Annotated in this window: 50 protein-coding genes and 1 pseudogene (2 of these 51 cut by a window edge); 21 read left to right on the top strand and 30 right to left on the bottom strand. The window is 74.0% G+C overall.

Annotation, left to right across the window (positions count from 1 at the left end):
- Nucleotides 1–366 carry the 3' portion of an OsmC family protein gene (locus tag BKA00_RS02640; RefSeq protein WP_185023405.1) on the top strand. The gene continues 27 nt to the left of window position 1, outside the view, so only the last 366 of its 393 coding nucleotides appear in the window; the start codon falls outside the window, past its left edge; it ends in the stop codon at nt 364–366.
- Nucleotides 367–490: 124 nt separating this feature from the next.
- Here the strand turns inward: BKA00_RS02640 and BKA00_RS02635 are convergent, their stop codons facing one another.
- On the bottom strand, nt 491–1,072 hold the full coding sequence (locus BKA00_RS02635; protein ID WP_185023404.1) for a hypothetical protein: 582 nt from the start codon (nt 1,070–1,072) through the stop codon (nt 491–493).
- 177 nt (nt 1,073–1,249) lie between these two features.
- Nucleotides 1,250–2,824, bottom strand: coding sequence for an alpha/beta fold hydrolase (locus BKA00_RS02630; RefSeq protein ID WP_221492987.1), 1,575 nt, complete (start codon nt 2,822–2,824; stop codon nt 1,250–1,252).
- Nucleotides 2,825–3,091: 267 nt separating this feature from the next.
- Here BKA00_RS02630 and BKA00_RS02625 point away from each other — a divergent pair, with 267 nt between their 5' ends.
- Entirely contained in the window at nt 3,092–3,952 is an 861-nt protein-coding gene (locus BKA00_RS02625) for a phosphatase PAP2 family protein (RefSeq protein ID WP_230298499.1), read from the top strand.
- Here the strand turns inward: BKA00_RS02625 and BKA00_RS02620 are convergent.
- From BKA00_RS02620 to BKA00_RS02600, 5 genes are all read right to left on the bottom strand, one after another.
- Entirely contained in the window at nt 3,937–6,963 is a 3,027-nt protein-coding gene (locus tag BKA00_RS02620; protein ID WP_185023402.1) for a bifunctional [glutamine synthetase] adenylyltransferase/[glutamine synthetase]-adenylyl-L-tyrosine phosphorylase, read from the bottom strand. The genes BKA00_RS02625 and BKA00_RS02620 overlap by 16 nt on opposite strands.
- 27 nt (nt 6,964–6,990) lie before the next feature.
- On the bottom strand, nt 6,991–8,352 hold the full coding sequence (locus tag BKA00_RS02615) for a glutamine synthetase family protein (RefSeq protein ID WP_185023401.1): 1,362 nt from the start codon (nt 8,350–8,352) through the stop codon (nt 6,991–6,993).
- A 125-nt stretch (nt 8,353–8,477) separates the two neighbouring features.
- Nucleotides 8,478–9,305, bottom strand: a complete 828-nt coding sequence (locus tag BKA00_RS02610) for an amino acid ABC transporter ATP-binding protein (protein ID WP_185023400.1) — start codon at nt 9,303–9,305, stop codon at nt 8,478–8,480.
- Nucleotides 9,302–10,171, bottom strand: a complete 870-nt coding sequence (locus BKA00_RS02605) for an ABC transporter permease subunit (protein WP_230298500.1) — start codon at nt 10,169–10,171, stop codon at nt 9,302–9,304. Before BKA00_RS02605 ends, BKA00_RS02610 begins: the two co-directional genes overlap by 4 nt.
- Nucleotides 10,129–10,953: a substrate-binding periplasmic protein gene (locus tag BKA00_RS02600; protein ID WP_185023399.1), complete on the bottom strand. Its 825-nt coding sequence runs from the start codon at nt 10,951–10,953 to the stop codon at nt 10,129–10,131. The genes BKA00_RS02605 and BKA00_RS02600 overlap by 43 nt, the downstream gene beginning before the upstream one ends.
- Before the next feature lie 160 nt (nt 10,954–11,113).
- Here BKA00_RS02600 and BKA00_RS02595 point away from each other — a divergent pair, with 160 nt between their 5' ends.
- The gene (locus BKA00_RS02595; RefSeq protein ID WP_230298501.1) at nt 11,114–12,145 is read left to right on the top strand and encodes a terpene synthase family protein; all 1,032 of its coding nucleotides are present in this window, start codon (nt 11,114–11,116) and stop codon (nt 12,143–12,145) included.
- Here the strand turns inward: BKA00_RS02595 and BKA00_RS02590 are convergent.
- Entirely contained in the window at nt 12,085–13,110 is a 1,026-nt protein-coding gene (locus BKA00_RS02590) for an ArsR/SmtB family transcription factor (RefSeq protein ID WP_185023398.1), read from the bottom strand. The two genes, BKA00_RS02595 and BKA00_RS02590, sit on opposite strands and share 61 nt — an antisense overlap.
- A gap of 55 nt (nt 13,111–13,165) precedes the next feature.
- Between BKA00_RS02590 and BKA00_RS02585 the strand changes: the two genes are divergently transcribed.
- Both BKA00_RS02585 and BKA00_RS02580 read left to right on the top strand, forming a co-directional pair.
- A complete protein-coding gene (locus BKA00_RS02585) occupies nt 13,166–14,425 on the top strand; it encodes an MDR family MFS transporter (RefSeq protein ID WP_338072087.1) in 1,260 nt (419 codons plus the stop codon).
- Between the two features lie 32 nt (nt 14,426–14,457).
- Entirely contained in the window at nt 14,458–16,251 is a 1,794-nt protein-coding gene (locus tag BKA00_RS02580; protein ID WP_185023397.1) for an NAD+ synthase, read from the top strand.
- A 22-nt stretch (nt 16,252–16,273) separates the two neighbouring features.
- On the opposite strand, the gene BKA00_RS02575 is transcribed toward BKA00_RS02580, so the two are convergent.
- The 3 genes from BKA00_RS02575 to BKA00_RS02565 form a co-directional block, all read right to left on the bottom strand.
- Nucleotides 16,274–18,313, bottom strand: a complete 2,040-nt coding sequence (locus tag BKA00_RS02575; RefSeq protein WP_230298502.1) for an ATP-binding SpoIIE family protein phosphatase — start codon at nt 18,311–18,313, stop codon at nt 16,274–16,276.
- A gap of 179 nt (nt 18,314–18,492) precedes the next feature.
- Nucleotides 18,493–19,122, bottom strand: a complete 630-nt coding sequence (locus BKA00_RS02570) for a TetR/AcrR family transcriptional regulator (RefSeq protein WP_185023395.1) — start codon at nt 19,120–19,122, stop codon at nt 18,493–18,495.
- Nucleotides 19,123–19,149: 27 nt separating this feature from the next.
- Nucleotides 19,150–20,712, bottom strand: coding sequence for an MFS transporter (locus BKA00_RS02565; protein WP_185023394.1), 1,563 nt, complete (start codon nt 20,710–20,712; stop codon nt 19,150–19,152).
- 152 nt (nt 20,713–20,864) lie between these two features.
- On the opposite strand from BKA00_RS02565, the gene panB reads away from it, so the two are divergent.
- Nucleotides 20,865–21,716 (top strand): 3-methyl-2-oxobutanoate hydroxymethyltransferase, encoded by an 852-nt coding sequence (panB, locus tag BKA00_RS02560; RefSeq protein ID WP_185023393.1) that lies wholly within the window; start codon nt 20,865–20,867, stop codon nt 21,714–21,716.
- A gap of 126 nt (nt 21,717–21,842) precedes the next feature.
- On the opposite strand, the gene BKA00_RS02555 is transcribed toward panB, so the two are convergent.
- From BKA00_RS02555 to npdG, 4 genes are all read right to left on the bottom strand, one after another.
- Nucleotides 21,843–22,592: a hypothetical protein gene (locus BKA00_RS02555; RefSeq protein WP_230298503.1), complete on the bottom strand. Its 750-nt coding sequence runs from the start codon at nt 22,590–22,592 to the stop codon at nt 21,843–21,845.
- A 10-nt stretch (nt 22,593–22,602) separates the two neighbouring features.
- Complete coding sequence (locus BKA00_RS02550; protein WP_185023392.1) at nt 22,603–22,926, bottom strand: hypothetical protein; 324 nt, start codon at nt 22,924–22,926, stop codon at nt 22,603–22,605.
- Nucleotides 22,927–23,003: 77 nt separating this feature from the next.
- On the bottom strand, nt 23,004–24,107 hold the full coding sequence (locus BKA00_RS02545) for a potassium channel family protein (protein WP_185023391.1): 1,104 nt from the start codon (nt 24,105–24,107) through the stop codon (nt 23,004–23,006).
- Nucleotides 24,108–24,144: 37 nt separating this feature from the next.
- The gene (gene npdG, locus BKA00_RS02540; protein WP_185023390.1) at nt 24,145–24,840 is read right to left on the bottom strand and encodes an NADPH-dependent F420 reductase; all 696 of its coding nucleotides are present in this window, start codon (nt 24,838–24,840) and stop codon (nt 24,145–24,147) included.
- 91 nt (nt 24,841–24,931) lie between these two features.
- Between npdG and BKA00_RS02535 the strand changes: the two genes are divergently transcribed.
- A complete protein-coding gene (locus BKA00_RS02535; RefSeq protein WP_185023389.1) occupies nt 24,932–25,528 on the top strand; it encodes a hypothetical protein in 597 nt (198 codons plus the stop codon).
- On the opposite strand, the gene BKA00_RS02530 is transcribed toward BKA00_RS02535, so the two are convergent.
- Nucleotides 25,529–25,705: a hypothetical protein gene (locus BKA00_RS02530; RefSeq protein WP_185023388.1), complete on the bottom strand. Its 177-nt coding sequence runs from the start codon at nt 25,703–25,705 to the stop codon at nt 25,529–25,531.
- Nucleotides 25,706–25,773: 68 nt separating this feature from the next.
- Between BKA00_RS02530 and map the strand changes: the two genes are divergently transcribed.
- The 4 genes from map (at nt 25,774) to BKA00_RS02510 (ending at nt 29,368) form a co-directional block, all read left to right on the top strand.
- On the top strand, nt 25,774–26,625 hold the full coding sequence (gene map / locus BKA00_RS02525) for a type I methionyl aminopeptidase (protein ID WP_185023387.1): 852 nt from the start codon (nt 25,774–25,776) through the stop codon (nt 26,623–26,625).
- 58 nt (nt 26,626–26,683) lie between these two features.
- A complete protein-coding gene (locus BKA00_RS02520; RefSeq protein ID WP_185023386.1) occupies nt 26,684–27,373 on the top strand; it encodes a ComEA family DNA-binding protein in 690 nt (229 codons plus the stop codon).
- Nucleotides 27,374–27,392: 19 nt separating this feature from the next.
- Nucleotides 27,393–28,445 carry a DNA polymerase ligase N-terminal domain-containing protein gene (locus tag BKA00_RS40230; protein WP_185023385.1) on the top strand — a complete coding sequence of 351 codons (1,053 nt, stop codon included), beginning with the start codon at nt 27,393–27,395 and terminating at the stop codon, nt 28,443–28,445.
- A 206-nt stretch (nt 28,446–28,651) separates the two neighbouring features.
- Nucleotides 28,652–29,368 (top strand): metal-dependent hydrolase, encoded by a 717-nt coding sequence (locus BKA00_RS02510; RefSeq protein WP_185023384.1) that lies wholly within the window; start codon nt 28,652–28,654, stop codon nt 29,366–29,368.
- A 90-nt stretch (nt 29,369–29,458) separates the two neighbouring features.
- On the opposite strand, the gene BKA00_RS02505 is transcribed toward BKA00_RS02510, so the two are convergent.
- The 3 genes from BKA00_RS02505 to BKA00_RS02495 are packed head-to-tail and all read right to left on the bottom strand — an operon-like array spanning nt 29,459 to nt 32,153.
- Nucleotides 29,459–29,998, bottom strand: coding sequence for a hypothetical protein (locus tag BKA00_RS02505; protein WP_185023383.1), 540 nt, complete (start codon nt 29,996–29,998; stop codon nt 29,459–29,461).
- A complete protein-coding gene (locus BKA00_RS38565; protein ID WP_185023382.1) occupies nt 29,995–31,482 on the bottom strand; it encodes a sensor histidine kinase in 1,488 nt (495 codons plus the stop codon). The genes BKA00_RS02505 and BKA00_RS38565 overlap by 4 nt, the downstream gene beginning before the upstream one ends.
- A complete protein-coding gene (locus tag BKA00_RS02495) occupies nt 31,479–32,153 on the bottom strand; it encodes a response regulator transcription factor (RefSeq protein WP_185023381.1) in 675 nt (224 codons plus the stop codon). The genes BKA00_RS38565 and BKA00_RS02495 overlap by 4 nt, the downstream gene beginning before the upstream one ends.
- A 101-nt stretch (nt 32,154–32,254) precedes the next feature.
- Here BKA00_RS02495 and BKA00_RS02490 point away from each other — a divergent pair, with 101 nt between their 5' ends.
- Nucleotides 32,255–33,982 carry a hypothetical protein gene (locus tag BKA00_RS02490; protein WP_185023380.1) on the top strand — a complete coding sequence of 576 codons (1,728 nt, stop codon included), beginning with the start codon at nt 32,255–32,257 and terminating at the stop codon, nt 33,980–33,982.
- Nucleotides 33,983–33,995: 13 nt separating this feature from the next.
- On the opposite strand, the gene BKA00_RS02485 is transcribed toward BKA00_RS02490, so the two are convergent.
- From BKA00_RS02485 to BKA00_RS02450, 8 genes and pseudogenes are all read right to left on the bottom strand, one after another.
- Complete coding sequence (locus BKA00_RS02485; protein WP_185023379.1) at nt 33,996–35,093, bottom strand: baeRF3 domain-containing protein; 1,098 nt, start codon at nt 35,091–35,093, stop codon at nt 33,996–33,998.
- A gap of 96 nt (nt 35,094–35,189) precedes the next feature.
- Complete coding sequence (locus tag BKA00_RS02480; protein ID WP_185023378.1) at nt 35,190–35,840, bottom strand: response regulator; 651 nt, start codon at nt 35,838–35,840, stop codon at nt 35,190–35,192.
- Complete coding sequence (locus BKA00_RS02475; protein WP_230298504.1) at nt 35,837–37,069, bottom strand: histidine kinase; 1,233 nt, start codon at nt 37,067–37,069, stop codon at nt 35,837–35,839. Before BKA00_RS02475 ends, BKA00_RS02480 begins: the two co-directional genes overlap by 4 nt.
- 58 nt (nt 37,070–37,127) lie before the next feature.
- The gene (locus BKA00_RS02470; RefSeq protein WP_185023377.1) at nt 37,128–39,176 is read right to left on the bottom strand and encodes a bifunctional copper resistance protein CopD/cytochrome c oxidase assembly protein; all 2,049 of its coding nucleotides are present in this window, start codon (nt 39,174–39,176) and stop codon (nt 37,128–37,130) included.
- Nucleotides 39,169–39,804 carry a copper resistance CopC family protein gene (locus tag BKA00_RS02465; protein ID WP_185023376.1) on the bottom strand — a complete coding sequence of 212 codons (636 nt, stop codon included), beginning with the start codon at nt 39,802–39,804 and terminating at the stop codon, nt 39,169–39,171. Before BKA00_RS02465 ends, BKA00_RS02470 begins: the two co-directional genes overlap by 8 nt.
- A 110-nt stretch (nt 39,805–39,914) precedes the next feature.
- Entirely contained in the window at nt 39,915–41,051 is a 1,137-nt protein-coding gene (locus BKA00_RS02460; protein WP_221492986.1) for a DUF5685 family protein, read from the bottom strand.
- 68 nt (nt 41,052–41,119) lie between these two features.
- Entirely contained in the window at nt 41,120–42,418 is a 1,299-nt protein-coding gene (locus BKA00_RS02455; RefSeq protein WP_185023374.1) for a helix-turn-helix domain-containing protein, read from the bottom strand.
- Nucleotides 42,419–42,432: 14 nt separating this feature from the next.
- Nucleotides 42,433–42,765 (bottom strand): annotated as a pseudogene (locus tag BKA00_RS02450) (PucR family transcriptional regulator); the annotation flags it as partial.
- A gap of 169 nt (nt 42,766–42,934) precedes the next feature.
- On the opposite strand from BKA00_RS02450, the gene BKA00_RS02445 reads away from it, so the two are divergent.
- The 6 genes from BKA00_RS02445 to BKA00_RS02420 all read left to right on the top strand — a co-directional run bounded on the left by BKA00_RS02445 (nt 42,935) and on the right by BKA00_RS02420 (nt 49,668).
- The gene (locus BKA00_RS02445) at nt 42,935–44,380 is read left to right on the top strand and encodes an NCS2 family permease (protein WP_185023373.1); all 1,446 of its coding nucleotides are present in this window, start codon (nt 42,935–42,937) and stop codon (nt 44,378–44,380) included.
- Nucleotides 44,381–44,556: 176 nt separating this feature from the next.
- Entirely contained in the window at nt 44,557–45,720 is a 1,164-nt protein-coding gene (locus tag BKA00_RS02440; protein WP_230298505.1) for a glycerate kinase, read from the top strand.
- Nucleotides 45,721–45,885: 165 nt separating this feature from the next.
- A complete protein-coding gene (gene ald / locus BKA00_RS02435) occupies nt 45,886–47,001 on the top strand; it encodes an alanine dehydrogenase (RefSeq protein WP_185023372.1) in 1,116 nt (371 codons plus the stop codon).
- A gap of 69 nt (nt 47,002–47,070) precedes the next feature.
- Nucleotides 47,071–47,661, top strand: coding sequence for a histidine phosphatase family protein (locus BKA00_RS02430; RefSeq protein WP_185023371.1), 591 nt, complete (start codon nt 47,071–47,073; stop codon nt 47,659–47,661).
- 85 nt (nt 47,662–47,746) lie between these two features.
- Entirely contained in the window at nt 47,747–48,046 is a 300-nt protein-coding gene (locus tag BKA00_RS02425; RefSeq protein WP_185023370.1) for a metal-sensitive transcriptional regulator, read from the top strand.
- An 80-nt stretch (nt 48,047–48,126) separates the two neighbouring features.
- A complete protein-coding gene (locus tag BKA00_RS02420) occupies nt 48,127–49,668 on the top strand; it encodes an MDR family MFS transporter (protein ID WP_185023369.1) in 1,542 nt (513 codons plus the stop codon).
- A 3-nt stretch (nt 49,669–49,671) separates the two neighbouring features.
- On the opposite strand, the gene BKA00_RS02415 is transcribed toward BKA00_RS02420, so the two are convergent.
- The 3 genes from BKA00_RS02415 to ggt form a co-directional block, all read right to left on the bottom strand.
- Nucleotides 49,672–50,538: an oxygenase MpaB family protein gene (locus tag BKA00_RS02415; protein ID WP_185023368.1), complete on the bottom strand. Its 867-nt coding sequence runs from the start codon at nt 50,536–50,538 to the stop codon at nt 49,672–49,674.
- An 85-nt stretch (nt 50,539–50,623) separates the two neighbouring features.
- Nucleotides 50,624–50,986 carry a divalent-cation tolerance protein CutA gene (gene cutA / locus BKA00_RS02410; RefSeq protein WP_185023367.1) on the bottom strand — a complete coding sequence of 121 codons (363 nt, stop codon included), beginning with the start codon at nt 50,984–50,986 and terminating at the stop codon, nt 50,624–50,626.
- A 52-nt stretch (nt 50,987–51,038) separates the two neighbouring features.
- A complete protein-coding gene (gene ggt / locus BKA00_RS02405) occupies nt 51,039–52,937 on the bottom strand; it encodes a gamma-glutamyltransferase (RefSeq protein WP_230298506.1) in 1,899 nt (632 codons plus the stop codon).
- Nucleotides 52,938–53,330: 393 nt separating this feature from the next.
- Between ggt and BKA00_RS02400 the strand changes: the two genes are divergently transcribed.
- The 3 genes from BKA00_RS02400 to BKA00_RS02390 all read left to right on the top strand — a co-directional run.
- Entirely contained in the window at nt 53,331–55,229 is a 1,899-nt protein-coding gene (locus tag BKA00_RS02400) for an APC family permease (protein WP_268248189.1), read from the top strand.
- Between the two features lie 213 nt (nt 55,230–55,442).
- Complete coding sequence (locus BKA00_RS02395; RefSeq protein WP_185023366.1) at nt 55,443–56,276, top strand: NUDIX hydrolase; 834 nt, start codon at nt 55,443–55,445, stop codon at nt 56,274–56,276.
- A gap of 50 nt (nt 56,277–56,326) precedes the next feature.
- On the top strand, nt 56,327–56,516 hold the beginning of the coding sequence (locus tag BKA00_RS02390; RefSeq protein WP_185023365.1) for a molecular chaperone DnaJ. Its footprint extends 839 nt past the window's final position; only the first 190 of its 1,029 coding nucleotides appear in the window; the start codon lies at nt 56,327–56,329; the stop codon falls past the right edge of the window.

The following is a 56,516-nucleotide window of genomic DNA, read 5'->3' as shown; positions in this document are numbered from 1 at the left end:
GAGGACGGCTTCCGGGCCGTCAACGGCCGGGGCGCGGCGGTCGCGATCGGCGACGGGGACACCGAGGGCGCCTTCACGCCGGTCGAGCTGCTGCTGGCGGCGCTCGGCGGCTGCGAGCTGGTCACCGTCGAGCCGCTGACGGCCAAGCGGGGGCACCGGATGGCGCGGCTCGCCGCGACCGTCCAGGCCGACAAGGTCGCGACGAGCACGCTCGGAACGATCACGGTCACCTATGACGTCGAGCTCCCCGAAGGGGACGACGAGGCCGAGGACGTCCTGAAGGCCGTGGCCGCGCGCGTCCACGAGAAGTACTGCACCGTCGGCAACGCGCTGCGGGAGCCGATGAAGGTCGACCAGGTCGTGTGACGACTTCCCGGCCTGACCACCGGGATCCGGTGGTCAGGCCGGCCTGGGCGTCGACGGCCTTCGCGCGTGCGGCCTCTCCGGGCCGGGTCCGGGGGCCGTCGACGCCCACCTGGAGTACGGCGGTTCAGGAGGTCGAGATCGGCTTGTAGGTGTGCGCGCCGTTGATCGCCCACATCCGGTACTGCACCTTGGGATGGTTGTAGGTCGCCCCCCACGGCGTGTTCCATGCCACGTCGGAGCTGACCATCACGGTGACGGCCGAATGCTTTTTGTTGTAGACGACCCTGTTGGGCTTCGGGTCGGCCGTGATCGTGGATGATTCGGGCTTGAGGTAACTGCTCGCCCGGACGATTCGCACCTTTTTGCCGGTCCAGCAGTATCGGACGCTGGAATGCCACTGGATCTTCTGCAGGTGGAGGGCGCTGTGGTACGGGATGTAGCGGTCAACGGTCCTGCACTGCTCGCGCTTCCGCTTCGAGGTCATCCCCTGGACGCCGCCGCCGGCCTGGTTCCCCTGGGCGACGGGCGCGGAGGCCGCGACGCCGGAGTGCGCGGCCACGCGCCCGGCCGACGCCTGGTGGGACGCTCCGCCGGACACCAGCAGCCCGGTGGCGGCCACGCCTCCCAGGGCGGTGGCGCCGACGGCCGCGACGAGCGCGGCACGGCGTCGAGTCGCGGGACGGTTCCTGTCGTTTCCCTCGGCCATTCTTCCGCCTTCCCGTCACCGTTTTTTGGGACGGTGAATTCATTGTCTCCGGTCGAATCAACACGAAGATAGGAAAACTGAAGACAGGGCCTCTAGGGCCGTAGGGCCCCGTATTACTCGTTCAGGGGCCCCGGTTCGGGCGGCAGTTCCACGGCCCGACGACGGGCCCGCCGGCGGCTAGCCGCAGGTCGCGCCGGGGGCGGGCACCGTGCCGCGCAGGAGGTAGGCGTGCACGGCCTCGCGGACGCAGGGGTCGCCGGTGTCGTAGGAGCCGTGCCCCTCTCCCCTGAGGGTGAGGAGGGTGGCCCGCCCCCCGAGCGCCTCCGTCAGCGCGGAGGCCCACGCGTAGGGGGTGGCGGGGTCGCCGGTGTTGCCGACGACGAGGATCGGCGCGGCGGACGGGGCCGACACCTCGCGCGCGGCGGGGTCGCCCTGCACCGGCCAGCCCGTGCACTGGAGCAGGCCCCACGCCAGCGACGTCCCGAAGACCGGCGAGGCCTCGCGGAAGCGCGGCAGCAGCCGCCGCACGTCGCCCGCGGTGGGCCGGTCGGTGCTGTCGGCGCAGGTGATGGCGGTGTTGGCGGCGGAGAGGTTGCTGTAGGTTCCGTCGCGCCGCCGCCCGTTCTGGGCGTCGGCGAGCATCAGCAGCAGCGACCCGTCGCGGCGCTTCACCGCGTCGACCAGGCCCTGCGCGAGGTACGGCCAGGCGTCACGGGAGTAGAGGGCGGCGGCGACGCCGGTCGTGCCGAGGCTCTGGGTGAGCGCGCGCCCGGACGACGTGCGGAGCGGGCGCCGGTCGAGCCCGGCCAGGAACCGGCCGACGGATGCCACGACGGACGGGCCGCCGGTTCCGAGGGGGCATCCCTTCTTCCCGAGCCGCGCGCAGGCGGCGCCGAAGCCGCCGAGGGCGCGCTGGAACGCGGCCGCCTGCTGGAGGGCCAGGCCCGTGCGGCCGAGCCTGGTGTCGACGGCCCCGTCCAGGACGGCGCGGCCCACCCTGGCGGGGAACTGGTGCGCGTAGTTCCCGCCGAGCCAGGTGCCGTAGGAGATGCCGAAGTAGTGCAGCCGCTCGTCGCCGACGGCGGCGCGGACCAGGTCGAGGTCGCGGGCGGCGTCGGCGGTGCCGACGTGCGGCAGCAGCCGCCCCGACCGCGCCTCGCACCGGCGCACGTACTCGGCGCGGCCGGCCTCGTACGTCCGCTCCTCGGCGGCGGTGTCGGGGCTGTCGTCCATGGCGGCGAGCGCGTCCATGCGGCGGTCGTCCGCGCAGGCCACCGGGCTGCTGCGGCCGACGCCGCGCGGGTCGAGGCCGATCAGGTCGTAGCGGGCGCGCAGATCGGCGTACTGGCCCGCGGCCTGCGCGAGCGTGTCGACGCCCTCCCCGCCGGGGCCGCCGAAGTTGAACACCAGCGAGCCGATGCGCCGGCGCGGGTCGGCCGCCGGCACCTTGACCAGCGCGAGTTCGATCTTCTCGCCGGACGGCCGGGCGTGGTCGAGCGGCACCGGGAGCGCCGCGCAGCGGAGCCCGCGTGGCGGCTTGGTCTTGGGCGGCGGGGACGGCAGGCCGGTGCAGCGCCCCCACGACAGCCGGGGGGCGGCTCCCGGCGGGATGCCGGCCGGCGCGCCCGGAGCGTCGCCCGCCGCGGGAGCGGTGACGGTCGCCGTGCGGGGCGACGTGCGCGCGAGGCCCGTCCCCCCGGAGAGGGACAGGAGCGTTAAGGCGGCCAGGATCGTGGCGCCCGACGGCACCACACCTGCAATCCCCCGGTACCTGGCCATTCGTCCCTCCGATCGCATCGCCTGAAGCGATCGGGACCTACCCATGGCCCTCTATGCTGACTCCTGATCAACTCAACGGGCTCCGCGCGGGAGGCGGGCGGAGCCGGGATACCCCCGGTGTGCCCCAGGCCCTCCCCCGAAAGTCCGGATACCGCATCAGGGTCGTACTACTCAGGTCTGAGATGAAGACCATTCGTCGCGGTGATCTCAATCAAGGACCCGGCGGCAAAGATAGGTAGCATGGCTCAATCCGCCCCCCCAGCGGCCCGCAGAAGCGAGGCCGGCGCCACCGGAATGCGGCGCCGGGTCATCACCGCGCCCCCGGTCTGGCGTGAGCTCCTGCTGGTCGTCCTGTTCTACACCGGCTATACGCTGACGCGGATCGTCCTGGTTCAGGACGGCACCGGGCCGGCGTTCGCGCACGCCGACGAGATCCTGCGCGCCGAGCGCTTCCTGGGGCTGGACATCGAGCTGCACCTCAACCAGACGCTGCTGACCGTGCCGTGGCTGGCGCGGACCGCGAACGTCTTCTACGCCACGATGCACTTCATCGTGACGCTCGCCATCGTCGTGTGGCTGTACCGCTACCGGCCGCAGCACTACCGGTGGCTCCGCACGTCCATCATGATCGCCACCGGGGTGGCGCTGATCGGCTTCTGGCTGTACCCGCTGGCGCCGCCGAGGTTCCTGCACAGCGAGGGCTTCGTCGACCCGGTGACCGCGCTGCACTCGCTCGGCCTGTACGCCAGCGACGCGTCCGGGAGCCTGACCAACCAGTACGCGGCCATGCCGTCCATGCACGCCGGGTGGTCGCTGTGGTGCGGGCTGGTGCTGGTCAGGCTGGCGTCGCAGAACTGGGCCAAGCTGCTCGGCGTGCTCTACCCCGCGACCACCGTGATCGTGATCCTGTCCACCGCCAACCACTACGTGCTGGACGCGGTGGCGGGCATGGCGCTCATCGGCGGCACGCTGTGGGTCTCGTGGATCCTCTACACGCGCTGCCCCGCGCCGCTCCTGCTCGCCAGGGCCCGCGTCGCGCACCGGTTCCACCAGCGGTCCGGACGGCGCACGGACCGCTCCGGGGCTCACTCGGCCCCGTAGAACACGCGGTCCACGACGGTGCGCGCGCGGCGGGCGTGCCGGCGGTAGTCCTCCAGGAGGTCGCCCGTGGCGGGGTAGCCGAGGACGCGGGCCACGGAGCTGCGCTCGCGGTGGTGCTCGGTCGGCAGCAGATCGGACGCGCGGCCCCGCACCAGCATGAGCGCTCCCCGGACCCGGGTGGCCATGCACCACGCCTCGGCCAGGATCTCGGCGTCCTCGGCGTCCAGGAGGCGGGTCTCGACCGCGGCGTCCAGCGCGTCCAGCGTGCGGGTGGTGCGCAGGGCCGGGACGTCGTGGGCGTACCGGAGCTGGAGCAGCTGCGCGACCCACTCCACGTCCGCGAGCCCGCCCGGCCCGAGCTTGGTGTGCAGGCGCCGGTCGACGCCGCGCGGGAGCCGCTCGGACTCCATCCGCGCCTTCAGCCGCCGGATCTGCCGGACGGCGTCCTCGCCGATGCCGCCCTCCGGCCAGCGGACGGGGTCGACCAGCGCGCGGAACCGCTCGCACAGCCCCGCATCGCCGATCATCGGGTCGGCGCGCAGCAGCGCCTGCGCCTCCCAGGGCTCCGACCAGCGCGCGTAGTAGGCGGCGTAGGAGGCGAGCGTGCGCACGAGCGGCCCCTGCCGTCCCTCGGGGCGCAGGTTCGGGTCGATCACCAGCGGCGGGTCGGGGGCGGGCAGGGCGAGGAGCCGGCGCAGCTCCTCGGCGACGGCGTGCGCGGCCCGCCCGGCGGCGCCCTCGTCCGCGCCGGGCAGCGGGTCGTGGACGAACATCACGTCGGCGTCGCTGCCGTAGCCGAGCTCGTGCCCGCCGAACCGGCCCATCGCCACGACCGCCATGCGGGTCGGCAGCGGCCCGCGCGACTCCATCTCGATCTTGTTGACGGCGACCTGGAGCGCGGCCTCGACGGTGACGGCCGAGATGCCGGTGAGGGCCTCCCCCGCCTCCCGGACGTCCACGCGGCCGAGCAGGTCGGCGACGGCCACGCGGAACAGCTCGCGGCGCCGCAGCGCCCGCACCACCCCGGCCGCCTCCTCGGCGGGGCGGTCGCCGGCCCCCTCCTTGTGGCGGCGGACGGCGGCGAGCGCCTCCGTGCGCAGCGCCTCGACCGGGCGCGGGGCCAGGCCGGCGTCGCTGCCCAGCAGGGCCACCGCCTCGGGGGCGCGCAGCAGCAGGTCGGTGGCGTAGCGGCTGGAGCCGAGCACCCACGCCATCCGCTCGGCGACGGTCACCTCGTCGCGCAGCAGCCGCAGATACCAGGGCGTGGTCCCGAGGGCGTCGCTGACCTGCCGGAACCCGAGCAGGCCCGCGTCGGGGTCGGGGGCGTCGGCGAACCAGCCGAGCATGACCGGCAGCAGCGTCCGCTGGATCGCGGCCCGCCGCGACACGCCCGCGGTCAGCGCCTCGATGTGCCGCAGCGCGCCCGCCGGGTCGGCGTACCCGAGCGCCTCCAGCCGGACCCGGGCCGCCTCCGGCGTGAGCCGGGCCTCCTCCCCGGGCAGCCGCGCGACGGCCCGCAGCAGCGGACGGTAGAACAGCTTCTCGTGGATGCGGCGGACCTCCCGGGCGTGCCGCCGCCACAGCGCGGTGAACTCCCCCACCGGGTCGGTGCGCAGGCCGAGGGCGCGGCCGAGGCGGCGCAGGCCGGCCTCGTCGTCCGGGACGAGGTGGGTGCGGCGCAGCCGGTGCAGCTGGACGAGGTGCTCCACGCGCCGCAGGAACCGGTACGCCGACGCCAGCGCCGCCGCGTCGTCGCGGGCGACGTAGCCGCCCCGGGACAGGTCGGCCAGGGCGTCCAGCGTGGTGGGGCTGCGGAGCGTCTCGTCGGCGCGGCCGTGGACGAGCTGGAGCAGCTGCACCGCGAACTCGACGTCGCGCAGCCCGCCCGGGCCGAGCTTGAGCTGCCGCTCGGAGTCGGCGGTGCGCTGGTTCAGGTCGGCCTCGACGCGGCGCCGCATGTCCTGGACGTCCTCGACGAAGCTCTCGCCCTCGGCCGCCTTCCACACGATCGGGGTGATCGTGTGGAGGTAGCGGGCGCCGAGGCCGGCGTCGCCCGCGACGGGACGGGCCTTCAGCAGCGCCTGGAACTCCCACGTCTTGGCCCACCGCTCGTAGTAGGCGCGGTGGCTGGCGAGCGTCCGCACCAGCGGCCCGGACCTGCCCTCGGGGCGCAGCGCCGCGTCGACCTCCCACAGCGCGCCCTCCTCGGTCGTGGCCGAGCAGGCCCGCATCATCGCCGACGCCAGCCGGGTGGCGGTGCGCAGCGCGGCGTCCTCGTCCCGCCCCTCGCCGGTCCCGCCGGCGTCCCGCGCCTCCGCCACGAAGACCACGTCGACGTCGCTGACGTAGTTGAGCTCGCGGCCCCCGCACTTGCCCATGCCGATCACGGCGAGCCGGCACGCCTCGTGCCCGGGGACCTCGGCGCGGGCGATCGCGAGGCCGGCCTCCAGCGCGGCGGCGGCGAGGTCGGCCAGTTCGGCGGCGACCTCGGCGACGTCCGCCGCGCCGATCAGGTCGCGTCCCGCCAGCGCCAGGAGGCGGCGGCGGTAGGCGACGCGCAGCGCGACGAGCGCGTCGCCGGCGAGGGCCACCGGCTCCGGCGCCGCCGGATCGGCGCCCACGGCGGCCAGCAGGTCGGCGCGGGGGCTCGCGAGCGGGCCGGCGGCGCCGTCGCGCAGCACGCGCCAGTGGCCGGGGTGCCGCGCCAGGTGGTCGCCGAGTGCCGCGCTCACCCCGAGCACCGCGGTCAGCCGCTCCCGCGTCCCCGGCTCGCCGGCCAGCGCCGCGCGCAGTTCGCCGCCGGCGGCGGGGAGCAGGCGCAGCAGGCCGTCCAGGGCGAGGTCGGGGTCGGCGGTGGCGCCGAGGGCGTCGAGCAGCCGGTCACCGGGTCCGGCGCCGTCCCGCTCGGCCTCCGCGAGCAGCCGCTCCGCCCGCGCGGCGTGGGTGAACCCGAGCCGCGCCAGGCGTCCGGCGAGCGAGGGACGGCGGTCGGAGGTCCAGGACTCGGTCACAGGACCAACCGTAATCCGGTGCGGGCCTCAGAGGACGGCCAGCAGCCGCTTCCGCTCGAATTCGGTCACCTGGCGGCGGTAGTCCTCCCACTCCTGGCGCTTGTTGCGCAGGAAGAAGTCGAAGACGTGCTCGCCGAGGACGTCGGCCATCAGCTCGCTGCGCTCCATGGCGCGGATGGCCTCGTCCAGGTTCTGCGGCAGCGGCTCGATGCCGAGGGCGCGCCGCTCGGCCACGGTGAGGGCCCAGACGTCGTCCTCGGCGCCCGGCGGCAGCTCGTAGCCCTCCTCGATCCCCTTGAGCCCGGCGCCGAGGATCGCCGCGAACGCGAGGTAGGGGTTGGCGGCGGTGTCCAGCGACCGGAACTCGATGCGGGTCGAGTGGCCCTTGTGCGGCTTGTACATGGGGACGCGGACCAGCGCGGACCGGTTGTTGTGCCCCCAGCAGATGTAGGACGGGGCCTCTCCCCCCAGGCCCGCCGCGGAGCCGACATTGCCCCACAGCCGCTTGTAGGAGTTGACCCACTGGTTGCACACGGCGGTGATCTCCGCGGAGTGCCGCAGCAGCCCGGCGATGAACGCCCGCCCCACCTTGGACAGCTTGAACTCCGCGCCCGGCTCGTAGAAGGCGTTGCGGTCGCCCTCGAAAAGCGACATGTGGGTGTGCATGCCCGAGCCGGGGTGCTCGGTGAACGGCTTCGGCATGAAGGACGCGTGCACGCCCTGCTCCAGCGCGACCTCCTTCATCACGAGCCGGAACGTCATGATGTTGTCGGCGGTGGTGAGCGCGTCGGCGTACCGCAGGTCGATCTCCTGCTGGCCGGGGGCGCCCTCGTGGTGGCTGTACTCCACCGAGATCCCCATCGCCTCCAGCATCGTGATGGCGTTGCGCCGGAAGTCGTGCGCGGCGCTGTGCGGGGTGTGGTCGAAGTAGCCGCCTGCGTCCGCCGGCTCCGGCTCGCGGCCGTCCTCGGGCTTGTCGTTGAAGAGGAAGAACTCGATCTCGGGGTGGGTGTAGAAGGTGAACCCGAGGTCGGCGGCCCGCGCCAGGGAGCGCTTGAGGACGTAGCGGGGGTCGGCGAAGCTCGGCTCCCCGTCCGGCATGAGGATGTCGCAGAACATGCGGCCGACGCCCGGGGACTCCGACCGCCAGGGCAGCACCTGGAAGGTGGACGGGTCCGGTTTGGCGATCATGTCGGCCTCGTAGACCCGGGCGAAGCCCTCGATCGCCGAGCCGTCGAAGCCGATGCCCTCGCCGAAGGCGCCCTCGAGCTCGGCGGGGGCGACGGCCACCGACTTCAGGAACCCGAGCACGTCGGTGAACCACAGCCGGATGAAGCGGATGTCGCGCTCCTCCAGTGTGCGGAGCACGAACTCCTGCTGACGGTCCAATGCCCTCTCCCTCGGTACTGCCCTGTCGGCGAGACTGCGTTGTCGACGACGCGGGCCCGGCATGCCGGCCGCGCTGAGCCGGTCCGGCTGTATCTGCAGTATGCCCGGACGCTGTTACCGCGACGTTACGCGTCCGGGGCCGGTGATCGGAACATATCCGACCCCGGAGCGTCCTCGATCCGCGCGGCGGCCGGGTCCAGGACGCGCGAAAGGAAGGTCCTGGTCCGCTCGTGCGCGGGCGCCCCGATCACCTGGGCGGGCGGGCCCTCCTCCACGACCACGCCGCCGTCCATGAACACCACCCGGTCGGCCACCTCCCGGGCGAAGCTCATCTCGTGGGTGACGACGAGCATCGTCATCCCCGCCTCCGCGAGGCCGCGCATGACGCCGAGGACGTCCCCGACCAGCTCGGGGTCCAGCGCGGACGTCGGCTCGTCGAACAGCATCACCTCCGGGCCCATCGCGAGCGCGCGGGCGATGGCCACGCGCTGCTGCTGCCCGCCCGACAGCTGCGCCGGGTAGGCGCCGAACTTGTCGGCCAGCCCGACCCGCTCCAGGTTCACCCGGGCGATCCGCTCGGCCTCCGCCCTGCCCCGCTTCAGCACCTTCCGCTGGGCGATCATGACGTTGCCGAGGGCGGTCAGGTGCGGGAACAGGTTGAACGACTGGAAGACCATGCCGATCCGGCGGCGGACGGCGTCGATGTCGACCTCGGGGCCCGTGACGTCGGCGCCCGCGACCCGGACCGTCCCGGCGGAGGGCTCCTCCAGCAGGTTGACGCAGCGCAGCAGCGTCGACTTGCCCGACCCGGACGGGCCGATCACGCAGACGACCTCGCCGGCCTCGACGCGGAAGTCGATGCCGCGCAGCACCTCGTTCGCCCCGAACGACTTGTGCAGGCCGCCGATCTCGATGGCCGCCGGGTTCCCGGTGTCCTTGACGAGGCTCGTCATCGCCGCCCCCTGCGCTGCCGCGCCTCCAGCCGCCGGGCCAGCAGGCTCAGCGGGATCGTGATGAGCAGATAGCAGATCCCCGCCACGATGATCGGGGTGGTGTTGCCCTGCTCGCCCGCGAGGTCGCGGCCGAACTTCGTGAGCTCCCGCTGCTCGAGCGTGATGCCGAGGAACAGCACCAGCGAGGAGTCCTTGCACAGCAGCACCAGCTCGTTGGTGAGCGGCGGGATGATGATCCGGAACGCCTGCGGGATGATGATCGAGCGCATCGCGCGGGTGTGCGACATGCCGAGCGACCGCGCCGCCTCCAGCTGCCCCTTCGGGACGGCCTCGATCCCGGCCCGGATCGTCTCGGCCATGTAGGCGGTCGCGGCCAGGCCGAGGGCCAGCCCCGCCTGCCCGGCGGCGCCGCCGGGGATGTTGGTGCCCGGGAAGGCCAGCGGCACGCCGACGCCCACGAAGATGAAGATCAGCAGGAGCGGCAGGCCGCGGAAGATCTCGATGTAGGCGGTGGCGAACCACCGGTACGGGGGGACCGACGACAGCCGCATCAGCGCGACGGCCAGCCCGCCGCCGAGGCCGATCCCGAACCCGACCGCGGTGTAGACGGCGGTGTTGCGCAGCCCGACCGTGATGATGTCGGGGAACAGGCTCTTGGCGACGTCCCAGTTGGCGAAGTTGAGCCGCAGGGTGCCCCAGTCGGCGAGCGCCAGCAGCAGCACCACGACGACCGCGAAGATCCCGTACTGGCCGCCGAGGGAGAGCTGCCGGCGGCGCCGGCGGGACAGCCCGCCCGGCGCCGCCGCACCGGCCGGTTCGGCGGTCACGAGCCGCCGCCGGCGCTGGGCGGCATCGGACCGATCCACTTCTCGTAGATCCGCTTGTAGGAGCCGTCCGCCTTGGCCTTCGCGATCACGTCATTGGTGATCTTCACCAGCTCGGGGTTGTGGCCCTTGCGCATCCAGAACCCGTACTGCTCGCCGGTGTTCAGGTTCGCGGCGATCTCGAAGCCGGCGTTCGCCGGGTCCTTCAGCCAGCCCTTGACGACCGGGTCGTCCTGCACGATCACGTCCACCTGGCCGGTGCGCAGCCCGTTCAGCTCGGCGTTGGAGTTGTCGAACGAGCGCGGGTCGAAGCCCTTGCCCTTGACGAAGTCCTCACCGGTCGTGCTCGCCTGCGAGCCGAGCTTGAGCTTCCTGGCCTTGACGTCGTCGAGCGTGGTGACGCCGCTGCCCTTCTTCGCCATCAGCGACTGCGTGGCGTCGAAGTAGGGGGCGGAGACGTCCATGAACTTCACCCGGTCGGGCTTGATCGTCATGCCGCCCATCTGGATGTCGCACTTGCCGGCGTTCAGCGCCGAACCCGTCTTCATCGTCTCGAAGGGGGTGTCGACGATCTTCTGGGTGACGCCGAGCCGCTTGGCGACGAGGTCGATCAGCTCGACGTCGAAGCCCACGACCTTGCCCGACTTCTTGTCCTCCGACTGGAAGGGCGGGTAGGGCAGGTGCGTGCACGAGGTGAGCGCGCCCTTCTCGATGAGCTTCACGCCCTGCACCGTCGCGCCCTTGTCGCCGCCGCACGCCGACACCGTCAGCGCCAGGGCCGCGAGCCCCGCGCCGAAGGCGCGGCGCGTCGTCCGTCTCGACACGTTTCCTCCTGATCGTGCTCGCTTCCGATCACCGCACTATCGCACGTCCGCCCGGGTGGGGGCAGGGGTGGGAGGCTGACTCGCCCATGACCGTCCCCGGATATCCGTTTCCCGGAAATTGACGTGGCGATCATGGTCGTCCGGCAAGGTGATCGTTAGCGTGGATCGCGTCGTGGACATCTCACTTCTTCTCTCGATGACCGACCGGGTGACCGCGCTGGCCGCCCCGTCGGCCATGCACCCGGAGTCGTGGCAGCTGTGCGCGCAGGTGGAGGCCTGGGCACGCGGCCGCGGGCTGGTGCTCGGAGATCCGGACACCTCCCCGCTCGGCCGGGCGCGCTGCGAGCGGCTGGCCGCCCGCGTGCTGCCGTCCGCCGACCTGGCCGCCGTGGACCTGTTCGCCCGCTGGCTGACCTGGACCCTCGCGCTGGACGACACGCTGGACCACCCGCCGCTCGCCGACAGCGGCAGCGCCGTGCACGCGCTGTACGACGACCTGCTGCGCGCGATGCGGCGCGGCCACGCCCGGCCCGGCGCCCGGCCGCTGGAGGCGGCTCTGGTGGAGCTGTGGCAGGCCACGTCCAAGGACATGAGCCGCGACTGGCGCCGCCGGTTCATGCTGCACCTGGAGGCGCACCGCGACGGCTGCGCCGAGGAGGCCGTCAACCGGCGGATCAGCCACGTCCCGACCGAGCAGGAGTACCCGGCGCTGCGCCGCCGGGCGTGCGGCCCGTTCCTGTTCGACCTGGTCGAGGCCGTCCTCGGCGTCGAGCTGCCGTCGCGGCTGCTGCGCACGCCCCGCTGGAAGACCCTCGCCGACGGCGTCGCCGACGTGGTCGCGTGGGCCAACGACCTCGCCTCGCACGACCTGGAGGCCGCGCGCGGCGACGTGCACGACCTGCCCTCCGTCCTCGCCAGGGCGCACGGGGTGGACGAGGCGCGGGCGGCCCACCTGGTCGCCGACCGGATCGCCGACCGGCTGGAGGAGGCGTGGACGGCGGCGCGCAGGCTGCCGGAGATGCTCGACCGGCTGGACCTGACGGTCGCGCAGCGCGCCGCCGCCGCGCAGGTCGTCAAGGTCCTGCTGGACACGCCGCGCGCGCACATGGACTGGCTCGCCGAGTCCGGCCGCTACGGACCTGGCGCCTCCCCCGTCCCGCCGCGCCTGGACGCGCTCGCGTCGCTGCGCTGAGCGCCGGCGAGGGCGTCCCCGGCCGGCGTCCGGACGTAGAGGACGCGGCGGCCCATGCGGTGCCCGGTGACGAGGCCGCAGGCGCGCAGGACGCCCAGATGCTGGCTGACGGCCCCCGCGGTGACGCCCGTCCGCCTGGCGAGGTCGGTGGTGGACGCGGGCGTGGCGAGGGCCGTGAGCAGCTCGGCGCGGCGGCGTCCCATCAGCGCGGCCAGGGCGGCGGCGCGCGGCTCGTCCGGCGGCCCGGTCTCCCACAGCGTCGCCGCGCCGCGCGGCGGGTAGCTGACCATCGGCTGGTAGGGCGGCACCATCACCGACACGTTCGGCCACACGTACGCGCTCGGGACGAGCAGGATGCCGCGCCCGGCGAGCTCGCCGCGGAAGTGCCAGTGGCGGTCGACGGAAAGCGTCCCGGCACGCCAGGAGACCGCCTCGTGCAGGTCGCCGAACACGCCCGCGGCGCCCTCGGCGGCGAGCGCGGCGCTGCGGCGCAGGACCTCCCCCTCCAGCAGGTCGCGGATGCGCGGCCAGAACGGCTCCACGGCCACCTCCCAGTACCGTTCGAGCAGGTCGGCGAGGTCGTCCCGGGTGCGTTCGGGGTCGGCGGCCATGGCGCGGCGGGTGGGCCGGGGCGGGGCGCCGGGCGCGGCCCGGCTGAGCTCGGCGGCGACGACCTCGGGCGGCGTGGCGCGGACGGTCGCGATCTCCGCGCCGAGGTCGGGAAGCGGCGTGCGCGGCGGCGGGGTGAGGAAGTCCGGGATGTACCCGGCGGGCAGGACGACGTCCAGCAGCGGCTCGAAGCCGAGACCGCGCAGGCGGGGCCGGACGGTGCGCACCCACGGCAGGTGGAGCGCGTGGCCGGACGGGTCGGCGAGCACCCGCAGGCTGCGCACCATCTCCCACAGCGGCGAGAACGCGAACCGGACCCGCGCCACGTCGTCCGGCGCGAGCACGAACTCGATCATTTAGCCCAGGCTAAATGATTATCTCGGAGCGCGGGCCGCCTCCACCATCGTCAACGTGACCCTTCTGGAAGAACCTCCCGTCGGTCCCGCTCCCGGCAGGTTCGCGGCTTTCCTCCGCCCCCGGGTGGGCGGCTTCCCCCGGCCCTTCTGGGTGCTGTGGGCGGGCACCCTGCTCAACCGCCTCGGGACCATGGTCGAGCCGTTCCTCGGCCTCTACCTGACGACCATGCGCGGACTGTCGCTCGCCCAGGCCGGCGTGACGATGGCCGTGCTCGGCGCGGGCTCGCTCGCCGGGCAGCTCGCGGGCGGCATGCTCGCCGACCGCATCGGCCGCCGCGCGACGCTGACGCTCGCGACCGTCGGCACCGGCGCGGCCATGCTCGCGCTCGGCTACGCCCAGGGCCTCGCCGCGATCCTCGCGGCCGCGCTGGTGCTCGGCCTGCTCCTGGACATGTACCGGCCCGCCGCCCAGGCGATGGTGGCCGACATCATCTCCCCGGCCGAGCGCCCGCGCGCGTTCGGGCTGCTGTTCTGGGCGATCAACCTCGGCTGGGCCTTCGCCATGGTGCTCGGCGGCACGCTCGCGCAGCAGGGCTTCCTGTGGCTGTTCTGGATCGACGCCCTCACCTGCGCGGCGTTCGGCCTGCTCGTGTGGCGCGCGATCCCGGAGACGCGGACCCGCGAGGCCCGCGCCGAGCGGGCGGGCGGGTTCGGCCGCGTGCTGCGCGACCGGGTCATGGTCGGCTACGTCCTGGTCACCCTCTTCTACACGTTCGTGCTCATGCAGGGCATGACGACGATGCCGCTCGCCATGAAGGAGGACGGGCTCGGCCCGCGGTCCTACGGCCTGGCGATCGCGGCGAACGGCGCGCTGATCATCATCGTCCAGCCGCTGGTGAACGCGTGGCTGGCGCGGCGCGACCACAGCCTGGTGCTGGCGGCGGGCTTCGCGCTGGTCGGGGCCGGGTACGGGCTCACCTCGCTCGCCTCGTCCGTCGCCGCCTACACCGCGACGATCCTGGTGTGGACGCTCGGCGAGATCATCGCCGCGTCCGTGCTGCAGGCCGTGGTCGCCGACCTCGCGCCCGCCGACCTGCGCGGCCGGTACGGCGGCCTGTACGGGATGGCGTGGTCGGGCGGCTTCCTGCTGGCGCCCCTCGGCGGCACCCAGCTGCTCGGCGCCGGAGGGGCGCCGGCACTGTGGCTGACCTGCGCGGGTCTCGCCCTGGCCGCCGCCGCGGCGCAGCTCGCGCTCGCCCCCGCGATCCGGCGGCGGCGCGCCGCCGCGCTCGCCGCCGACTTCTCGTCACAGTGACGAAACTGGACCGGACGCTCTACCCTTGGACCGTGGCACAACTCAGGCTCGCGCTCGCGCAGGTGAACTCGACCGTCGGCGACCTCGACGGCAACGCCGACCAGATCGTGACGTGGACGCGCCGCGCCGCCGAGGCGGGCGCGCACCTCGTCGCATTCCCGGAGATGATGCTGACCGGCTACCCCGTGGAGGACCTCGCGCTGCGCGCGTCCTTCGTGGAGGCGTCCCGCGCCACCCTCCGGCGCCTCGCCCGCCGGCTCGCCGACGAGGGCCTCGGCGACCTTCCCGTCGTCACCGGCTACCTCGACCGCCCGCCGGCCGGCGCGGCCCGCTCCGGCCGGACCGGCCGCCTGCCGCTGAACGCGGCCGCGTGGCTGCACGGCGGCGAGGTGCTCGTCCGCTCCGCCAAGCACCACCTGCCCAACTACGGCGTGTTCGACGAGTACCGGATCTTCGCGCGCGGCGACCGGCTGCCGGTCGTCCGGCTGCACGGCGTGGACGTCGCCACCGCCATCTGCGAGGACCTCTGGCAGGACGGCGGCCCGGTCAGCGTCACCGGCGCCTCGGGCGCCGGGCTGCTGCTGGTGATCAACGCCTCCCCCTACGAGCGCGACAAGGACGACGTCCGCCTCGAGCTGTGCGCCGGCCGCGCCCGCGAGGCCGGCTGCGCGCTCGCCTACGTCAACCTGGTCGGCGGCCAGGACGAGCTCGTCTTCGACGGCGACTCGCTCATCGTCGGCCCGGACGGCTCGCCGCTGTCGCGCGCCCCCCAGTTCGTCGAGCACCTCCTCGTCACCGACCTCGACCTGCCGGCCGCCGGCCCCGCCGCCGACGAGGCCCCGGCCCGCGTCGACGCCCGGGACGGCAGCACCATCACCATCGACCGGCACGTCCTGTCCGCCGACCCGCTGCCCGCCTACCCCGCCGAGCCGCGGACGGTCGCGCCGCCCCTGGAGGACCTCGCCGAGGTGTACGCGGCGCTCGTCCTCGGCACCCGCGACTACGTCCGCAAGAACGGCTTCCGCTCCGTCGTGCTCGGCCTGTCCGGCGGCATCGACTCGGCGCTCGTCGCCACGATCGCCTCCGACGCCATCGGCCCGGAGAACGTGCACGCCGTCCTGCTGCCGAGCCGCTACTCCTCGGAGGGCTCCGTCGTGGACGCCGAGGAACTCGTCAAGCGGCAGGGCGTCAACTCGCGCATCGTCCCCATCGCCGACATGGTGGAGGCGTTCGAGGAGCAGCTCGACCTGCACGGCCTCGCCGCCGAGAACCTCCAGGCCCGCATCCGCGCCAACGTGTGGATGGCCCTGTCCAACGAGGACGGGCACCTCGTCCTCACCGGCGGCAACAAGAGCGAGCTGGCGACCGGCTACTCCACGCTCTACGGCGACTCCGCGGGAGGCTTCGGCCCCATCAAGGACGTCTTCAAGCTCACCGTCTGGGACCTCGCCCGCTGGCGCAACGCCCAGGCGGGCAAGGACTCGCCGCTCCTGCACCCCTTCGCGCAGGAGCCCATCCCCGAGGCCATCATCGTCAAGGAGCCGTCCGCCGAGCTGCGCCCCGGCCAGCGCGACCGCGACAGCCTCCCCGACTACGCCCTCCTGGACCCGATCCTCACCGACTACGTCGAGCGCGACATGGGGCGCGACGCCCTGGTCGAGGCCGGCCACGACCCGGCCCTGGTCGAGCGCGCCATCCGCCTCGTCGACATCGCCGAGTACAAGCGCCGGCAGTACCCGCCCGGCCCCAAGATCACGCCCAAGAACTTCGGCCGCGACCGCCGCCTCCCCATCACCAACCGCTGGCGCGAACCAGCCCAGGGGTAGCGACCCCCCTGGGAAGACACTCCTACTCGCGGTGGTGGAGTTCGCCTGGCCAGGCTTCCTCGGGCCAGGCGGGGACCTGTTCCGAGGCGTCGGGGTCGACGCCGGGGACGATCTGCTCGCACCAGACGACCTTGCCCGCGGCGGTGCGGCGGCTGCCCCAGCGGTGGGCGAGCTGGCTGACGACCAGGAGGCCTCGGCCGTTCTCGTCGTCGTCCTCGGCGCGGCGCAGGCGCGGCAGGGCGGCGGAGCGGTCCAGGACCTCCAGGACGAGGGTGCGCTCCAGCAGGAGGCGCAGCTCGATCGGGCCGTGGGCGTAGCGGAGCGCGTTGGTGATCAGCTCGGACGCCAGCAGCTCGGTGGTGTAGTCGAGGTCCTGGAGGTCCCATTCCGCCAGGCGGGTGCTGACGAGGCCGCGGGCGCGGCGGACGGCGGCCGGGTCGGCGGGCAGCGTCCACGAGGAGTACTGCTCCTGCGGGAGGCGGCGCAGCCGGGCGATCAGGACGGCGATGTCGTCGCGGTGCTGGTCGGCGTAGACGCCCGCGAGGGTCGTCTTGGCGAGGTCCTCCATGGAGCGGTCGACCGAGTCGCGGCCGAAGATCTTCTGGAGGCGGGCGAGGCCGTCGTCGATGTCGCGGCCCCGGTTCTCGACCAGGCCGTCGGTGTAGATCACGAAGAGGCTGCCGTCCTCGACGGCGAACTCGCGGCTCTCGATGGCCGAGCCGCCCGAGACGCCGAGCGGCGGAGCCGGCGGCACCTCCAGGTACTCGTTGTCGCCGGTCGGACTCGCCAGCAGCGGCGGCAGGTGCCCGGCGGAGGCGATCTCGATGGTGCCGGTGGTCGCGTCGTACACCGCGTAGACGCAGGTGGCGAAGTGCGGCTCCTGCTCGCCCAGCTCGATCATCAGCTCGTGCATGACGTGCAGGGCGTCGGCGGGCGGCAGCTCCAGGTTCGCGAGCGTGTGCAGGGCGGTGCGCAGCCGCCCCATGGTGACGGCGGCGCGGACGCCGTGCCCGGCGACGTCCCCGACGATCAGGGCGACGCGGGCGCCGGGCAGCGCGATCGACTCGTACCAGTCGCCGCCGACCTCGACCAGCTTGCTGCCCGGCAGGTAGCGGTGCCGGACCTCGACCGAGGACGGCGCGGACAGGCGCATCGGCAGCAGGCTGCGCTGCAGCGCGAGCGCGGTGGCCCGCTCCCGGCTGTAGCGCCGGGCGTTGTCGATCACGATGGCGGCGCGGGCGGCGAACTCCATGCCGATCTCGACGTCGTAGGCGTCGAACTTGCGGAAGCCGGGGACGCGGGTGCAGGCGATGAAGCCGAGCAGCGTGTCGCGGGCGATCATCGGCAGCAGCACCATCGACACGTCCGACAGCAGCTCGCCCGCCGGGCCGCGCCGCCACAGCCGGCCGATCTCGCTCGCGCGGCTCACCTCGATGTGCGGCAGGTGGACGGGCCGGGCGGTCTCCATGACCTGCCGGTACGGGGTGCCCTCCGGGAAGACGAGGACCTCGCCGACGGGGAACGTGGACGTCCAGGCCGGGTTTCCGTCGTCGGAGGTGACCGCGATGCGGCGCAGCACCGCCGAGCCGGACTCGGCGTGCACCTCGTCGGCGGCGACCAGGCTCTCCAGCACCAGCACCGACGCGACGTTGCAGAAGTGCGGGACGACGACGTCGACGAGGCCGCGGGCGGACTGGTCGAGGTCGAGCGTCGCGCCGAACCGGGTGAGCGGGTCGTCCATCAGGGCGCGCCGCATGAGGGCCGGGTCCTGGTAGCGCTCGCTCGGCGGCAGCTCGACGCGGATGAACAGCAGCGCGGCGGGCGCCGCGCCCGCGACGCCGCCGAGCATCGGCTGCACGGTGACCAGGGCGTCGGCGGGGGCGCCGCCGTCGCCGCGCAGCACGCCCATCACGCCGTTGCGCTCCTGCCCGCCGCCGTTGGCCTCAAGGAGCGTCTCCAGCTCGGCCTTCGCCTCGTCGCCGACCAGGTCGGTGGCGGGGCGGCCGATCAGCTCCTGGGGGGCACGGCCGAGGACGGCCTTGGCATTCGGGCCGCACTGCACGATGTGCCGAGCACCGTCGATGCCCAGGACAAGGGTCCGGGACGCCGAATCGGTGGCTGGCGCATCGCCTCGCGGCGCCATGACGGATCTCACCTGACGCGCTCCAGACAGCCGGTCGTCTCAGCACTACCCAGCGACAGTATGGGGCATGACCCCGCAGTAAGGGGAGAAGATCGCGCTTACCGCGCCGAAAACCGCCCGCCGTCCGCTTCCGGACGGCTCCGCGGGCCGCTCTCGATGCCCCTGAGGAGGGTGTCGACGACGGCGTCGGCGTACCCCTCGGGGAACGTCTCCTGCGGCCGCTTGGCGGTCAGCGAGCCGAGCAGCAGCGACATCGCGACCTCCACGTCGAGGTCGGGGCGCAGCTCCCCGGAGCCGACCCCGCGCTGGATCACCTCGCGGATGACGTCGCGCCGCGGCTCGATGACCTCCTGCCGGTAGCGGGCGTACAGCTCGGGGTACTTCTCCGCGCCGCCGACGACGTTCCAGAAGCACCGCGAGTACCGGCGGTGCCGGTCGCCCGCGAACCGCCGCGCGATCGCGGTGAGGTCCTCGCGGGCGGACCGGCCGGACGGCTCCGGCAGCGGCTCCTTCACCGCGCCGAGCGCGTGCACGATCAGGGCCTCCTTGCTGGGCCAGCGCCGGTAGATCGTCGTCTTGCCGACGCCGGCGCGGGCGGCGACCGCCTCGATGGAGACGCCCGCCACCCCCGACTCCTCGGCCAGCAGGTCAAGGGTGGCCTCGATGATGGCCTTCTCGGCGCGCTCGCTGCGAGGCCGCCCCGCGTGCCGCCGCTCGGTCCCGGTCATGATCCCCTCACCCTGCCACACCGGCCCTCACGCGGCGGCCTTCTCCGGCCGCCGCTCGGCCGGCGCCTGCTCGGGCGGCGCCGCGGCGCGTCCCGGCATCCACTTCAGGACGACCAGGGCGCCGACGAAGGAGATCACGGCGGCGGCGACGGACGCCGCGTGCATGGCGTGCACGAAGGCCGCGTCGGCGGGGCCGACGAGGCCCTGCCCCGCGGGGCCCATCTGGGCCGCGACGGCGTGCGCGCCCTCGATCGACTCGGCGGCGGCCTCCCGCGCGCCGGCGGGCAGCGCGGCGAGCTCGTCGCGCAGGTCGCCCCGGTACACGGAGGCGACGACCGAGCCCAGCACGGCCACGCCCATCGCGACCGCGACCTGGCGGGCGGTGTTGTTGATGGCCGACCCGGCGCCGGCCTTCTCGCGGGGCAGCGCCGACATGACCGACTCGGTGGCGGGCGGCATCACGTTGGCCATCCCGGCGCCCTGCACGAAGAAGATCGCGCCGAGGATCCACAGGGAGGTGTGGACGCCGACGAACTGGTAGCTCGCCAGCGCGACGCTGACCAGCAGCAGCCCGATCGTGCAGACCGCCTTGGCGCCGAAGCGGCGGACCATCGCGGCGCTGCGCGGCGCGAAGGCGAGCTGCGCGACCGCGAACGGGAGCACCATGGCCCCGGACTGGAGCGGCGTCAGACCGCGCACCGACTGCATGTAGAAGTTGGCGAAGAAGAACACGCCGGTGGCGGCGAAGAAGCACAGCGCGATGGACGCGACGGCGGCCGACATGCGGGCGTCCTTGAACAGCCGGACGTCGAAGGCCGGGGACGCGGTGCGCGCCTCGTGCCACACGAACAGGGCGAGCACGGCGGCGCCGGCGAGGATCGGGCCGAGCACGGAGAGCTCCAGCCAGTCGCCCTTCTCGCCGCCCTGGATGATCCCGTACGACAGGACGACCAGGCCGATGACCGACAGCACGACGCCGACCGGGTCGAGCCGGCCGGGGGCGGGGTTGCGCGACTCCGGGACCAGGAAGGCGATCAGCGTGACGCCCACCACGATGACCGGCACGTTGATGAGGAAGACCGAGCCCCACCAGAAGTGGGCGAGCAGCAGGCCGCCGGTGAGCGGGCCGATGGCGACGCCGAGGCCGACCGCGCCGGCCCAGATGCCGATGGCGCGGGCGCGCTCGTGCGGCTCGAAGACGTTGGTGATGATCGACAGCGTCTGCGGCATGACCGCGGCGCCGCCGAGGCCCATCAGGGCGCGGGCGTAGATGAGCTGCTCGGGCGACTGCGCGTAGGCCGACACCAGCGAGGCGACGGCGAACACCGCCATGCCGCCGGCGAGCACGCGCTTGCGGCCGATCCGGTCGCCGATCACCCCGAAGGTGAACAGCAGGCCGGCGAAGACCAGCGTGTAGGAGTTGATCGCCCATTCGAGCTGGCTCTGGGTGGCGCCGAGCCCCTTGTCGGGGTCGGCGATGGTCTTGAGCGCCACGTTGAGGATGGTGTTGTCGAGCACCACCACCAGCAGGCTCACGGTCAGGACGCCGAGGATGTACCACCGGCGGCGCTGGATCGTCTGGGGGTCCATGTCGATACGCAACGGTATCGTTTCGGAATCTGTTCCCGCCCGGCGGAGAAAAATCTGGAATGGGGAGGGGTACCCGAATCGTTGGTCAGGTGGCACCATCGGTTTCGTCTGGGTACGCCGCAGTGGCGCCTCAAGACCAGCGGAGGTTCTGCATGTCTTCATCTGTCGCACCCCCGGCACAGCCGACCGCACTCTACGGCGGTACGAGCGGGCGAAGGGTGACCGTACGCGACATCGCCGCGGCGAAGCAGCGGCACGAGAAGTGGCCGATGCTCACCGCCTACGACGCGCTCACCGCGCGGATCTTCGACGAGGCCGGCATCCCCGTGCTGCTCGTCGGCGACTCCGCCGCGATGGTGGTCTACGGCTACGACTCGACCATCCCCGTCACCGTCGACGACCTCATCCCGCTCACTGCGGCCGTCGTCCGCGGCTCCAAGCGCGCCATGGTGGTCGCCGACCTGCCGTTCGGCTCCTACCAGACGGGCGTCACCGAGGCGCTGACGGCCGCCACCCGGTTCCTCAAGGAGACCGGCGCCCACGCGGTCAAGCTGGAGGGCGGCCGCCGGATCATCCCGCAGGCCGAGGCGATGGTCGCGGCCGGCATCCCGGTGATGGGCCACCTCGGCCTCACCCCGCAGTCGGTGAACGCGTTCGGCGGCTACCGGGTGCAGGGCCGCGGCCAGGACGGCGACGAGCTGATGGCCGACGCCAAGGCGCTGGAGGCGGCGGGCGCGTTCTCCGTCGTCCTCGAGTGCGTGCCCGAGGACCTCGCCGCCCGCGTCACCGCGTCCCTGTCCATCCCGACGATCGGCATCGGCGGCGGCAACCAGACCGACGCACAGGTCCTCGTCTGGCAGGACATGGCCGGGCTCACCCCGCACACCGCGAAGTTCGTCAAGAAGTTCGCCGACATGAACACCCTGCTCGGCGAGGCGGCCCGCGCCTACGCCGACGAGGTCGTCAGCGGCGTCTACCCGGCGCCGGAGCACACCTACCACTAGCGGGCACGGGCCCCAGCGCCGAACCAGGCCCACCCCCGCACGGCCGCGCCGCCCCCGGCGCGGCCGTGTGTGCTTCCGGCCGTGTGTGTTTCCGGCGGTATGCGGTTTCCGGACGTGCGGCGTCCGCTACTGGTCGGGGTTGGAGCGGACGGGTTCGGGCCGTGCTCCCCCGCCGGAGCGGCCGCCGTCGTGGTCCTGGCCGTCGCGCGGCGGCGGGAGGCGGCGCGGTGGCGCGCCGTCCGCCGTGATCTCGTCGCGGAGCGTCTCCACGGCGGAGCGCAGCACGTCGGGTCCGGCGACGTTCATCAGCAGCAGCCCCAGGTTGAGGGCCATCTGGCCGTCGGTCATCTCGCTGCCGGCGAGCGCGTCCACGGCCGTGCGCAGGTCGGCCTGGTCCTCGGCGGACACGTTCTGCAGCAGGCCGAGGCAGTACGTCGGCAGCGCGAGCCGCGACTTGGCGAACGAGACCCCCCGCATGATCTCGCCCGCCTCGTGCGCGCGGGTCTTGGCCTGCATCCGGTCGACGCCCCGGTCGGCGGCGGCCAGCAGCGAGGTCAGCAGCGTGCTCGGCCCGACGGCGACGTCCTCGTCGCCGACCCGCACGGTGAACACCGCGCTGCGGAACACCATCATCGAGCCGAGGCTCGCCACGAGCACCTGCGTCGCCTCGGCGACGTGCGGCGACTGGACGCCGAACCGCCAGCCGAAGGTGTGCAGGAGCAGCAGGGAGCCCGCGCCCGCTCCCCCATTGATCAGCACGTACGCCCAGGTGCTCGGCACCCGGACCAGCGTGGTGGGCCGGTCCCGGTACCGGCTGACCAGCTCGGCGATGCCGACCAGGCAGCTCAGCGAGACGGCGACGACGTATCCGGTCATCGGGCCGCGGTCACTCCCCCGTCAGCCGGACGACCTCGTCGATCTCCCGCTCCACCGCGACGAGGCCGCGGTCGCGCAGCCGGTCCACGGCGTCGGCGACCTCCAGCAGCCCGAGCCGGGTCGAGTGGTGGATCTGCTCCAGCGACAGCGGGCCGTTGGCCGCCCGCAACTGCGCCAGCACGCGGCGGCACGCGTCCTCCGCGGCCGGATCGGCGTACCCGGCGGCGCGGCCCGGCTCACCGGCGAGCGCCGCACCCGGCGGCCGGACGCCGCCGCTCCTCCCGGAAGGTGCCAGGAACGCGCTCCACGGATCTGCCGACCGGTTCTCTCTCATCTCCACCCCGCCTGTCGCCACTGCGATGGTATGCCAGGACTAGGACGCGCGGCAGGCCCGAACCGCTCCCCGCCCGGTCAGTGGTCGCGCTCTCCGGGGCCGTCCGGCTGCCCGGCCCCGTCCCGGACGTCTTCCTCCTCCGCCCCGGACGGGCCGCGGCGCCGGGAGGAGGACCGCGCCACGATCAGCCGGTCGCCCGGTTCGAGGGCCGCGCAGCCGGCGTCGTCGAACGGCAGCAGCCGGCCGCCCCGCACCACCGCCAGCGCGGGGGCGCGGACCGCGCCGAGCGGGCCGCCGACCTCGTCGGGGTGGACCTCGCGCTCCACCAGGTCGAGGCCGCTCCCCTGCTCCAGCAGGTCCTCGATGACCTCGCCGACGCTCGGCTGCGTGGTGGAGACCCCGAGCAGCCGCCCCGCCGCCTCCGACGAGGTCACCACGTGGTCGGCGCCGGACTGGCGCAGCAGCGGGACGTTCTCCGACTCGCGCACGGCCGCCTGGATGCCCGCGTGCGGGTTGAGCTGCCGGGCGGTCAGCGTGATCAGCACCGCGGTGTCGTCGCGCGCGCTCGCCACCACGATCTCGCGGGCCCGCTCGACGGAGGCCTGCCTCAGCACCGAGCTGCGGGTCGCGTCCCCGACGACGCCCGCGAACCCGGCCTCGGCGGCCTCGGCCACCACCCGCGGGTCCGGGTCCACCACCACGATCGACTCGGGCGGGACCCCGGTGCTCAGCAGGGTCCTGATGGCGCTGCGGCCCTTCGTGCCGTAACCGGCCACCACGATGTGGTCGCGCACGCGTGCCCTCCAGCGGGACCTCCGCCAGTCGTCGCGGGTGCGTTCGGCCAGCACCTCGAGGGTCGTGCCCACGAGGACGATGAGGAACAGCACCCGGACCGGCGTGATGAAGACGATGTTGACGAGCCTCGCGCCGTCCCCGACCGGGGTGATGTCGCCGTACCCGGTCGTGGACATGGTCACCGAGGCGTAGTAGAAGGCGTCCAGCAGCGAGAGCCGCCCGTCGCCGGTGTCGCGGTACCCGCCGCGGTCGGCGTAGACGACGGCCACCACCATGAGCAGCAGGACGAACGCCAGCCCGACCCGCCTGCCCACCGCGCGCAGCGGCCCCGTCCTCGCCGACGGCAGCAGGACGAGCGGCCTTCGCGCCGCGTCCGGACCGTTCATCCTGGCACGGTACCGGGACCGGCCGTCCGGGACGCGGTCAGACGTCCGTGATGCGCAGTCCCGCGTGGGCCTTGTAGCGGCGGTTCATGGAGATGAGGTTGGCGGTGAACGCCTCGATCTGGTGGGCGTTGTGCAGCCGCCCGCCGTAGACGCCGCGCATCCCGGGGATCCGCCCGGCGAGCGCCTGGACGAGGTCGGTGGCCTCCCTGTCGTTGCCGAGCACCAAGACGTCCAGCTCCATCTCGTCCACCTCGGGGTCGAGCAGCAGCCTGGCCGACACGTGGTGGAAGGCGGCCACGACCCGGCTGTCGGGCAGGACGGCCGCGGCCTGCTCGGCGGCGCTGCCCTCCTCGACCGGCAGCGCGAACGCGCCCTTGCCCTTCTCGAAGCCGAGCGGGTTCACGCAGTCCACGACGATCTTGCCGGCCAGCTCGGCGCGCAGCGACTCCAGCGTGGCCCTGTGCCCGTCCCACGGCACCGCCACGATCACCACGTCGGACTCCCCGGCCGCGACCGGGTTCTCCGCGCCGGAGACGGGCAGGTCCGCGCCGAGCTCGTCCGCGGCGGCCCGGGCGCGCTCAGCCTTGCGCGACCCGATCGTCACCCGGTGCCCGGCCAGCGCGAACCGGCGCGCGAGGCCCTTGCCCTGGTCGCCCGTCCCGCCGAGGATGCCGATGGTCAGGCCGCTCGCGTCGGGAAGGTCGTAGGGCGTCTTCTGCTGCTGCTCAGTCATGCGGCCGAGTCTGCCAGGCCGCTCCCCGGTGGCCCGGCGCCGGGCTCCCGCATCGCCGAAAGGGCCTGCCCGGGACGCGCGGTGAGGCACCATGGTGCCCGTGGACGCCGAGCAGATATCGATGTTGCGCGAGGTCCTGTCGGCGACGGGCTGGCTTGAGCGGACCGAGGAGTTCGGCCGGGCGCTGCGCGTCACGTCCCGCACCCCCGGCGGCCTCCTGCTGGTCGGCACGCCGACCGGCGACCCCTGGCATCTGGCGGCGCACCTCGACGACGAGAGCCGGCTCGGCGACGCCCCGGGCCTCGCGCCCACGCTGGTGCGCTGGCGGCCTCCGGCCGACGCGCCCGCGCACCTGCGGGTCGGGCTGGAGCGGCTGGAGGCGGCCCGGCGCGGCGAGACGCTGTTCGTCGTCGCCGAGGAGGGGGCGCCCGTTCCGCTGCTGGAGCGGGTGGACGACGCGCGCCGCACCGGGGCGACCGTCCTCGCGCTGGAGGGCGGCGACCGCGAACTGCGCGGCCTCGCCCACGAGGCGCTGACCGTCCCGCCGGGCGAGGCCCTCATGTCGTTCGACGGGGCGCAGCACCTCGTCAGCGCGGCCGCGGGCCGGGAGCCGGCGCGGAGCTCGCGCGGGATCCGGCGCCGCCTCGCCCGGCTCCTCGACGCCGTCTCCGGCCCGGTCGTGGACTAGTCAGTCCTCGTTCTGCCTGCGCCACGCCTCGTTGCGCTCGCGGGCGATGGCCAGGGCGTCCGCGGCCTCGCCCTCGGTCTTGTAGGGGCCCATCCGGTCCTTGCCGGGGCAGCCGGCCCCGTGCTCGACCTTCATGTGCTTCAGGCAGAACCACCAGTCACCGTCGTCACCGGCCATCGGCGCTCCTCTCGATCATGCGCTGGCACGGAAGTGTGCCCGGATCGCGCTGACTACACTCCATCACTATGACGACCCAGTTGCTCCGACCCGGACGCGTCTCCCCGATGCGCAAGGTTCCCTCGAACATTCCGCGCCCGGAGTACGTGGGGAAGCAGCGGCCGCGGACGGGTGAGCCGGACGTCAAGCCGCCCGAGGTCATCGAGCGGATGCGGGTCGCCGGGAGGATCGCCGCGCAGGCGCTGGAGGAGGTCGGCAGGCACGTCCGCCCCGGGATCACCACCGACGAGCTGGACGCCGTCGGGCACGAGTTCATGCTCGACCACGGCGCCTACCCCTCCACGCTCGGCTACCGGGGGTTCCCCAAGTCGCTGTGCACCTCCATCAACGAGGTGATCTGCCACGGCATCCCGGACGACACGGTCCTGCGCGACGGCGACATCATCAACGTCGACATCACCGCCTACGTCGACGGCGTGCACGGCGACACCGACGCGACGTTCCTGTGCGGGGACGTGGACGAGGAGTCGCGCCTGCTGGTGGAGCGCACCCGCGAGGCGGCGATGCGCGGGATCCGCGCGGTCAAGCCCGGCCGGGCGCTGAACGTGATCGGGCGGGTCATCGAGTCCTACGCCAAGCGGTTCGGGTACGGGGTCGTGCGCGACTTCACCGGGCACGGGATCGGCACGACGTTCCACTCCGGCCTCGTCGTCCCGCACTACGACGACCCGGCCGCCACGACGATCATCGAGCCGGGCATGACGTTCACCGTCGAGCCGATGCTGACCCTCGGCACGCACGAGTACGACATCTGGGACGACGGCTGGACGGTCGTCACCAAGGACCGCAGGCGGACCGCGCAATTCGAGCACACCCTGCTGGTGACCGAGGACGGCCACGAAATCCTCACCCTGCCGTGACCCATCCCTCGATCTGGAGTCCGATTCGCCCACATCCGGCCCGGGAGACCCTCGAGAGATGAACGCCCCAGCGCCGTACGAGCCGAGGGTTCCCTCCGACAGCATGCCGCCGGGGCAGGCGGCGCTGAGCGTCACGTGGGCGGCGCTGCCGTTCCTGAGCCTCGGCTTCGCGACGCCGTTCACGTTCGCCGCCGCGCTGCTGTGGCGGCGGAGCCTGCACCTGCTGGTGTCGACGGTCGCGTACGCCGGGGTGTTCGCGCTGATGCTGTTCATGCTCTCCGGCACCGGCGAGGACGAGGGCACCGTGCGGGCCGCCGGCATGCTGATGTCCGTCCTGGCGGTGGTGGGCTGCGGGCACGCCTTCCTGATCCGGCGGAAGGTGTTCGACCCGCACGGCCTGTCGGGCGTCGACAACGAGGCCGTGGTGGAGCGGGTCAAGCGGCAGCGGCTGCTGCGGCAGAAGGCGCGGGACCTCGCCGCGTCCGACCCGGGGCTCGCCAAGGAGCTGCGCATCGGGCGGCCCGACCTGCCGCACCAGTACAACGACGGCGGGCTCGTCGACGTCAACCACGCGCCGGCGCAGACGCTGACGCTGCTTCCCGGCGTCACTCCGGAGCTGGCGGCCGTGATCGAGCGGGTCCGGGCCGAGACGGGCGGGTTCGTGTCGGCCGAGGAGCTGTCCGCCGTGGCGGGGCTCCCGCCCTCCCTCACCGGCGATCTGGCCGAGTACGCCGTCTTCATCCTCTGAGGGCGGGTATGCAGCGGGCGTGACCCCGAAGAAGCCCGAGAAGCACGCCGCTCCCCCCGCCCGGGAGGGCGACCGGCTCGCTGAGTACCGGGACAGGCGCGATCCCGGACGGACGCCGGAGCCCGTGCCCGGCGACGAGGCGCTCCCGCGCGGGAACGACGACACGTTCGTCGTCCAGGAGCACCACGCGACCAGCCTGCACTGGGACCTGCGGCTCGAACGCGACGGCGTCCTCGTGTCGTGGGCCGTGCCGAAGGGACTGCCGTGGAGCCCGGACACCAACCACCTGGCGGTGCACACCGAGGACCACCCGCTGGAGTACGCCGCCTTCGAGGGCGAGATCCCGCGCGGCGAGTACGGCGCCGGGAAGATGACCATCTGGGACCGCGGGACCTACGAGACGGAGAAGTGGTCCGAGCGCGAGGTGAAGGTCGTCATCCACGGCTCGCGCGTGTCCGGCCGCTACGTGCTGTTCAGGACGCGCGGCAGGAACTGGATGATCCACCGGATGGACCCGCCCGCGGACCCGGACGCCGAGCCGCTCCCGGAGTCGCTGCGCCCGATGCGGCCGCAGGAGCGGGCCCGCCTCCCCCGCGACCCGGACGCGTGGGGCTTCGAGTTCGCGTGGGGCGGCAGGCGGCTGGCCGCCTACGTCGAGGGCGGCCGGACCCGGTTCACCGACGGGCGCGGCCGCGCCGTGGACGGCCCCGGGGGGCTCGGCTCCCGGCTCGGGGCGCAGCTCGGCGTCCGGCCCGCGCTGCTGGACGGGGAACTGGCCGTCCTCGACGGCCGCGAGACCTACATGGTCTACGACGTGCCGCACCTGGACGGGCACCCGCTGCTGGACGTCCCCTACCGGGAGCGGCGGGAGCGGCTCGACGACCTCGGCCTGTCGGGACCCCGCTGGCAGACGGCCCCCTGGTTCCCCGGGGACGGCGCCGCCGTCCTGGAGGCGGCGCGCGGCCAGGGGCTGCCCGGCGTGGTCGCCAAGCGCCTGGACTCCCCCTACGAGCCGGGCGAGGAGTCCGGCGCGTGGCGTCTCGTCCCGTCCCGTCCGAAGAGGCGGCGCTGACCCGCCCGCGGTCCGCCCCGGCCGCCTGATCCGCGCCGGAGCGCGCGGAGAGAACCCGTGCCCCTGGCGGAACCGGCGGCGGCCTCCGGGCATCAAAAGGACGTGACGCCGCGTTCGGCGCGTCTTCGCCGAAAACGATCAGGAGCGGATTAGAGTCCCGCCCTGAGACGGGCGGCGGTACGCGCTGGAAGGCGGGGGAACGGCACATGATGGGCAAGACGCATGCCCTGAGCGGCGCGCTGGCGTGGCTGGGCGCCGTCCCGATCCTCGGGCAGGAGCGGCTGCTCGGCGAGTACGCGGTGGCGCTGTCGCCGGAGCAGATCATGGCGGGCGCCGTGGTGTGCGCCGGCGCCGCGATCCTGCCCGACATCGACCACCACAACGGCCGGATCGCCAACACCTTCGGGCCGATCACGAACCACATGTGCAAGTGGATCGGGAAGCTGTCGGGCGGGCACCGGCAGGCGACCCACTCGATCCTGTTCGCGGTCGGCATCGGCTGGGCGATGGACACCCTCGCCACCCACTACGTCTGGGCCTGGTGGGCCTGCCTGTTCATGATCGTGGGACTCGGGCTGCGCGGCGTCGGGCTGGACTTCGAGGGCGCCGAGCCGCAGTCGGCGCTGGCGGACTGCGCGCTGGCCCTGATCGCCGTCTGGCTCATGCACAAGATCGATATGAGCTTCGTCGGGTTCGCGGTGACGCTCGGCTGCCTGGCCCACGTCGCCGGCGACTGCCTGACACCGCGGGGCTGCCCGGTGTTCTGGCCGCTGCCGTGGCGGATCGACGTCCCCGTCATCCCGCGGACGGACGGCAAGGTGGAGCGGTGGGTGGTGATGCCGGTCCTGATCCTCGGCATCGCGATCCTGACCGTCCGCTCCGTGCTCGGCGACCTCACCGCCCAGTGGCTGACGCGCGGCTGAACGCACCGTCCTCCCCGTCCGGCATGCGAGCCATCGGCTCGTGGCTCCTCGTCCGCATCGGAAGCGGCCTCGGCGGCCGGAGCGGCGGTATCAGTCGAGCAGGTCGGAGAACTGGCCGCAGGTCAGGATCTCCCGCTCGTCCCTCTCCTCGTCCGTGCGGCTCCACAGGTTGACGCGCTCGATGCCCGGGATGGCCTGCGCGGTGCACGCGATCTGGGCCCTGGCCGTCCGCGACCACGTCGCCGGCCTGGTCGGGCCGGACGCCCGGACGTCCAGCACGGAGCGGTGACCGGTGGGGCCGGCCCCGTCGGCGGCGGCGTCCGCGTAGAGCCGTTCGTGGATCTCGGTGTGCAGCCCGAGAGCGCGCTCCCGCGCTGTGGGCGGCATGGACAGCTGCGGGACGGCCAGGTTCGGTCGCCCGGGCAGGCCGGGCCTCGTCACCGCCACCAGGGTGCCGCTCTCCGCGGTCCCCCCGCCCCGCACGAGGTAGACGGTGATCGTGGCGGCGTACGCCCGCGCCCGCGGGCCCTCCCCCGCGCTGATGATCCCCGTCGGGCGGATCCCGCACCCGGCCAGGACGGCACAGGCCGCCATCGCCAGGAGCGCCCGCGCCCGGCCCGTCCGCCTCATGAGCGCTCGTCCCGTTCTCCGTCGGGCAGCCACAGGGTGAACACCGCACCGCCCTCCGGCCCGTTGGCCGCCTCCAGCGTGCCCCCGTGAAGCACGGCGTTCTCCCTGGCGATCGACAGGCCGAGGCCGCTGCCCTCGCTGCGCGAGCGCGCCGCCTCCGCCTTGACGAACCGGTCGAAGACCGACGTGGCCACGTCGGCCGGAAGGCCGGGTCCGCGGTCGGCGACCACGACCCGCACTCCGCCCGATTCCTCCCCCTCCGGACGGCCGAAGCGCAGCGAGACGGGCGGGCGCCCGTGCTTGAGGGCGTTCCCCGCGAGGTTGGCGACGATGACGTCGAACCGCCGCGGGTCCAGCCGGACGAACAGGTCCGCGGGGCCCTCCACCGCCACCTCGTCCCGCCAGCCGCGCGCCTCCAGGGTCGCGCCGACCGCGTCGGCGACGTTGACGTCGTCCAGGACCAGGGCGGCGGCGCCCGCGTCGAACCGGCTGATCTCGATCAGGTGCTCCACGAGCGTGCCGAGCCGCCGGGTCTCGTCCGCGACGAGCCGGGTGGCGGCGTCGCCACCCCCGCCGCCCTCGGCGGACTCCTCGGCCAGCACGTCCGTCATGGCGATCATCGAGGTGAGCGGGGTGCGCAGCTCGTGGGAGACGTCGGCGACGAACCGGCGGGACGCGGCCTCCATCGCCCGCAGCTCCGTCACCGTCCGCTCCAGCGCCTCCGCGGTGCGGTTGAAGGTGTGGGCGAGGTCGGCCAGCTCGTCGCGGCCCTGCACCCGGACGCGGGTGTCCAGCCTTCCCTCGCCGAGCGCGCGGGCGGCGGTGCCGAGGCGGCGCACCGGGCGCAGCACGCCCCCGGTGGCCAGCAGCGCGAGGGCGAGCGCGGCCGCCAGGGCCGCGGCGTCCGCGATCAGCAGGGTGCGGGTGAACAGCCACAGGTCGGCGGCCTCCCGGCGCAGGCTCGCGGAGACGAACACCATCGGCGGCGTCGTGCGCCACGGCTCCTCCGGCGACGTCCGGAAGCCGGTGACGCTGGCGCCCACGAGCAGGTAGGGGGTGCCGTGCCGCTCGACGCGCTGGAAGACCACGCCCCGCGTCGCGCGCCGGGCGAACTCGGGGGTCACCGGGACGTCCAGAATGTCCGGCGGCGGGAGTTCGGCCTCGTCGGGCCGCGTCGGCACCGCGACCGCACGGCGCCCCGGCGCCCCGGCGAGCGCGTCCTCCAGCGCCGCGGACACCAGCGGCTCGGTGTCGGGCGGCAGGTCGGACGGGATCTGCTGGGCGAGGGTGGTGCGGATGTCGTTGATCACCGCGTCCTGGGCGCGCTGCAGCATCACCCGCCGCAGCAGCACGTAGGAGATGCCGGAGGCGAGCACGGACGCCAGCAGCGCGACCGCCGTGAACGCGGCCGCGAGGCGCACCCGGAGCCCGGTGAACCGGAGGCGCCGCACCCACGGCGCGGCGAGCCGGAGGGGGCCCCTCACGGCGCGGTGAACCGGTAGCCGAAGCCCCGGACCGTCTCGATCAGCCGCGGCTCGGCCGGCTCGTCCTCGATCTTGGCGCGGACCCGCTGGACGCAGGCGTCCACGAGCCGCGAGTCGCCCGGGTAGGTGTGCTCCCACACCTCGGCCAGCAGGTGCTGGCGGGTGAGGGCCTGGCCGGGGCGGCGCGTCAGCTCCAGCAGGAGCCGCAGCTCGGTCGGGGTGAGGCGCAGGTCGGTGCCGTCCTTGGTGACCTTCAGGGAGGTCCGGTCGACGACGAGGTCGCCGTAGACGGACCGGTCGAGGCGGGTCTGGTCCGCGCGGCGCAGGACCGCGCGTATCCGGGCGTCCAGGACCCGGGGCTCGACGGGCTTCACCACGTAGTCGTCGGCGCCGGCCTCCAGGCCGAGGACGATGTCGAGGTCGTCGCCCCGCGCGGTCAGCAGGATCACCGGCAGCGGGTCCTCCCGGCGGATCCGGCGGCACACCTCGATGCCGTCGATGCCGGGCAGCATCACGTCCAGGATCGCGATCTCGGGCCGGCGCGCCCGCAGCGCCTCCAGGCCGTCCTCGCCGGTGGCCCGGGACGTCACCCCGTGTCCCTGGCGGGTCAGCGCCAGCTCCAGCGCCGTCCGGGCGGACGGATCATCCTCGATCAGCAGAATGCTCGCCACCCGGTCATTATCGGCCGTCCGCGATCATCAACCGGGTTGTGTCACGAGATCCGGACATCTTCGGCACGAGATCATGACGGGCCGCCGGAACCGTGGAGCGCATGTCGCTCGCCCTGCTCCCGTCCCGCCGTCAATCGCCGCCCGCCCCGCCGGGCCCCCGCCGGCCGCGCGCCCTGCCGTGGCTGCTCGCCGCCGGCGTGCTCGCGCAGGCGGCGGTCCGGCTGTGGTTCGCCTGGTCGCGGACGGGCCCGGCGGCGAACCCGGACGAGACCGGCTACCTGCTCGCCGCCCGCCTGCTGGCCGGCGGTCCGGGCGGCGACCTGTCCGGGAACACCTTCTACCAGGGCGGATACCCGCTCCTGCTCACCCCGGCCTTCTGGTTCTCCTCCGCCCCGGCGACGGTCTACACGACCGTGATCACGATCAACGCGCTGCTGGGGGCGGCCCTGTTCCCCCTCGGGTACGCGGCGGCCCGCCGCTTCGGGCTGGCCCGCCGGCCCGCCCTGCCGCTGGCGTTCGCGGCGGCGCTGCTGCCCGCGACGACGTTCTTCGGCGCCTTCGCGCTCGCGGACGCCGTCCTGCCGACCCTCGTGCCGGCCTGGCTGCTGGCGCTGGACCGGTTCGTCCGGAACGGCCGGGCCGGGGACGCGGCCCTCGCGAGCCTGGCCGCGTCCTTCGCGGCGGCCGTGCACACCCGGGGCACGATCCTGCTCGCCGTCCACGCCGCCGCCCTGGTGGCCATGGCCCTGTCCGGGCGCCGGCGGATCCGCGCCGCGCTGGCCGGGGGCGCGGTCGCGCTGGCCGGGTACGCGGCGGGCTCGGCGCTGAACGCGCACATCCGCGCCGAGCTGTACCCGCGCGGCACGCGGGACCTCGCCGGGATCCTGGCGTCCCGGCTGACCACGGTCCCGGGGCAGGAGTGGGCGCTGTCGGGCGCGGCGGGGCAGCTCTGGTACCTGGTCGTGTCCACCTGGGGACTGGCGGGCGCCGGGCTGGTGGCCGTCGCGGCGGTGCTCGCGCGGCGGCGGACGCCCGCGGCGGACAGGTTCATGGCGGGCGTGCTGCTCGCCGCCACCTGCGGCATCGCCTACGCCTCCTCGGCCGCGCTGCCCGACGAGCACCGGGTGGGCAACTTCGCCTACGGCCGCTACCTGGCGTGCGTGGCGCTGGTCTACGCCCTCGCCGGGGCCGCGGCGCTCGGGCGCCTCACCGCGGGCCCGGCGATCCGGCTGGCGGCCGCGAGCGCCCTCCTCCTGGAGGGGGCCGCGCTGTGGGTCACCGCCTACGCGGGCGAGCGGCTCCGCACCCACATCTTCATCGGCTTCGACTTCCCCGAGGTCACGTTCCTGACCGCCGACCGGAGCGGGCTGCACCTCCAGGAGGCGACACTCGCCGCGCTCGCCCTGCTCGGCGGCCTGCTCGTGCTGACCAGGCCGAAGGCGACGGCCCTGGCGGCCGTCGCGATCGCCGGGGTGAACGTCGCGGCGCTGACGTTCGCGATGGGGCCGCACACTCGGCGCGTCCCCGCCGAGCCCCCGCTCCCCGGCCCGGCCTCGGGCGGGGTCGTCACGGACGCGTCGCTCAACTGGGCGGTCAGGACCGCGCTGATGTACCCCGTGTGGTGGACGCGCCTCGGAGCGTTCGACGTCCGCGCCGGACGGCCGCCCGCCCCGGGCGTGTGCACGGTCGTGGTGCCCCTCCCGGACGGGACGCCGCCCGAGGCGTCCTGGCCCGCGCACCCGGCGGGCTGGCTGCCGCACGCGGGACGGTTCTGGTCGGTGTCCTGGGTGGCCTGGCACGACCCGTCCTGCGCGGGCGCCGACCGGTAGTGCTCGGTAGCGCTCAGTAGCGCGTCACCAGCGCGATCCGGTCGTGGTCGATGAGGAAGCCGTCCGAGACGAAGGTGACCTCGCCCCCGTACTCCAGCACCGTCTCGATGACGTGGTCGACGGCGTCGTCGACCACGTCCGCGCCCTTGAGCACGCCGGGCATGCCCTCCACCGGGATCAGCTCGCCCTTGGTCCGCACCGCGGGCGCGTAGTAGCCGCGCTCGACGACCAGGTGCTCGCCGCGGCCCTCCTCCACCAGTTCCGTCACCTCGCACAGCCCGCCCGCGTACCGCTGGATGCTGCGCGCCGCCTCCAGCTCCGACAGCACGCCGACCTCGCGGAGGTCCTCGTAGGCGGCGAGCGCGGGCCTGGCCGCCTCGGCGAGCGCGCTCGGCGAGGCGCCGTCGAAGCTGCCGTCGACGCGTCCCGCCACGGTGACGTGCGGCCCCGCCACCTCGTCGAAGACCGCCTGGTGCCGGGTGACCCCGGCGACGACCAGCGGGCGCCGGTCCCGGGCGAGGACGCGTTCGAGGGCGGCCACCACGTCACGCATGGTCTGGCGGCGGCGCTCGCCCTCGCCGCCCTGCGCGGCCCGCCGCGCCTGCCGTCCGGCGCTCGCCTCGTCGATCGGCTCGGGCTCGACGGGGAAGCCGCCGCGGGCGTACTCGGTCAGCTCCGCGCCGAGTCCGCTCCACAGCCGCGTCCGGTGGTCCGACAGCGACAGCAGCCAGTAGCGCGGCGTGCGGGTGAAGGCGGCCACGAGGTCGCGGGTGGCGAACCCGGTGTCGACGACCACCCGCTCGTCCACGGGCTGGCCGATCGTGAACGCGTGGTGCTCGCCGTGCGGGGCGGCGAACAGGACGAGCGCGTCGGAGGCGTGCCGGGGGTCGACCTCGCCCGCGGCGCGCTCCAGCCCCCGGACGACGTGGTCGGCGGCGTCGGGCTCCACCCGGGGGTCGTCGTGGAGGCGGCGGCGCACCTCCCCCAGCAGGTTCCGCAGCCGGATGCGGTCCTGCCGGCCGTCCCGGGCGGAGCGGTGCGTCGGCATCAGCACCGACACCGCGGGGTAGGGCCTCGGCTTGCGCAGCGCGGACAGGGTGACAGCGTCCATGATCCCCCGATCGTCGCTCTTTATTGTTTCTGTCTCTTTTGTAGCGACTTGTCGGTAAATGAGGCGTAAGGCCCGTCCGATTTGCGGGCCGGGACGTCATCCCGGCGTGATGAAGGCCGTCTCGTAGGCGAAGATCACTGCCTGGGTCCGGTCGCGGGCCTGCATCTTGGCGAGGATGTTCCCCACGTGCGTCTTCACCGTCTGCGGGCTCACGAAGAGCTCACCGGCGATCTCGGCGTTCGACTGGCCCTTGGCCATCAGCCGCAGCACGTCGCCCTCCCGCTCGGTGAGCCGGGCGTGCCAGGCCGCGCCCCCGGCGGCGGACGTCCCGTGCCGCCCGGCCAGCTCCCGGATCGCCGCCGGGAACAGCAGGCTGTCGCCGTGCGCGACCATCCGGATCGCCTGCAGGATCTCCTCCGGCCGCGTCCGCTTGAGCAGGAAGCCGTTCGCGCCCGCCTTCAGCGCGTCGTAGACGTACTCGTCGTTCTCGAACGTGGTGACGACGATGATCCGCGGCGGCTCCGGCACGGTGGCGAGGATGTGGCGGGTCGCCTGGATGCCGTCGAGCCGCGGCATCCGCACGTCCATCAGCACGACGTCGGGGCGCAGCCGCCGCACCTCGCCCGGCACCTCCGTCCCGTCCGACGCCTCGCCGACGACGGCCAGGTCGTCCTCGGCGTCGATGATGGCGGCGAGCCCCGCCCGGATCAGCCGCTCGTCGTCGACGAGAAGAACCTTGATCGTCATGATCCGGACCTTAGCGGCAGCGAGACGCGGAACCGCCAGCGGTCGCCGTCGGCCCCGGCGCTCATGTCGCCGCGCAGCACGGTGACGCGCTCGCGGACCCCGCCGAGACCGCGGCCGCCGCCGTGGCCCGCGCCCTCGCCGCCGGTCGCGCCGAGCGGATTGGTCATCTCGACCTCCAGCCGTTCCCCGTCGGTGCCGAGCCGCAGCCGCACCGGCACCTTCCCCGCGTGCCGCAGGGCGTTCGTCAGGCCCTCCTGGACGATCCGGTACGCCTCCCGCGACACCGCCGCCGGGACGTGCTCCACCTCCGGGTCCACCTCGGCGTCCAGCGCCACCCCGGCGATCCGCGTCTGCTCCAGCAGCCGTCCGAGGTCCTTCAGCGTGGCCTGCGGGGCGGGCCGGGAGCGGTCGTCGCGCAGCAGCCCGAGCACGTGGTCGAGGTCCTCCAGCGCGGCCCGGGCCGAGTCCTCGATCGCGGCGAGCGCCTCGCGGGCGAACTCCGGGTCGCTGTCCAGCACCCGCCCGGCCGCCCCCGCCTGCAGGGTCACCACGCTGAGCGCGTGCCCCACCGAGTCGTGCAGCTCCCTCGCCAGCCGGTTGCGCTCGGCGAGCCTGACGGCCTCGGCCCGCATCCCGGCCAGCCGCTCCGCGGCGGACGGGCCGAGGAACACCGGCGCCAGCCGGGCCAGCAGCGCGCCCGCCCCCACGATCAGCGCGAGCAGCAGGGCCAGCGACGCCAGCCCGATCAGCGGCGCGGGCCACTGGTGCCAGGCGTCCTGCCAGCCCCACGACTTCAGGAAGCGGGTGTCCCAGCTCACCGCCGGCGCGATGAGCATCACGACGGCGGCCGGGGGGAGGACCAGGCTCAGCCCGCTGACCACGACGCCCGTGCCGAGGTGCAGCGTGAACCACGCGGCGGTGCGGCCGCGGCTCTCCCAGGTGCCCGCCGAACCGGGCACGAGCCCGGCGGCGGGCCCCCCGAGCAGCTCCTTGGCCAGGGAACTCTCCAGCAGCCGCACCGTCGGCACGAGCCCGGTGACGAACGTCGCGGCCGCCGGCATGACGACCAGCATCAGCACGCCCTTGAACAGGCTGTTGCCCATCGGCAGCAGCGGGGTCATGCTGATCGCCAGGAACCAGTACGGCATCAGCAGCGCGCCGCCCACGACGAGGTGGGACCAGCGCCGCCAGGTCGTCCGCTCGATCAGCGGGCGGAGCACACGGAGCACGTCCTGATCCTGACAGAATCGGCGGCCCGGACACTCCCCCGTACGGGGGAAGGCGAGCTCACGCGTTGTCCTTCTCTCCGGCGGCGCGGTCTCCGGCGGCGCGGTCGCGCTCGGCGAGCTTGGCCAGGCGCGCGTTGTAGGCGGCGAGCTCGTCGTCCTCGGGGCGCCCCCCGGCGCTCGCGGCCCGGTCGGCCTTGCGGTCCATGCGCCGCGCCTGCCGCTGGTCGTGGGCGTACCACTGGAACGCCAGCACGATCAGGACGATGAACGTCGGCACCTCGCCGAAGCCCCACGCGATGGAGCCGCCGGTGTGCTGGTCGTGCAGGATCGTGGTGCCCCACGGCGGGTCGACGGCGGTGTACCAGCCGCGGGCGAGCGCCTGGCTCATGTTCATCAGGGCGATGCCGAAGAACGCGTGGAACGGCATCGTGACGAACAGCAGCAGCAGCCGGGCCGGATAGGGCAGCTTCCGCGGCGCCGGGTCGACGCCGAGCAGCACCCAGAAGAACAGGGACCCGCTGGCCAGGAAGTGGACCATCATCGCGATATGGCCGAGATGGTTGCGCATCGCGGCCTCGAACAGCGGCGTGAAGTACAGGACGAACGTACTCACCACGAAGACGAGGGTCGCGACCGCGGGATGGGCGATGACCGCGAGGTACCGGCTGTGCAGCACGGCGGTGAGCCACTCGCGCGGGCCGCGGTCGCCGCGCACGCGGGCGGGCCTGAGCGCCCGCAGCGCCAGCGTCACCGGCGCGCCGACGACGAGGAAGATCGGCGTCAGCATGTTCAGCACCATGTGCTGCGCCATGTGCACGCTGAACAGGATCGGCGCGTACCTGGCGACGCCGGTCTGGGTGACGGCCACGATCGTCAGGAGCCCGATCAGCCAGGACGCGGTGCGCCCCCAGGACCAGGAGTCGCCGCGTCGCCGCAGCCGGACGACGGCCGCGAGGTACAGGCCGCCGAGGACGACGACGAGCGCGGCGAAGAACAGGTCGAACTGCCCCAGCGTCAGCAGCCGCACGGGGGTGACCTGCGGGGGCATGTCGTAGCCGAGCAGCGACTTGACCGCGGACTCCGGCTCGGCCGGCGCGGGCGGCGCGGTCCGGGCCAGCGCGACGGCGAGGCCCATGGTGGCGCCCATCACGGCGGCCTCGACGGACGCGAACCGGGCGAACGCCCCCGGCCTGCCGTCCGCCACCGCGGGCAGCGTCCGCGTCCGGTGCCACCAGCCGAACCAGCCGAGCAGGCAGAACGCGATGATCTTGCCGAGCGCGAGCCGTCCGTAGTCGGTCTCGACCATCTCCCGCGGATCCGGCAGCCGGGCGATCACGTTCACCAGGCCGCTGGCGCCGACGACGACGTAGCACCAGAGGGCCATGCGGCTGAACCGCTCCGCCACCAGCGCGAGCCGGTCGCGGCGCAGCAGCGTGTGGGCGCCGACGATCGCGAGCCCGCCGACCCACGGGGCGACCGCGGCGACGTGCAGGGCGACGCCGGTCGTCGCGGTGGAGTGGTTGGCGGCCGAGGCCGAGTGCCCGGTGAGCGGCGCGGGCAGCAGCGCGATCCCGGCCAGGGCGAGCAGCCCGAACGCGGCGGCGGGCGTGGTGGTGGTGCGGGCCAGCAGCGCCACCACGACGGCCAGCAGCACCACGATCATGAGGGCTGTGCCCTGCGGCAGCGAGCCGACGTAGCTGCTCAGCTCGCTGCCGGTGAGGACGTCGCCGACCGGCTGGCCGAGCACGTCCGCGACGGTGAACACCAGCGTTGCCGCCGCGGCGGCGGCCCAGGCGGCGGCGATCCAGGAGGCGGCGTTCAGGTAGCCGAGGGCGTCCCCGGACAGCCGCGGCGCGGCGCGCCCGCCCTCGACGGGCAGGAACGCGGCCGCGGCCAGCAGGGCCCCGACGGTCAGCGCGGACAGCAGGTCCGTCGCCGCCCGGGAGACCGGCAGCCCCCAGCGGGTGAGGGCGCCCGCGTCGCCGAGGCCGGGGATGACCTTCTCGGTGGCCGAGCCGCCGAGGACGAGCCCGGCCACCAGCAGGACGGCGCACGCGGCCAGGGCGGCCGCCCCCGCCCGCCAGACGGCCAGGCTCCCCTTACTCACCGCCGGTTGCCGCCTGGTGCTTGCGCTTGGCGCGGAACACGATGGCCACGCCGATGCCGACGCCGACGAGCAGGCCGCCGATGATCAGCACCCACAGCAGCATGCCCGAGCCGGAGTCCTCCTCGGCCTCGTTCTTCTCCTGGTCGGCCTTGAGCGGCTGCTCGTCGGAGTTGGCGGCCGGGCCGGTCTGCTCCTCGGCGCCGACCCCGCCCGCGGTGGGCGCGGGCGCGGCGCCCTCGGCGCCGCCACCGGTCACTCTGAACGTCAGGTCGTTCCCCTCGATCGGGTGTCCGTCCTCGCCGACGACCCGGTAGGCGACCGTGTAGGAGCCGGCGGGCAGCGGCCCGGACAGCTTCTGCGTGACCTTGGTCCCGGCGCGCTCGGCGGCGCCCGCCTGGAACTCCTTCTTCTTCCCGTCGCTGACGACGACCTTCGCCAGGCTGATCTTGTCGCTGAAGACCAGCGTGACCTCGGTGACCGCGTCCGCCGGCTTGCCCTTCTCGGGCGTGCTGCCGACCAGCTTCGTGTGCGCCATCGCGGGCGGCGCGGTGAAGGCGCCGAAGGCGAGCGCGGCGGCGGCGATCAGACCGAGGCGGCGCAGGGGCCGGCGGGACTTGAGCATGTTCATGGAGGGCCGGGTTCTCTAGTGAGTCGAAGGGCTCCGTCTACCCTACTGAGCCCGCCGCCATGACACGTCCCGGGTCCGCGACGGCGGCGGGCCGGGAGGGGCGGCGCCGGTCAGTTGCACCCGCAGTCGCAGCCGCAGCAGTCGCACGAGTCGCAGCAGTCACAGCAGTTGCAGCAGTCGCAGCAGCTCCCGTCGCAGCCGCCGCCGTCGCAGCCGTCGAGGTGCCGGGTGCACCAGCAGCGGTCGTCGCAGGAGTCGCCGTGGTGGTCGCTCCACTCGGGCTGGAAGATCCCGCAGGTGGCGCAGACGAGCGTCCCGGTGAAGCACGGGATCGGCCAGCCGGGGCGCGGGGGCCGCGGCCCCCGCCTGGCCAGGTCCGCGGGGGCGGCGAAGGCCCGCCCGACCGAGCGCCCCGCCTCGCGGTCCAGCAGGGCCCGGACGAGGCGCGGCCTCTCCAGCTCCAGCTCGGCGAGCGCGAGCCGCAGCCCGTGCAGCGCGTCGTCGGCGTGCCGGCGGGCCTCGTCGAGGGTGGTGCCGGTCGCGAGGAGCGGGTTGTACGCGCCCGCCGCCTCGTCCTCGGCGAGGTCCTCGACGGCGTCGATGAGGTGGGCGAGGCGCCCGAAGAAGCGGCCCGCCTCGGCGAGCGTCTCGGTGTTGCCCTCCTTGCCCGCCAGGACGGCCGTGTGCGCGAACACGGCGGCGACCGCCGTCTCGGTCGGCTCGGTCAGATCCAGGAGCCCGAGGCCGGGGGCCGCCTCCAGGAGCGGCTGCCGGGCGACGGCGTCGCGCAGCACCGCCGGGTCGAACCCGACGGCGGCGCCCGTGCGGCCGCCCGCGGCGTCCCACCGGTCGGCCGTCCGTCCGGCCGCGGCGGCCACGAGCCGGCGCGCGTAGGGCCCGTCGCCGTCGGCCACGTGGTCGCGCGTCTTGCCCGCGGCGAGCAGCAGGGACGCGGCCGCGGCGAGCTGCGCGCCCTGCGCCCGCGCGGTGACGACCTCGGCGGTCCTCATCCCGCGCAGGGCGCACGGCCCGGCCTTGCGGCGCGGCGACAACTCCGGGGCCTGCGCCTCCACCAGCACCGACACCAGCAGCCCGTCGTAGTTGGTGACGAGCCGCGCGGCCTGGCCGTGCTCGGCCCGCAGCGTCAGGCACAGCCCGCACAGGTGGGCCATCCAGTCCTTGAACAGGGATCCGCACAGAACATGACGGCAGGGCCGAACAACACCGAACACGAAGAACTCCCCCATCTCACACCGACCGCAGCATTATTCATGGACGCGGCGGAGCGCGAAACGGTTCGGCCGGAACGGTCCGATCAGACCCCCACGCAGGTCAGGGCGCGGCGGTAGGCGGCCATCCGGGGCCCGTCGGAGGTCCCCGTCCCGGCCAGCACCTCGGCGAGGTCGAACCACGCCTGCGCGGCCTCCCGGGAGGACTCCATCTCCTCCAGGCAGGTCGCGGCCCGGGTCAGCACCTCGACCGCGCGGTCGTGCCGGCCGAGCCGCACCGAGGCCTCGCCGAGCACGGTCAGCGCCCCGGCGGTGGCGCGGCGCGGGGCGTCCCCGAGCAGGTCCAGGGCCTCCTCGGCGAGCGCCACCGCCTCGGCGGGGCGGCCGAGCGCGGTCTCGGCGCGGGCGAGCTCGGTCAGGCACCAGGCCACGTCGATCTCGCCGGAGGAGCTGGCGCTGATCTCGCCGCGCACCCGGGCGAGCAGCTCGCGGGCGCGGGCGGCCTGGTCGGGCTTGGCCCGCAGCAGCAGGCCCGCGTAGATGACGCGGAGCCGGTTGAGGTTGCGGGGGTCCTCGCCGTCGCCGGCCAGCATCAGGGCCCGCTCGGCGAGCGAGACGCCGTCGTCGTACTCGCCGCGGATCTCCGCGACGTAGGCGGCCTCCCAGTAGGCGACCATGCGCGCGCGGGGGCTGCCGATCCGCTCGGCGCGCTCGACGAGCTGGGCGGCGAGCTGGCGGGCCCGGACGAGGTCGCCGCGCTCGATGAACGCCGACAGCAGCGCCGCGCCGAGGTCCACGGCGGCGTCGGTGGAGTCGGCGCCGGTGGCGACGAGGTGCCGCAGCGCGGTCTCGGCGGCCTCCACGCCCGCGCTGATGTCGCCGCGCTCGCGCAGGCAGCGGCTCAGCGCGACGTGCACCTTGGCCCAGTGGTCGAGGTCGGCCTCGGCGGACGCCTGCTCGGTCAGCGTCGTCAGCTCGGAGATCGCCTCCTCCAGCTCGCCCGCGGCCTCCAGCGCGAGCGCGTGGCCCCAGCGGGCCTGGTGCAGCATGTCGGGCAGCGCGACCGCGTCGGCGCTCGCGAGCACCTCGGCGAACCGGGCCCGCGCCTCGGCCGCCGCGCCGTTGCTGAGCGCGATCTCGGCGTAGTCGAGGGTGACGCGCAGCTCGTCCACGACGTCCTCGCTGACGCCGCTGACGAGGTAGGTGGCCGAGCAGTTCAGCTTCGCCGCCAGCAGGTCGACGACGCTCGGCGCCGGCACCCGCTTGTCGCTCTCGATCAGCGAGATGTAACTGTCGGACAGCTCGGGGAAGGCGAGCTGCGCCTGGCTCACGCCCTGCCGGATCCGCAGGGCGCGAATGCGCTGCCCCAGTGTCTCCCGATCCATCGTTTGACCACCGCCTACAAGGTGCTCGCCGCGCGCAGGGCGAGGAAGAAGTCGACTCGGTCTTCAAGTCTGCCGAGATCCCGACCGGTGAGGTCCTCGATTCGCCGGATTCGGTACCGAAGCGTGTTCACATGGACGTGCAGCCGCGTCGCGGTGCGGCTCCAGGAGCCCGAGCAGGACAGGAAGACCTCCAGCGTGTGCACGAGATCGGCCTGCCTGGTGCTGTCGTACTCCTCCAGGGGGCCGAGCATCCGCGCGCGGAAGGACGACCGCGTCCGCTCCGGGACGGACGCCAGCAGCCACGCGTAGGAGTCCAGGGCGGTCGCCCCGGCGGAGTCTCGCATTCGCACCAGGGCAGGCTATAGGCGGCGCATCACCCCCGTCACGCTGCGAAGGCCGCGAATCACGTCCCGCCGACATCTCTTCGCGCGGCCCTCTGGCCTCACCCGGGTCCCGGACGGCTACCCTGTGCACGCCGTTTCCGAACACCATGCTGCTGAAAGCGGAGCGCCCGTCATGTCCAAGACCCAGGCCGAACCGGCCGACGATTCACCACTGGCGAGCGGGCGCGGGCCGCTGGAGCGGCTGTTCGAACTGACCGCGCGCGGCACCACCGTCCCGCGCGAGCTGCGCGGCGGCGTGACCACGTTCTTCGCGATGGCCTACATCATCCTGCTGAACCCGCTCATCCTCGGCGGGGCGAAGGACGTCAACCAGGCGACCCTGTCGATCCCGCAGCTGACCACGATGACGGCGCTGTCCGCCGCGGTCACCACGGTGATCATGGGCCTGGTGGGGAACGCGCCGCTGGCGCTCGCCGCGGGCCTCGGCATCAACGCGGTCGTGGCCTTCCAGGCGGCGCCGGTGATGACCTGGCCGGAGGCGATGGGCCTCGTGGTGATCGAGGGCGTGGTCATCGTGCTGCTGGCGGTCACCGGCGTGCGCGAGCGGATCATGAACTCGATCCCGCTGGCGCTCAAGCACGCGATCGCGGTCGGGATCGGCGCGTTCATCGCGCTGGTCGGCCTCTACGACGCCGGGTTCGTCACCTCCAGCGCCACGAGCCCGCCGCTGTCGCTCGGGACGGGCGGCCGGCTGGAGACGTGGCCGGCGCTGGTGTTCGCGGCCACCCTGGTTCTGATGATCGTCCTGTACGTGCGGCGGGTGCCCGGCGCGATCCTGATCAGCATCGTCGCCGGGACGGTCGGGGCCGTGCTCATCCAGGAGAACGCGTCCGTCAAGAAGGGCGGCTGGGGCGTGGTCACCCCGGACATGCCCGACAAGCTTTTCGCCGCCCCCGACTTCGGGCTGTTCGGGCAGATCTCCCTGTTCGGCGGGTTCGCCCGGGCCGGAGTGATCACCGCGCTGGTCGTGCTGTTCACGCTGGTGCTGTCGGGGTTCTTCGACGCGATGGGGACGATCCTCGGCATCAGCGACGAGGCGGGCCTGGTGAGCGAGAAGGGCGAGGTGCCCCGCCTCGGCCGGATCCTGTCGGTGGACGGGCTGTCCGCCGCGTTCGGCGGGCTCACCAGCTCGTCGGCGAACACGGTGTTCGTCGAGTCGGCGGCGGGCGTCGGCGAGGGCGCCCGCACCGGCCTGGCCAACATCGCCACGGGCGCGCTGTTCGCGGTGACGCTGTTCCTCACCCCGCTGGCGGCGACCGTCCCGGCGCAGGCCGCGGCGCCCGCCCTGGTCGTGGTCGGCGCGCTGATGATGACGCAGGTCGCCAAGGTCGACTGGAACGACCTGGAGATCACGATTCCGGCGTTCCTCACCATCGTGCTGATGCCCTTCACCTTCTCGATCACCACCGGGCTGGGCATGGGCATCGTCGGCTACGTGGTCATCAAGGCCACGCGCGGGAAGATCCGCGAGATCTCCCCCGCCCTGTGGATCGTGGCCGCCCTGTTCGTGGTCTTCTTCGCCATCCACCCCATCGAGGAGTGGCTCGGCGTCGGATGACCCCCGCCCGGGGCGCCCGCGCGGGCGCCCCGGGGAAACACGGACGCACGGTGACCGCTCCGCGACGCAACTCGCCCGTTTGTAGGTCCCGGAGGCCCTTGCGGGTGTCAAATAGTGTCGGCATGGCGTAAGCAGAAGGAAGGGCCTTACCCCCCGGCGTGAAAGGCGTGGCTGTGGTGTCCGCGGACTCTCCCTCCCACCCGTCCCCGCCAAGTCACGTCCTGCTGGCGCCTGACAGGTTCCCGGGAGCGCTGACCGCCGCGCGGGCGGCGCGGCATCTCGCCGCCGGGCTGCGCCGTGCGCGTCCCGACGTCGCGCTGGTGGAGCTTCCCGTCGCCGACGGCGGCGACGGGACCGTCGAGGCCGCGGTGACCGCCGGGTGGCGGCGCGTCGAGGTCGAGGTGTGCGGGCCCACCGGCCGCCCGGTGACGGCGCGGCTGGCGCTGAACGGCACCAGCGCGGTGGTCGAGCTGGCGGAGGCGTCCGGGCTGCGGCGGCTACCCGGCGGCCGCCCGCGCCCGCTCACCGCCTCCAGCGTCGGCACGGGCCAGCTGCTCGCCCACGCCGTCCGGCTCGGCGCACGGCGGATCGTCCTCGGCCTCGGCGGCGGCGCGTGCACCGACGGCGGCGCGGGCCTCGTCCAGGGGCTCGGCGGGCGGCTGCTGGACGCGCTCGGCAAGGACCTGCCGCCCGGCGGGGCGGCGCTGCGCTCGCTGCACGCCCTCGACCTGCGCGGCCTGCCCGACATGTCGGGCATAGAGGTGGTGGTGGCGGCCGACTCCGCGGGCCCGCTCCTCGGCCGCACCGGCGCCGCCGCGGTGGACGGGCCGCGCCGCGGCGCGAACCGCGACGAGGTGCGGCTGCTGGACGCGGGCCTGCGCCGGTGGGCCGACCTGGCCGAGGCGGCGGCCCGCAGGGCGGCCCGCGACCTGCCCGGCGCCGGGACGGCGGGCGGCGTCGGGTTCGCCGCGCTCACCTTCCTCGGCGCGACGATCGAGCCCGGCCCGGCCCTGATGCTCGACCTGCTGGGCTTCGCGGAGAAGGCGCGCGGCGCCCGCCTGGTCGTCACCGGGGAAGGTGTCCTCGACACCCGCTCGCTGCGGGGCAGCGCGCCGGTGCACGTCGCCCGCGCCGCCGCCCGCGCCGGCGCGCCGGTCGTCGCGGTGGCGGGCCGCCGGGGCCTCACCGGCGAGCAGCTGCGCAAGGCGCGGATCCAGGCGGCGTACGCGCTGGCCGACATCGAGCCGGACGACGAGCGCCGCGTCCGCCGCGCGGGCCCGCTGCTGGAGCAGCTGACCGTCGCGATCGCCGACGAGTGGCTGCCCCGGGGCGCCCCGTAGCCCGGACCGCTCCAACGGACGCGCTCCCCGCGCCGCCTTGGGGCGCTCTTTACACAGTGTCGTCGAAAGGCTCGATGCCTTGACACAGTGCGCATAGCCGGGCATCGCCGCCGCCCCGCACGCTGGAGGCGTACATCCTGGTCAGCGTTGACAGAGGAGCTCCCGGTGAAGATCGGTGTCCCACGAGAGGTCAAGAACCACGAGTACCGGGTGGCGATCACCCCGGCGGGGGCCCACGAGCTCACCCGGCACGGCCACGAGGTGTTCGTGGAGCGGGGCGCCGGGACCGGCTCGGCGATCCCCGACGACGACTTCGCCGCCGCGGGCGCCAAGATCCTCGACGGCCCGGACGAGGTCTGGGCCGAGGGCGAGCTGATCCTCAAGGTGAAGGAGCCGATCGCGCCGGAGTACCACCGGATGCGCGAGGGCCAGGTCCTGTTCACCTACCTGCACCTGGCCGCGTCCCGCGAGTGCACCGACGCGCTCCTGGCGGCCGGCGTCACCGCGATCGCCTACGAGACGGTCCAGCTCCCGGACCGCTCCCTGCCGCTGCTCGCCCCCATGTCCGAGGTCGCCGGACGGCTCGCCCCGCAGGTCGGCGCCTACAACCTGATGTCGTTCAACGGGGGGCGCGGCGTCCTGCCGGGCGGCGTGCCCGGGGTCGCGCCCGCCAAGGTCGTCGTCATCGGCGGAGGCGTGTCCGGCCTCAACGCCGCGCAGATCGCCGTCGGCATGGGCGCGGACGTCACCGTCCTCGACGTCGACGTCGACCGGCTGCGCGAGATCGACGCCGTCTACCAGGGCCGCCTGCGGACGCTGGTGTCCAGCGCCTACACGATCGAGCAGCAGGCCCGCGCCGCCGACCTCGTCATCGGCGCCGTGCTCATCCCGGGCGCGCGGGCGCCCAAGCTGATCTCCAACGAGCTGGTGTCCCGGATGAAGACCGGCTCGGTGCTGGTGGACATCGCCATCGACCAGGGCGGCTGCTTCGAGGACTCCCGCCCCACCACGCACGCCGACCCCACCTACCGGGTACACGGCTCGACGTTCTACTGCGTCGCGAACATGCCCGGTTCCGTCCCCAACACCTCCACCTACGCCCTGACCGGCGTGACGCTCCCCTACGCCGTCCAGATCGCCGACAAGGGCTGGCGTCAGGCGCTGCACGCCGACGCGTCCCTCGCCCGCGGCCTCAACGCCCACGCCGGCGCGCTCGTCTACGACCACGTCGCCGAGGCCCACGGCCTGCCGTACACCCCCCTCACCTCGATCCTCGACTGACGGCCTCACCCGTCCTCTCACCGTTCCGGGGGGTTCTTGGGAGGCGGCCCGCCGGGTAGACAGGCGGGCATGGGTGAACTGATCTTGGTGCGGCACGGGGAGACCGAGTGGAGCCGGGCGCGGCGGCACACCGGGCGGACGGACCTGCCGCTGACGCCGCGGGGCGAGGAGCAGGCCCGCGCGCTGCGCGGCGCGCTGGCCGGGCGGACCTTCGCGCGGACGCTGGTCAGCCCCGCCGAGCGGGCGCGGCGGACCGCCGAGCTCGCCGGGATGCGGGCGGACGAGATCGTCCCCGACCTGTGGGAGTGGGACTACGGCGGCTACGAGGGCATCAGCACCCGGGCGATCCGCGAGGAGCGGCCGGGCTGGTTCCTGTGGGACGACGGGGTGGTCCCGGGCGACGCCGGCCATCCGGGCGAGACCGTCGAGCAGGTCGGCGCGCGGGCGGACGCGGTGCTCGCGCGGGCGCGGGCGCTGCTGGACGATGGCGACGTCGCGCTGGTCGCGCACGGCCACGTCCTGCGGGTCCTGACGGCGCGATGGCTCGGCCTGGAACCGGCGCTGGGGCGGCTGTTCGCGCTCGACACCGGGACCGTGTCGGCGCTCGGCTCCGAGCACGACCGGCCCGTCGTCAGCGCCTGGAACGTGCCCGCACCCTGAGGCCTCCCACCGCATAAGGTACCTGTTGGGGGATGTCCCCCAGGGGTACCCGGGCGAGCGCCCCCGACGGATTGCGAGGACGGAGATGGCGACCAGCGACACCCCCACCCGCGGGTACACCGCCACGAAGGACCAGCTGCAGACGCGGCTCGCCCGGATCGAGGGCCAGGTGCGCGGCATCGACCGGATGGTCGAGGAGGACCGCTACTGCATCGACATCCTCACGCAGATCAGCGCCGTCCAGGCGGCGCTGGACAAGGTGGCGCTCGGCCTGCTGGACGGGCACGTCCGGCACTGCGTGGCCGAGGGCGCCGAGGAGGGCAAGGGCGAGGCGATGTCGACCGAGCTGATGGCGGCCGTCGGGCGGCTCATGCGCCGCGGCTGAGGCACCGGCCCGGGCGGGGCGCTCCACGCCCCGGCCGGCGGGGAGACGGGCGACCGGGAACCGACGCGAGGGGGCCGACCATGAGCGAGAACCCGGCCACGAGGGCGGCGCCGACCGGCGGCGCCGACCGGCTCGACCGGCTCGACCGGCCGACGATCGTCCTCGGCCTGGTCATCGTGTCGGGGACCGTCATGGCGATCCTCGACACCACGATCGTCAACGTCGCGCTGGAGACGCTCGGCCGCGACTTCCACACCGGCCTGTCGACGATCCAGTGGGTCATCACCGGCTACATGCTGGCGATGGGCACCGTCATCCCGCTCACCGGCTGGGCCGTCGACCGGTTCGGCGGGCGCCGCGTGTGGATGACCTCGATCGTGCTCTTCGTCCTCGGGTCGGTCCTGTCGGGCGCTGCCTGGAACATCGGGTCGCTGATCGTCTTCCGGGTCGTGCAGGGGCTCGGCGGCGGCATGCTGATGCCGACCGGCATGGCCATCCTGACGATGGCGGCCGGGCCGCGCCGGATGGGCCGCATGATGAGCATCGTCGGCGTCCCGATGCTGCTCGGGCCGGTGCTCGGCCCCGTCCTCGGCGGGTGGCTGGTCCAGGACGTCGACTGGCGCTGGATCTTCTTCGTCAACCTGCCCGTCGGCGCGCTCGCCTTCGCGCTCGCGTGGTGGAAGGTGCCGCACGACCACGGGGAGCACGCGGCGCCCGGGGTCGACCTGCGCGGGCTGCTCCTGCTGCCGCCCGGGTTCGTCCTGCTCATCTACGGCCTGTCCACGGCGAGCAGCGGCGGCGGCTTCGGGCGCCCGTCCACGATCGCGTGGCTGGCCGGCGGCGCGGTCCTGGTGGCGCTGTTCGCGCTGCACAGCCTGCGGCGCCGCGAGCGCGCGCTGATCGACGTGCGGCTGTTCGCCGACCGGACGTTCGCGACCGCGGCCGTCGCGGTGTTCTTCGTCGGCATCGCGCTGATGGGCTCGATGCTGCTGATCCCGCTGTACTTCCAGATCGCCCGGGGCGAGGGTGCGTTCGCGGCGGGTCTGCTCCTCGCCCCGCAGGGCCTCGGCGCCGCGACCGCGATGCCGCTCGCCGGGGTGGTCACCGACAAGCTCGGCGCCGGGCGGATCGTCCCCGTCGGCATCGTCGTCCTGGTGCTCGGCACCGTCCCGTTCGCGACGGTGGGCGCCGACACCCCCTACTGGCTGCTCGGCGGCGCCCTCTACGTGCGGGGCCTCGGTCTCGGCTGCACGATGATGCCCACGATGTCGGCGGCGCTGACGACGCTGAGCCGGGCGGTCGTGCCGCGGGCCAGCAGCACGCTGAACATCATCATCCAGCTCGGCGGGTCGGTCGGCACGGCGCTGCTCGCCGTCGTCCTGTCCCGCCAGATCAGCGACCGCGTCCCGCGGCCGGGCGGGGGCGGCGGCGCCGCGGGCGGGCCGGGGCAGATCCCCGAGCGGATCCGCGAGCAGGTCGCGCCCCAGCTGGCCGACGCGTTCGCGCACACGTTCCGGGTCGCGCTCATCCTCACCGCCGTGCTGATCGTGCCCGCGCTGCTGCTCCCGCGGCGCGGCGCCCGCGACCACGGCACCGCGCCGGACGCTCCCCCGCCGGTGTGAGCCTCAGGAGGCGATCGACCAGGTGGCCAGGCCCGTCTCCCGCTCGCGCGTGAGGCGCCTGGCCCGCCGGGCGTCCGGCGAGTACCGGAAGCGCTCCGGGACGACCTGCGTGGTGCGGTAGAGGCCCTTCAGCGTCATCGTCGCGGCCAGGTCCGAGGTCGGCAGCCCCGGCAGCCCGTACATGCGGCGGGCCCAGCGCGGCAGTGTCGACACGACCAGCACGCCGAGGCCGGGCGCGGCGAGCTTGAGCGGCAGCAGCTGCCGCGGCACGGCGGGGCTGAACATACGGCGCAGCCCCTCGCGCGCCTCCCGGCACGCGAAGATCTGCCGCCGCATGCCGGCGTAGTAGTCCCGCATGTCCGCGACGGTGGCCGGCACGTCCGCCGGGTCGAGGCCGACGACCGCGGCGGCGCGGCGCTGCTCGTCCACGAACGCGTCGGCGTCGCGGGCGGTCAGCGGCACCCCGGCGCGGCGGGCCACGTCCAGGTAGGAGTCGACCTCGCCCATGTGGACCCACAGCAGGTTCTCGGGGTCGTCGACCGGGAACGTCTCGCCGGTGCGCATGTCGAGACCGGTCAGCCTGGAGTGGAGCCGGCGGACGCGGCGACCCACCCGCTCGACCTCCTCGTGCGTGCCGTAGGTGCGGACGCGGACGAACTCGACCGTCCGGACGAGCCGCGCCCACGCCGCGGAGGGGTCCATGAGCTCGGAGTTCTGCGCGGTGCCCCACATCGTGCGCGGGTGCAGCGCCTGGAGCAGCAGCGCACGGACGCCGCCGACGATCAGCACGGGCTCCCCCATGACATGCCAGGTCACCGAGCCCGGCCCGAACAGCCCGAGGTCCGCCCTCTCCTCGCTCGCCGCGTGCATGCCGACCGCCTTCCGCCGCCGCGGCCGGGCGCGCCCCCGCGCCGCGTAATCGGAGACTTACCCTGCCATGACGGCCGTCACACGATCAATCCCCGTCGTCCTCCGCGATCGCCTCGTCCTGCTCCTCCGGCTCGGTCTGCTCGGTGATCCAGGCGAGGTAGTCCATGCTGCCCGCCACCACCGGCGTCGCGATGATCTCCGGGGTGTCGTAGGAGTGCCCCTCGGTGATCAGGGAGGCCAGCTCGTCGAACCGGTCGGCGGAGGTCTTGAACAGCACCATCCACTCCTCCGCCGACTCGATCTCGCCCTCCCACCAGTAGGTACTGGCGATCGGGCCCACCAGCTGCGCGCAGGCCGCGAGCCGCTCGGCGACCGCCGAGCGGGCCAGCTCGGCCGCCTCGGCGCGGGAGTCGGTCGTGGTCGTCACCTGCACGTATGAGTGCGCCATGGCACGACTCCTTCCCGTTGGCCGTCCGGGCACGCCCCCGGGTAGGCAAGTGTCATCGGGCCGGACGGACGACGAGCGCGCTGCCGCCGCCCCGCCGGGTCGGCTCGGCGACCGCCTGCACGAGCCCCGGCCGCAGGAACTCCAGCCCGGTCGCGGCGCCGATCACGCCCCGCGGCGGGCCGGGGAACAGCTCCAGCCGGTGCCCGCGGGCGGCGAGGTCGCGGCCGTACCGGTCGATGAACGCCTGCTCGGCGAAGACCTGCGGGGTGTTGCGCTGCGTGGCGCGCGGCGCGGCGAGCGCGGCGGGCAGGTCCATGCCGAGGTCGATGCGGTTCACCAGGATCTGCAGCACGGTGGTGATGATCGTCGAGCCGCCCGGGGTGCCGACGGCGAGGCGCGGGCGCCCGTCCTTGAGCACCAGCGTCGGGGCCATGCTGCTGCGCGGCCGCTTGTGCGGGCCGGGCAGGTTGGGGTCGGGCGCCTGGCCGGGCGCCGGCGGCTGGAAGGAGAAGTCGGTCAGCTCGTTGTTCAGCAGGAACCCGCGCCCCGGCACGGTGATGCCGCTGCCGCCGAACTGCTCGATCGACAGCGTGTAGGACACGACGTCCCCCCACCTGTCGGCGACGACGAGGTGGGTGGTCTGCGGGCCCTCGAACGCCAGCGCCCTGGTCTGGGTGCCCGGCGGGACGCACGGCTCGTAGCGGCCGTCGGGCGAGCCGGGGGCGACCGGCGCGGCGGCCGCCTGGTCGGGCCTGATCTGGCAGGCGCGCTCGCGGGCGAACCCGGAGGACAGCAGCTCCTCCAGCGGCACCTCCACCTTGTCGGGGTCGCCGACGTAGCGGCCGCGGTCGGCGTAGGCGAGCTTGGACGCCTCCAGGTAGTAGTGCAGGGCCGTGACCGGGTCGCGCGGGTCGAGCCGGAAGTTGCCGAGGATGTTGAGCGCCTCCCCGACCGTGGAGCCCCCGGACGACGACGGCGGCATGCCGTACACGTCCGTCCCCCGGTAGGGGACGTGGGTGGGCCTGCGCGGCACCGCCCGGTAGGCGGCGAGATCGCCGCGCTCCATCAGGCCGGGGCGGACGTCGCGTGTCGCCTCCGGGTCCACCGGCGGCCGGGCGACCGTCCTGACGATCTCCTTGCCGAGCCCGCCCTCGTAGAACCAGTCCGTGCCGCGCCTCGCCAGCTCCCGGTAGGTGCCCGCGAGGTCGGGGTTGCGGAACACCGAGCCGACCTCGGGCACCTTCCCGCCGGGCAGGAACAGCTCGCGGGTCGGGACGATGTCGCGGAAGCGCGCCTCGTTCACCGCGGTCTGGTCGTGGAACTCCTGGTCGACGACGAAGCCGCGGTCCGCCACCTTGATCGCCGGGCGCAGCAGGGTGCCGAGGTCGCGGCTGCCGAAGCGGCGCAGCGCGAGGTCCCACTGGGCGAGGGTGCCGGGCACGCCGACGCTCAGGCCGCTGGTGACGGCCTGGTCGAACGGCAGCGGCCTGCCCGTCGCCGGGTCGACGAAGGAGTCCTGGCGCATCCGGCGCGGCGCGAACTCCCGGCCGTCGAGCGCGTACACCCGCCGCGTTCTGGCGTTGTAGTACGTGATGAAGCCGCCGCCGCCGATGGCCGACACGTACGGCTCGGTGACCCCGAGCGTCGCGGCGGACGCGACCGCCGCGTCCATCGCGTTGCCGCCCCGCTTGAGGACCTCCAGCGCCGTCCGGCTCGCTTCCGGGTCGACGGTGGAGACCGCGCCGCCGAACCCGGTCGCGACGGCCTGCTTGGCCGGCGGGGCCGGCGCGGGCCTCGGGACGGGCGCGGCACCCGCGGAGGCGGGGACGGTGAGGGACGCGGCGACCGTCAGGGCGGCCAGGGCGGCCGTGCGGCGGCGGATCCGCGTTCGTCCCGGCGGCGCCGGGGGTCGGGACGGGAACGCTTGCGATGGCGACAGGGAGCGCAACACCGGACCTCCAGACGAACGCGGCGCCCCTACGGTGCCACCGATCTTCGACCCGCGCCAGCGTCCGCTCCGGCCGACCCCGGTCGCGTCCGGTCGCGTCCGGTCCGGGCGGGCCGCGCGCCACAAAGATCATTAAGCGCTTTCCCCATTGGAAATGAGGCGTATTCGCTCGGAACGCTCCATCAGAAAGGGATTCGGCCTCCCCGCGCCGAGCGTGAGTGATCCGCTGCGACACGTCGCCGACCTGCGAGGGTTGGCAGGATCCGACAATCGCCTGACCACACTAATCACCCACAAAACGTTGCTTTTCTGCCCATACTTGGTGAATTCTTAGGGACTTCAGCCAGCCGTCACCTCGCGAACAGCGGCGCGGGTTCAGGCCCTGGGGGATCACCTATGACCTTGGACATGCGCATGCGCAACAACATGTTCCGCCGGCTGCCGGTCGAGCGGGCGACCGGGAGGCTCTACGGCGGCCGGCACCGGCTCCGCGTGGTCTACCGGACCCGCGACCTCGTCGTGCTCGGCCTCGGCGTCATGATCGGATCCGGCATCTTCAAGATCGCCGGCGAGCAGGCGTCCTCGACGGCGGGGCCCGGCGTGCTCGTGTCGTTCCTCATCGCGGGCGGCGTGTGCGTGCTGGCGGCGCTCGCCTTCGCCGAACTCTCCTCGATCATCCCGGTCGCGGGCAGCGCGTACTCCTTCAGCTACGTCGCGTTCGGCGAGGTCTGGGCGTGGGTCGTCGGCTGGGCGCTGATCATGGAGCTGCTGCTGGCCGCGTCGGTGCTCGCCCGGGTCTGGTCCCTCTACGCGACGCAGGCGCTGCACGACTTCGGGGTGCCGATCCCGGGCTGGCTCGGCGACCTGATCGGCCAGCAGAAGGGGCCGGACGTGTTCGCGTTCGGCATCCTGCTGCTGGTCGCCCTGATGCTCGCGGGCGGCAGCCGGATGAGCCTGAAGACGCTGTGGTTCATGGTGCTGGCCAAGGTCATCGTGATCGGGCTCGTGATCGCGACCGCGCTGAAGTTCTTCCACCCCGGCAACCTCACCCCCTTCCTGCCGCCCTCCCGGCCCGCTCCGGCGGGCGACAAGACGGTGCTGGACGCGGTGCTCGGCGCGGTCGGCGGCGGCACCCCGCACGTGTTCGGGACCTGGGGCATGCTCGCGGCGGCGCCCGCGATCGCCTTCGCCTACATCGGGTTCGACCTGATCGCGACGGCCTCGGAGGAGACCGACGACGCGCCCCGCAAGGTCCCGCGCGGCATCATCACCGCCCTGGTCACCGCGATCGTGCTGTACGTGGCGGTGGCGTTCGCGCTGGTCGGCATGATGGGGATGGACGGCATCGCCAAGCTGACCCCCGACAAGCTGCTGCTCGCCGCGGCCTTCGACTCGGTCGGCGCGGGCGCGATGGGCAAGATCGTCGACGTGGGCGCGATGCTCGCGCTGACCACCGTGATCCTGGTGCTGATGATCAGCCTGACCAGGGTGGTGTTCTCCATCTCGCGCGACGGCCTGCTTCCGCGCCCCCTGGCCGCGATGAGCCGCTACAAGGTGCCGTCCCGGGCCACGCTCGTCGCCGGCGGCGCGGCGCTCGTCATGTCGCAGACCATCGACGTGCTCACGCTGGAGCAGCTCGTCGTGATCGGCACCCTGTTCGCGTTCCTGTTCGTCGCGGCGGCGGTGCCGGCGCTGCGCCGCTCCCGGCCCGACCTGCACCGCCCCTTCCGGGTGCCCGCGGCGCCGCTGGTCGTCCTCCTGACGATCATCGCGGTGGGCTGGCTGATGCTGAACCTGAACGTCCAGACCTGGGGGTACTTCGCCGTCTGGATGGGCGTCGGGCTCGTCCTCTACATGGTCTACGGGCGCCGCAAGAGCCAGATGAAGCTCCTCCTGGACGCGCCGCCCGAGCGCCCGGTCGCCGCACGGCTCGCCCCGGCCCCTCCGCCCGGCATGGCGCCGCCCCCGGGGACGGCGCCGCTTCCCGGCCCGCGGGACGTCCACTCCTCCCCCGCGCCCTACGAGACGGGCGCCTGGCCCGCCGAACGGCGCCCCGGCGCGCCCGAGAGCCCCTACCCCACCGGCCGGTACTCGGCGGGACGGCAGCCGGGGGGCCAGTTCGCCCGCCAGCCCCGCCGTCCCGGACAGCGCGCCCCGGAGCGGTCCCCCTCCGCCCCCGGCGACGATCCGTACACGCTCGACCCGGGCGTCCCGGCCCCGTACGACCCCCGGGGCGGGCGGGGCCAGAGCGGAGAGCACCAGGAGCCGCCGCCCGGCGGCAGGCACCGCCGCTGAGGCCGCCTCGCGGAACTTCTGTTTTGTGAAGTTCCGCCGAACACCGACCCGCCGCACGACTCAGGGCGCCGCCCCCTCCCCGGGGGCGGCGCCCTCGTCTCGTCTCCGGAGCAAGGGACTGGACAGCGGCCCCGGTCCGGGTTATGTTCTTCTCAGGACGAGATGAACTCATCCTGAGACTTACTCAGGCCGAGATTGACGGGAGGCGGACGGATGGCCCCGGAACCGAGGCGGGACGAGAGCGGGTTCCTCGCGACCTACGACCCGCGCGACTACGACCCGGTCGCCGTGACGGTGGACGTGGTCGCGCTCACCATCCGCGACGACGCGCTCCACGTCCTGCTCGTACGGCGGGGGAACGCCCCCTACGAGGGGATGTGGGCGCTGCCCGGCGGCTTCGTCCAGGCGGGCGGCCCGCTCCAGGGCACCGGCGCCGAGGACCTGCCCGACGCGGCCGTCCGGGAGCTGGCCGAGGAGACCGGGCTCAGCGCCAAGGGCGGCGCGCTCGGCCGGGTCCATCTGGAGCAGCTCGGAACCTACGGCTCCCCCGGCCGCGACCCGCGGATGCGCGTGATCTCCGTCGCCTACCTGGCGTTCGCGCCCGAGCTGCCGGACCCCGAGGCGGGCGGCGACGCGGCCGACGCCGCGTGGGCCCCGGTGGACGCGCTGGGCCTGTCGGATTCGGGGGACCAGCGCCCCGGCACCACCCGCCGGCTGGCGTTCGACCACGCGCGGATCCTGTCGGACGGGCTGGAGCGGGCCCGCGGGAAGCTGGAGTACACCCCCCTCGCCACGGCGTTCTGCGGCGGCGAGTTCACCATCCCCGAACTGCGCTCGGTGTACGAGGCGGTGTGGGGCGAGGAACTGCACGCCGGCAACTTCCACCGCAAGGTCCTGTCGGTCCCGGGGTTCGTGGAGAGCACCGGCGCGACGTCCGACCGCGGCGGCCGGCGCGGCGGCCCGCGCCCCCGGCTCTACCGCGCGGGCGACGCCCGCCTCCTGCACCCCGCCCTGCTGAGGCCCAGCCGGGAGGAGGAGATCAGATGAGCGGAAGCGAACCGGGGGGTGTGGGGGGTCGCCCCCCACAGGGAGCACAGATGAGCGGAAGTGAGTTGGAGGACGCGCTGGCGCGGCTCGACCGGGCCCGCGGTCCCGCCGACCTGTTCGGCGGCGACGAGGCGGAGGCGGTGCGGCGCTACCGGCGGCTGGCCCGGCTCGTCCACCCGGACGCGGGCGGCGGCCGGACCGAGGAGGCGTTCGCCAGGCTGACCTCGCTCTGGCGCGCCT

Origin of the sequence: Actinomadura coerulea (genome assembly GCF_014208105.1) — a bacterium.
GTDB lineage: Bacteria > Actinomycetota > Actinomycetes > Streptosporangiales > Streptosporangiaceae > Spirillospora > Spirillospora coerulea.
The sequence above is the reverse complement of the archived record's forward strand: the minus strand, read 5'-3'. Positions and strand labels throughout refer to the sequence as shown.

Excerpts from the sequence above, each read along its gene's own strand:
- BKA00_RS02635 (WP_185023404.1), bottom strand. The coding sequence starts at position 1,072 with ATGGCCGAGGGAAACGACAGGAACCGTCCCGCGACTCGACGCCGTGCC.
- BKA00_RS02625 (WP_230298499.1), top strand. The coding sequence starts at position 3,092 with ATGGCTCAATCCGCCCCCCCAGCGGCCCGCAGAAGCGAGGCCGGCGCC.
- BKA00_RS02610 (WP_185023400.1), bottom strand. The coding sequence starts at position 9,305 with ATGACGAGCCTCGTCAAGGACACCGGGAACCCGGCGGCCATCGAGATC.
- BKA00_RS02590 (WP_185023398.1), bottom strand. The coding sequence starts at position 13,110 with ATGATCGAGTTCGTGCTCGCGCCGGACGACGTGGCGCGGGTCCGGTTC.
- BKA00_RS02570 (WP_185023395.1), bottom strand. The coding sequence starts at position 19,122 with ATGACCGGGACCGAGCGGCGGCACGCGGGGCGGCCTCGCAGCGAGCGC.
- BKA00_RS02565 (WP_185023394.1), bottom strand. The coding sequence starts at position 20,712 with ATGGACCCCCAGACGATCCAGCGCCGCCGGTGGTACATCCTCGGCGTC.
- panB (WP_185023393.1), top strand. The coding sequence starts at position 20,865 with ATGTCTTCATCTGTCGCACCCCCGGCACAGCCGACCGCACTCTACGGC.
- BKA00_RS02555 (WP_230298503.1), bottom strand. The coding sequence starts at position 22,592 with ATGACCGGATACGTCGTCGCCGTCTCGCTGAGCTGCCTGGTCGGCATC.
- BKA00_RS02550 (WP_185023392.1), bottom strand. The coding sequence starts at position 22,926 with ATGAGAGAGAACCGGTCGGCAGATCCGTGGAGCGCGTTCCTGGCACCT.
- BKA00_RS02545 (WP_185023391.1), bottom strand. The coding sequence starts at position 24,107 with ATGAACGGTCCGGACGCGGCGCGAAGGCCGCTCGTCCTGCTGCCGTCG.
- npdG (WP_185023390.1), bottom strand. The coding sequence starts at position 24,840 with ATGACTGAGCAGCAGCAGAAGACGCCCTACGACCTTCCCGACGCGAGC.
- BKA00_RS02535 (WP_185023389.1), top strand. The coding sequence starts at position 24,932 with ATGGTGCCCGTGGACGCCGAGCAGATATCGATGTTGCGCGAGGTCCTG.
- BKA00_RS02530 (WP_185023388.1), bottom strand. The coding sequence starts at position 25,705 with ATGGCCGGTGACGACGGTGACTGGTGGTTCTGCCTGAAGCACATGAAG.
- map (WP_185023387.1), top strand. The coding sequence starts at position 25,774 with ATGACGACCCAGTTGCTCCGACCCGGACGCGTCTCCCCGATGCGCAAG.
- BKA00_RS02520 (WP_185023386.1), top strand. The coding sequence starts at position 26,684 with ATGAACGCCCCAGCGCCGTACGAGCCGAGGGTTCCCTCCGACAGCATG.
- BKA00_RS02510 (WP_185023384.1), top strand. The coding sequence starts at position 28,652 with ATGATGGGCAAGACGCATGCCCTGAGCGGCGCGCTGGCGTGGCTGGGC.
- BKA00_RS02505 (WP_185023383.1), bottom strand. The coding sequence starts at position 29,998 with ATGAGGCGGACGGGCCGGGCGCGGGCGCTCCTGGCGATGGCGGCCTGT.
- BKA00_RS02490 (WP_185023380.1), top strand. The coding sequence starts at position 32,255 with ATGTCGCTCGCCCTGCTCCCGTCCCGCCGTCAATCGCCGCCCGCCCCG.
- BKA00_RS02485 (WP_185023379.1), bottom strand. The coding sequence starts at position 35,093 with ATGGACGCTGTCACCCTGTCCGCGCTGCGCAAGCCGAGGCCCTACCCC.
- BKA00_RS02480 (WP_185023378.1), bottom strand. The coding sequence starts at position 35,840 with ATGACGATCAAGGTTCTTCTCGTCGACGACGAGCGGCTGATCCGGGCG.
- BKA00_RS02465 (WP_185023376.1), bottom strand. The coding sequence starts at position 39,804 with ATGAACATGCTCAAGTCCCGCCGGCCCCTGCGCCGCCTCGGTCTGATC.
- BKA00_RS02460 (WP_221492986.1), bottom strand. The coding sequence starts at position 41,051 with ATGGGGGAGTTCTTCGTGTTCGGTGTTGTTCGGCCCTGCCGTCATGTT.
- BKA00_RS02455 (WP_185023374.1), bottom strand. The coding sequence starts at position 42,418 with ATGGATCGGGAGACACTGGGGCAGCGCATTCGCGCCCTGCGGATCCGG.
- BKA00_RS02445 (WP_185023373.1), top strand. The coding sequence starts at position 42,935 with ATGTCCAAGACCCAGGCCGAACCGGCCGACGATTCACCACTGGCGAGC.
- BKA00_RS02430 (WP_185023371.1), top strand. The coding sequence starts at position 47,071 with ATGGGTGAACTGATCTTGGTGCGGCACGGGGAGACCGAGTGGAGCCGG.
- BKA00_RS02425 (WP_185023370.1), top strand. The coding sequence starts at position 47,747 with ATGGCGACCAGCGACACCCCCACCCGCGGGTACACCGCCACGAAGGAC.
- BKA00_RS02420 (WP_185023369.1), top strand. The coding sequence starts at position 48,127 with ATGAGCGAGAACCCGGCCACGAGGGCGGCGCCGACCGGCGGCGCCGAC.
- BKA00_RS02415 (WP_185023368.1), bottom strand. The coding sequence starts at position 50,538 with ATGCACGCGGCGAGCGAGGAGAGGGCGGACCTCGGGCTGTTCGGGCCG.
- cutA (WP_185023367.1), bottom strand. The coding sequence starts at position 50,986 with ATGGCGCACTCATACGTGCAGGTGACGACCACGACCGACTCCCGCGCC.
- BKA00_RS02400 (WP_268248189.1), top strand. The coding sequence starts at position 53,331 with ATGACCTTGGACATGCGCATGCGCAACAACATGTTCCGCCGGCTGCCG.
- BKA00_RS02395 (WP_185023366.1), top strand. The coding sequence starts at position 55,443 with ATGGCCCCGGAACCGAGGCGGGACGAGAGCGGGTTCCTCGCGACCTAC.